Origin of the sequence: Lunatibacter salilacus, assembly GCF_009797935.1 — a bacterium.
Classification (GTDB): Bacteria; Bacteroidota; Bacteroidia; order Cytophagales; family Cyclobacteriaceae; genus Lunatibacter; species Lunatibacter salilacus.
The window spans coordinates 1-57,671 of sequence record NZ_VOLC01000014.1 but is presented as its reverse complement, the minus strand read 5'-3'; the positions used below and the strand labels follow the sequence as shown (position 1 = coordinate 57,671).

Genomic DNA, 57,671 nt, shown 5'->3' with positions numbered 1-57,671 from the left:
GCTTTCGGATTTTGCTTTAAAGCTACTGCGGAAGCTTTGATGACCAGGTCGTTGAACGATATTTTGACAGGGGCTACTTCGTTCATGCTTTTTCTCGCTTCTATCGCCTTGTCCATGTTGATTTCCATGGTAAGATAAAAATGAGGCGCGGAGAATTTACTTTCCGCCAAGCGCTTGGCGATCACTTTCCGCATCTGAGAAACTTTCTCCTCCCTAAAGGATTCCTGTCCTAAGCCAACTCCGGTGGCTGTAGCTGCTGAAGCGTCGGTTTTTGCCTCCGCTGGACTGAAGCTTTCAATATCTTTTTTGACTATTCGGCCGTGGTCACCGGAACCGGAAACCTGGGCGATATCAATTCCTTTTTCTTGGGCTATCTTTTTTGCTAACGGAGAGGCCTTTATACGGTCTCCCTCAGCTGTAGAGGTTGTCTTAGGCGTATTTTTTTGCTGCTCACCTTTGTCTTCAGCGTCTTTTTCCGTAGATTTTTCCGCTTTTTCGGGAGCTGCTGATTTTTCCTCTTCGCCGCTGCCTTTTTGTTTGTGCGCTTTTAGTAAAGCCTCAAAATCCGCACCTTTTTCTCCAATGATCGCAATTACACCGTCAACTTCAATAGCGTCACCTTCTTCTACTCCAATAAACAGCAAATTGCCATCTTCATAGGATTCCAGTTCCATAGTTGCCTTATCGGTCTCCACTTCAGCCAAGATATCACCTGATTTGACATCATCTCCCACTTTTTTAAGCCAGGCAGCAATTGTTCCCTCCTGCATGGTATCACTCATTTTTGGCATGGTGATTACTGTGGCGGCTATTCCGGAGACATCGATTTTTTCCTCGGATTTTTCTTTATCAGGAGATGGCTTATCCTTTGACTCCTCCTCTTTCTTAGGTTCTTCCTCTTTTTTAGCGTTTTCCGGTTTCGAACCTCCGTCACCGCCGCTTTTAAGATCCTTTAAAATTTCATCTATGTTTTCGCCCTTTTCACCCAAGATGGCAATGACACCATTTACCGGCACGGAGTCTTTTTCCTCTACTCCTATGTGAAGCAAAATTCCCTCTTCGTAGGATTCCAATTCCATGGTAGCTTTATCGGTCTCCACTTCTGCCAGAATATCTCCCGGTTTGATATCATCACCTACTTTCTTCAACCATTGTGCGATGACCCCTTCTTCCATGGTATCGCTCATTTTGGGCATTCGTATTATCTCGGCCATATGTTAAATTATTCGAATTCTAAATTTCCGCAATCCAAAAATAGTTCTTAAAATATGTTTATTCAAATTTAATAATAGTATTTTCACGTCGGCACACAAACTAGGGTCTGCAAATTAATGAAATGCCAGTTATAAAAAATCAAAATTATGTTCATCCATTTCTCATGTTCAATGGGCACATTCAAACGATTGTTCCGGCCCTTTTGAGAACGCCGTGTCCATTATCCTTTGATAGAGAAAGGATTACTACCCCGGATGGGGATTTTTTAGATTTGGACTGGCTTAAATCTTCGTCAGAACGGCTTCTTATAATCAGCCACGGTTTGGAGGGTGATAGCAGAAGACCCTACATGGTCGGCATGGCCAATTATTTTTTCTCAAACGGATGGGATGTGCTTTCTTGGAATTTCCGCGGGTGTAGTGGAGAAATGAACCGAAGGCCTATCTTCTACCATTCCGGAGCCACCGATGATCTGGAAACCGTCATCGCACACGCTCACAGTGGATACCGTGAAATATGCCTGATTGGGTTTAGTTTGGGGGGAAATCTTACGCTTAAATATCTCGGAGAAGATCATCCGACAAAGTACAAGGTTAAAAAAGCTGTAGCAATTTCAGTTCCATTAGATCTTTCAGGTTCAAGTAATCAAATAGGCAGAAGAGAAAATTCACTCTATACCAAGCGGTTTTTGAAAACTCTGAAAGAAAAGATTCTTCAAAAATCACGGGTTTTCCCAAAGGAAATCCAAATAAAAACATTGAGCAGCATACGGAGTCTACGGCAATTTGACGACGTCTACACTGGGCCTCTTCATGGCTTTGAGGGAGCGGAGGACTACTATACCCGATGTTCTTCTATAAATTTCCTTTCAAAAATTTCGGCTCGCGTTTTAATATTAAATGCACGGAATGATCCTTTCTTGAGTAGCTCTTGTTATCCGGAAGTACTGGGTGTTCAATTCCCCTACATCTACATGGATTTCCCGGAAAATGGCGGTCATGTCGGTTTTGCCCCAAGAAACCGAAAGGATGTATATTGGTCTGAAAAAAGAGCACTTGAATTTCTCCAATCAGATTATTAACTTATCAAAACTCAATTCTACTGAAGCTACTATGTGCGGAAGATATTCACTGGCAAAAAACAAACTGGAATTGGAAGAACGGTTTCAAGCTGAAATGTTAGAACCTTTCCAGCCGAGGTATAATATTGCGCCGACCCAACTTGTACCTGTAATCACGGCAGAAAGTCCACATGGTTTTTCCCACTTTTATTGGGGAATTACGCCGGATTTTGCCAAAAACAAACCTGTTTCCCAGAAATTTATAAATGCCCGGTCGGAAACGATCAATGAAAAAGTTTCATTTAAGGCATCTTTTCAACGAAAACGTTGTCTTGTCCCTGCTGATGGGTTTTTTGAATGGAAACGGGTGGGCAAAAAGACAAAAACCCCGTATCGGTTCACCCTCTTGGACGGGGGGCTGTTTGCCATGGCGGGGATTTGGGATGAATATGAGACGACTGAAGGAGATGTAAAACATACATTTCTAATTTTGACTACCACACCAAATGAATTATTGACGGATGTCCACGACAGGATGCCTGTGATAATAGATAAAAATATGGAAACCGCTTGGTTGAACGATTCCACTTCCGAGGAGGAGTTGCTGGCCATGTTGAAGCCTTATCCGGACAGTGCCATGCTTAGCTACACTGTCTCTCCCCTTGTCAACCAAGTAGGGAATGATACGCCCTTCGTCATTCGTAAGACCCTTCCTATGGATCAGTTTGGAAATTATACTCTCTTTGGCTAATGCGACAATACCAAATAATCGATTTGGAGTTTATGAACTCCAAACAAACCATTGGCTGCTTTTTAATACCTTCCGAATCGGGCGTTGTGCTTGTTGAATGTGGCCCGGAAAGTACATTTCCAATGTTGAAGAAGGGCATAGAGGACGTAGGCTATTCGTTGGACCAAGTCAGGCACGTGTTGCTGACCCATATTCATTTTGACCATGCCGGTGCTGCATGGAAACTGGCCAACGAAGGAGCGAAGATTTATGTACATCCAATAGGACTACCACATTTGGCATCTCCAGAGAAGCTTTGGAATTCCGCAGCCCAGATTTACGGGGAGAATATGGATAAGCTTTGGGGGAAAATGGAATCCATTCCCAAAGAGTTGTTGGTAGCCGTAGAGCATGAAGAAGTACTTGACCTAGACGGACTTCGGGTAAAGGCTTGGCATACTCCAGGTCATGCCGTTCATCACATCGCCTGGGAGATAGGTGAATTGCTGTTCACCGGAGATGTAGCGGGAGTCAAAATTGCAGAAGGACCAGTAGTACCCCCATGTCCCCCTCCGGATATCAACATAGAAGAATGGAAACGCTCTATAAATCTTATAAAAACTATCAATCCACAAAAAATGGTGCTAACCCATTTTGGTGAGATTTCTTTGGTTCATGATCACCTTCAAGCGCTGGAGGAAATGTTGGACGACTGGTCATATTGGATGAAACCTAAGTTCGATATGGGCTTAGACCCCCAAGAGATCATCCCTGAATTTATGGCCTATACCACCCAACAAATGCTGTCTTTGAATGTGTCTGATGAAACAAGAAATCTATATGAATTTGCTAATCCCAGTTGGATGTCCGTAGCCGGTCTGATGAGATATTGGAAATTGAAGTCTCAAGGCAGAATTTAAACCCGGAATAGGCATATAATTTCTGCTGCGGACCTAAAACGCTTTAAAATCAGCGGCGTCGCTTCACTTTTCGAATTTACCGTAGGGATGACTACGTCTACCTCTATAAAGTTACTGATTTTCTTGGGTTTGTGCAGCCTGTCCTGACTTAGTCGGGACAGGCTGCACAAATCCAACTACATGATCCGGGTTAAACCTATTTTTTTATCAGAACCCTTATAGGCTTTAATGCAATATTGCTACCAATAATTCGCAACGAGTAGGTGCCTGGCGAAATGTTTTCCGTGCTTATTTTTATCAAACCTGCTTCAGCAAAATTGGTTTCTGGTATCCAGTCTTTAACAACAGTTCCAGTCATATCATGAAGTAAAATTTGATTCACGTCTATGGTGCCAGGAAGATAAATAGCTATCCAATCTATGGCTGGGTTCGGGAATACCCGTATAACCCGTGCGTTGTCTACCACTTCTGAATCTTCGAAAAATTGGCTTTCTGAGTCCATTTCCCGATACCCCCTCATTTCCCGGTACCCTCTGGCTTTGCCTCCCCCACGCATCTGAGCTCCAAATTCGCCATTTTTTTGTGGATTTTCAGTCATATTGGTGGTTTTGGCCAGCGCATGGAGGGTTTCTTGTTTTATGGAAAGATCGAGATGTTTGGTATAAATCTCGTTTTTTCTGCTAACAATATTGGATGAATTAATAGGTGAAAGAACAGCTCTATTTATCCGAAAAACAGTATCTTCTACCTTGCGGATAGGCTCTGTTTCAAGAGAATGATTAAAGGTACGTTGGGTTTTCATCCATGTAAGCATTTCTCCTTTAGCGAACCCAAATGTCGCCATGAAAAGCAGGCACATAAGAGCGGATGAAATTTTGAAGTAGCTAGATGAGTTCATAGATCTATTAGAGATATAGGGATTTAATTAAAATTAAATTATTTGGACAAAAACGAAAAACAAATAGCATTTTTTGTATTTTGATATTTAGAATATAAATAAATGCAATTTGTACTATTCAATTAACCTTTCCGTCAAGTTATAACAATAGCTTAAATAGTTACCAATTAATCAAATAAGCAAATGAATGTTTATTTTTTTTTAATCAGCCGTAAAAGTAATTATGGTGTTTTTGGCTAAAAACGATTTTTTTTGCACTTTCCATAATTGGAATGACAACAAAATGTTTTCAAAAAAATTATATTTTTCACGATATAGTTCAGCAAGTTTTATTCCACAACGGGTTCCGAACCTACAATCATCCGCTTGATGACAATGGGATGGTTGAATTTTGTTTCAATTGTAATCGGGACAGTCAATTAATGTCCAAACTTGTATTCTCCCGATAATATAGGATATTTGTTGTAAGTACGTCAAGTTTTTGAATTAACATCACCTATGAAGACATCCAGAATAACGGGAGCAGGACATTACCTGCCTGACAGGATCGTAACCAACGATGATTTGGCTCAAATGATGGACACGAATCACGATTGGATTGTGGAACGAACCGGAATTGAGGAACGTCGATGGTTTACTCCTGGAAAAGATACGATAACCAGCATGGCTGTTGAGGCCGCAAAAATGGCTATTGAGCGGGCAGGAATAAAAACCCTGGAAATTGATTTTATCATTTTCGCAACCATCACCCCAGATTACTTTATACCTGGAAATGGTGTTCTTTTACAGCGGGAGTTGGGACTTCAGGGTATCGGTGCGTTGGATATACGAAATGCCTGTTCCGGTTTCATCTATGCACTTTCTGTGGCGGACCAATACATCAAGACGGGGATGTATAAGGCAATTCTCGTAGTTGGTGCTGAGATCCAGTCCTCCGCGTTGGATAAAAGTAATGAAGGTAGGTCCAGTGCGGTCATTTTTGCTGATGGTGCGGGAGCCGTTATAATGCAGCCGACAGATTCACCGGGCAGAGGTGTTCTTTCTACGCATTTACATGCAGACGGAGATTTCGCTGAGGAACTCTACGTGAAAGACCCGGGAAGCAGCAGGGAAGTCCGGATTTCTCAAGAAATGATTGAGGAGGGAGGGTTTAACCTGCACATGAACGGTAATACTGTTTTTAAACATGCAATAGTCCGCTTTCACGAGGTTATCTTGGAGGCTTTACAGGCGAACAAGAAAGACATCGCGGATATTGATTTATTGATTCCACATCAGGCAAATTTGAGAATTAGCCAATTTATTCAACAGAAATTGCAACTTCCAGATGAAAAGGTCTTTAACAACATTATGAAGTACGGAAACACCACTGCGGCAACAATTCCGATAGCAATTAGCGAGGCAATGGAGCTGGGTAGGATTAAGGAGGGAGATTTAATATGCCTGGCTGCCTTTGGTAGCGGATTTGCCTGGGGATCGGCATTAATTCAATGGTAGGCGTATAAAATCACAAACAGCATGGATTCTTTCCAAAAGGCATTATTTATCTACAGAAATAAAGAGTTATTTGAGGAAATCCATGAGGCAAAAAAAGCCTTTATTGGTATGTTGGAGAACATTTCCAATATTATCGTTCTAGACGATCTTAAGGAAGTCCACCCTAATCATAAAGGGACAAAAATTAGCAAAGGAAATGAACTGGAGCATTGTCCCTACCAAGTTTTAGACATTATCCGCGACTTCGACCCTGAAACAGGCCTGAATATCAGATTACTTCATTGGTGGGGAAAAGGTATGTTTCTTTTTGTTTTAATAAGTAAAAGTTTTTTTGATGGTAAGCAATTAGAGAATTTTCTCAAGGATAGAAGTCTTGACGGATTTTTTATTTCAATAGCTTCCTCGCCATTTTCATATAAGCAAATAGTGGGAGATTATGAATTTAATAAAATACCTTCTGCGGACTCGGTACCAAACAATTCATTGTTGGGGAGGTTTCAGTTAGTAAAAAAAGTCCCCTTTGGCGTTGATTTTACTGAAACCGAGGAAATTCTTTTTTCAGAACTGAAACGGATTTTATCTGCGCTTCGAAAGATTAAAGGTGAATAGTACTAAAGAGATCGTGGGTCTTTGTATTTCAAGGGTTGGCGCTTTCTTTTCACTGGTTTTAAAATATCGTGAAAAACTGTACTTTTTTTGCATGATAAAAGTTAAATTGGAACCAAGTTTGCAGTCTTACCGTAAGATTTAAAAGCATCCACCAAAAAACTCTATGAAATATCTTTTTGCAGTTGGTTTGAGTTTGGTTTTCTTGTCGAATAGCCTAGCCCAAGGTCAAGCAGTCAACATATATAATAAGGACTCCACCCTTATGGGCTCAGGAGTGATGATCAACAGTAAAATGGATGGCTTGTGGAAATTCACCAACCCCAAGACAAATAGTCTTATTCAGCAGGGGAATTTTCAGAATGGCCTAAAAGACGGTCAATGGGCAACCTACCATAGTAACAATAGGCGGCATATTGTCGCCGATTATAAAAATAATCGGCTTAATGGCGCTTATATGGAGTTCGACAGAGACGGCGCTTTGATAAAAGAGGGAGTTTTTCAAGACAGTTTGTTGGTAGGTCCATATAGGGAGTTTTATGGTACGACTGGCAGGAATTCCTATGTAGATCCCAAGCAAGTGAAAACTGAGGGGAGGTATGTGGAAGGAAAGAAGGATGGTGAATGGCTTACATACTACGAAAATGGTCAGATTGCTGTCAAACAGACATTTGTTAGAGATGTCAAGGAAGGCCCTTATTTGGAATATACTCCTTTTGGAGAATTGGCTGTACAGACATCCTACGAGAAAAACCGTCCTCACGGAGATTTCAAACGATTTAGTGTCAATAAGCGAGTTTTGGAGGAAGGCAGGTACGAGCAAGGTCGAAAGGTAGGGGAATGGAAAAGCTATTTCCCCGAGACTAATATTCTTGAATCTGAAAAAATGTATGATACCTCTGGAAAAAAGACTGGTACATGGACTTTTTATTATGAAAACCGCCGTACTGCGCGGGTTGAAATGTATGAAAATGATATTTCGGTAGGTACTTGGGAAGAGTTTTTTCCAAATAGAGGGTTATCCAAAAAGATGACTTATGAGGTCGGCGTTCCAGTGGGAGAGTATGAAGAAAATCACAGTAACGGAAAACCGTCCGTTAGAGGCGTGTACGAGAACGGCATGAAATCCGGAATCTGGAGAAGTTATTTTCCGGAGGGAAACCTATATTCCATCGGTGAATATCGGAACGATCAGCGGACTGGACTATGGAAATATTTTAACAAAATTGGCATACTAGTTGCAGAAGGAGAATATAAGCTGGGTAATGAAGACGGACAGTGGTTCTACTACTACGATGGAGGTCAGCTAAAATCAGTAGGAAGTTATTTCTTGGGCCAGGAAGATGGGGTTTGGGGATTGTTCTATGACAATAAGCAACTTACTCAAGAAGAAACTTGGAGGTTCGGAAGACTGCTAAACGTGAGCGAATATAACAATTATACCGGAACCAAGCAATTGAATCCGGGTACGCTTAGTGATGGAAATGGCACCAGAATCACCTATTACATCAATGAAAGTATTGAATCGGAGGGGAATTACAAAGGTGGAAAAGGAGATGGCAACTGGAAATATTTCCATGACAACGGGAAACTGGCATCTGAGGGCCGGATGACTGATGGCAAGAAGGAAGGACCTTGGAAATACTATTCCCGAGCAGGGAACCTTGAGGATATCATTACGTTTAAAAATGATGAAATTGTAGAAGAAGAGGTTCAGCGTGACGATTTGTTATTTCAGAACTTTGATTGATTTTGAACAGAATGATTCTGTGCATGTTTACTAACAAAAAAGGAAAGATGTTCGGATTATTTAAGAAAAAAACTGAAAAGGAGAAACTCAATGAAGCGTACAAAAAGCTTCTTGAAAAGGCTCACATAATGTCCCATTCGGATCGTACCGCAGCGGACAAACTAATGGTAGAAGCAGAAATAATAGCAAAAAAAATTGATTTGCTAGAATAGACACCGTACAGCACCGTCTAATTCAAGAAAGTCGTAAATTTGGTTTTACGGCTTTTTTTAATTTTTTATTCTTTGAATTTAAAATATATAATCTTTTCATTTATATTTTTAGTATTTAGGCAACATTATTGGGTTTGATGCGTAAACAATAATAATTACTAAACCTTAGAAGCTATGAGAACTTTCATAATCAACCGGCTTTCAAACTTCCAATTTGTTGGATGGGTATTTATAAGTATGTTAATATATGGGTCATTAAATCGGGTCGACGCGAGTGTTGCGCCGATGAATGTCTCTTTCCAGGTATTTTATGATGAACTATCACCCTATGGTGACTGGGTAAGTGATCCTACCCACGGGTATGTTTGGATCCCATATGTGGATGCGGGATTTCAGCCTTATCAGACCAATGGGTATTGGGTAAATTCCCGATTTGGAAATACTTGGGTTTCCCTCTATGACTGGGGATGGGCACCTTTTCACTATGGCAGGTGGTTTTTTACCGACTTTTACGGTTGGGCTTGGGTGCCCGGATATGAATGGGCTCCTGCATGGGTTAGTTGGAGAACCGGACGTGGATACTATGGTTGGGCACCACTTTGGCCAAGTATAGGCGTACATGTATCGATTGGTTTTCCGATGCATCATTGGGTCTTTGTTCCCAGAAGGAGGTTTTTGGCGAGAAACATATATAACTATTATATTCCGCAGAGAAATGTCGCTGTGATTTACAACCGAACCACTATAATCAACAATACTTATATATATAATAATAGAACCTACGTGGCAGGACCAAGCAGGACTGAATTACAGCGGGTAACGAGAAGTAACGTTCCTGTATATGAAGTTTCAAATGGAAGAAGACCAGGAAGGACACTAGTTGAAAACAAAAGGGTGCAAATTTATCAACCTCAGTTGGAATCAGCGAATTCACGAAGTAATTCGCAAAGTTCAAGACCTGCTCGGGTTTATACATCGGACGAATATTCTTCTAGAAGAGCTTCCGCTGCGCCAGCCCGAACCAGTGAAACCGCTTCAAGCCAAAGGGCGATTGAGCAATCAGGCAGGCGGTCAGCTACGGTACCTGGAACTACAAATCCACGAACCGTCGACTCTTCGACGAATCAGAACCGAAACTCACTTGGTGCAGCTCAAAGGGCGCAAGATGGGACAACACAGATACCCGAATCAAGAAGGAATGTGGAAAGAAATGCTGCCTCATCCTCTAATTCCCGGATCTCAAATGGTGGAAGAAATGCAGGTACAGCACCTGTATCTGTAGAGGTAGCTCCCCAACAAAGACAAGGTGTAAGCACCACAATGTCACCAAGCAATAGACAGCAGACTGCTCCCAATCGAATTTCCCAGGGGCAAGCTCCGCCTAGTCAGAGGGGAGTGGTTTCAGGGCAACGTCAAGTTACTAGGCCTACAGCGGCTCCAAATCAGCGGAGTGTGAATGAGCCGAGACAGCCACAGGCAAGGCCTCAGGCAGCACCAAGTCAGCGGCAGGTTACAGCGGCACCTAGCAGGCAGTCCGTTAATACTCCGAACCGCAACAGTCAATTAAACACCAATTCGCGCCGACAGACTGCTGCGCCCTCGTCAAGGTCCCAGGTAAATCGGGCTCCAAGTCCTCAATCACGGACATCTGCTCCCAGCGTGAGATCTTCTGGCGGCAGTCAAAGCAGGACGAATGTTCAGGCCCCACGGCAGTCACGGTCTACAAGTGGCGGCACAACTACCAGGTCAGCAACTGGAAACAGTAGAAGAGGCAATTAATTTCGGGTAGGAGCTAGAGCCGTTTTGTGATGCGACATTTAGATTGAACAAACAAATAGAAAGGGGTGTCGGATTTCGACACCCCTTTCTATTTTATGCTAAAAAATCCGGTTTATTTATTTTTTGGCCGATTCGATAGGCTGCGTTCATCAGACCCACATGGCTATAGGTCTGTGGGAAGTTACCCCATTGGCTGCCGGTATGCTGATCTACGTCTTCAGAAAATAGACGAAGATGATTACAGTATTTCGAAAGTGTTTCAAACCCTTCAATGGCTTCATCCAGTCGGTTTACACAGGCTAGTGCTTCAATATACCAAAACGCACAAATTAAAAAGGTCGTTTCCGGTTCTCCAAAATCGTCTGCATGCTTATACCTATAAAACAGGAAATTTTTGGCCAATAAGTCCTTTTCCAGCATGATTAAGTGGTCGTTTGCCCGTTCGATATTGTCGCCAAAATATCCCATGGTAATGAGCTGTAGGGTACTGGCATCCATATTGGTCGTACCGATAGCTTGGGAATAGGCCTTGAGTTCTGGTACGTAACAGGCCTCGATTTTTTCTGTCGCTTTTGCCTTTAGTTCAAGTGCTTTGCTTTTCATCTCCGGGTCTTTAAGTCGGTCTGCAATTTTAATTGCAGAACAGGCCCCTGCCCAGTGAAATAGGAAGGTATAGCAATGCTGCTGTTGGAGATTTCTAAATTCCCATAGGCCGGCATCCTTTTCATCCATAGTGGCTTCGATTTTTGAAAGCAGGTTGTGAATAAATGGCTTGGAGTGGCTTTTTTCAGATTCAATAAACCGTTTGTCCGCATATAGTGGCAGTAGACTGACCAATACCTGCCCATATAGATCATTTTGCACGTGAGTATATGCCTGATTGCCAAACCTTACGGGCTTGTTTTGCATATAGCCGTCTAAATCGACAATTTTTTCTTCCAAAAGAGCTGAACCCGTGATCGAATAAAGGGGTTGATACCTACCTTCGCTATCTGTGGGCAAATTTTGAATATATTCAAAATATCTTTCCAATTCCTCGAAATGTCCAAGATGGTTAAAGACATTGAGCGTATAATAGGTGTCTCTCATCCAACAATACCGATAATCCCAGTTTCTTGTAGATCCCGGGGACTCCGGCAAGCTGCTGGTGGATGAGGCGATGATAGCGCCGGTATCTTCATATTGGTGCATTTTCAAAACCAAGGCAGATCTTACGACCATTATTTGATTGAAATTCGGTATGCTGGTGGATTTAATCCAATCTCTCCAATATTGAATCGTTGATTTTAGAAACCGTTCGATGGTTATTTCTATGGCAGCCTCCAAGGGTCTCCCATAAGTTAAAACCAAATAAATAGGTCTGTTGACCCGAAACGCCTTCTCCTCCAAAATGTAGGCGATGGAGCAGTTAGTAGTTAACCGGATTTCCTGACCCGCGCCAAAATATGAAATATGGTTGCTGCCAGGTGAGGGTTTCAGCATGCGGCTGCCGTACTCAGTAACGGGCTGGCATTTAATTTTTATTTGTGGCTCACCTTTAATAGGTTCAATCTTCCTTACAACCATTAGCGGCTTATAATACCTTTCATAATTATTAAACCTGGGAGCGAAGTCGGTGACGGTGTAGGAATCCCCTGAGGAGGACACTATTTTTGTTTGAAGGACATTGGTGTTTTCTAAGTAGGATTGTTCGGATGTGTATCCGCCATTTTGGGGAAGGATTGTAAATTCACCCCCCTTATTCCTATCCAACATTCCACCGAAAATAAAGTCACTGTCGAACCGTGGAAAGCATAGCCAGCTTATGTTTGTATCTTTTTCGATATGGGCTAAATAGCTACAGTTACCTATTAGGCCACTTTCGTAAAGGTGTTTTTCCATATTAATTTAATTTTAAATTATAAAAGTCATATCTGTAAGGGGGCTAATATATGGATTTACATGCTACAGAAAAACTGCAACGGAAATTAAGCAAATCATCAGCTTCCCATCACTCTTTAATTACTTCCAAGAATTTTCGTGGGACGTTTATCAGCATGTTTTGGTTTATACTTGGAATTCGTATGATAAAATAATCCTGATTGGACTTTTGGACACATTCGCCCTCAAATCCTACCAGTGCACCTCCTAAAATCTTAACTTTTTCTCCTTTTTCAATAGGCTCGTTATTTACTTCAACCGCCACACCGGTATCGATAATTCTTCGGATAGTATCCAATTCTTTTTGTTGAATCGTGGCATGTTCTCCCGAAAAGTTCACGAATTTTACGGCTCCATTGACTTGTAAGGCTTGCCAAAGGTGATCTTTGCTAATATTAACGAACAAATAACCGTTGAAGAGGGGACGTTGTACTTTCTTCTTCCGGTCACTCCACTGCCTTATCTCTTCAATCATTGGAAGATATACCTCAATTTCCTGCTCTTTTAACCGCTGCGCAACTTTTTTTTCTGCCCTTGGAGCGGTGTACATGACGAACCAATTCTTCTTTTCGTTCATTAATTTTGTAGTGATTTGAAGACAAAATTATTCATTACCAACTGATATACCAATCTAAGACATGCAAAAATAGATTTGGAAACCATTTATTTTTTAACGAGAAAGGGGAGGTGGTTGCTATAACCTAGAGCCGTTAAATTAGTTGGGATGTATTTTGTTGACTTTTACAAAGTAATCCATTTTTTTTATTTATTTTTGTGCCTGATTATATATTTGAGTTTCTAGATTACCTAGCATACATCAGCCATAGGCATTTTGACTGATATTTAATTTTTAATAATACAATGAAAGTCACCAATGTAATTTTATCAGGAGGGGTTGGCAGCAGACTTTGGCCCCTTTCCCGAAAATCCAAACCTAAACAGTATCTTCCGTTATTCAATGGAAAATCATTATTTGAACTCACCGTAGAACGAAATAGGAAAGTTTGCGACCAGGTCCTTGTGGTTGGAGGGAAGGACAATTTTGAGTTATCCAGAAAGCTGTTGACAGATTCTTCCTATGTGGAAATTATTGAAGCTGCCCCGAGAAACACAGCGGCAGCCATAGCTTTTGCGGCTTTTTCACAGAGGTCGGAAGATATACTTTTGGTTACGCCATCTGACCATCTGATTGAAGATACGGAAGCGTATGAATCGGCAATTTTAGAAGCAGTTCGTTTAGCAAAAGAGGGGTTTCTGGTTACGTTCGGTCTTCGCCCCACCAAGCCTGAAACAGGATTTGGTTACATTGAATATAATGGAAATGAGGTACTGTCCTTTCGGGAAAAGCCTAATAAAGAAACAGCGGAAGAATTTATTAAATCAGAAAATTTTTTGTGGAACAGCGGGATGTTTTGCTTTTCGGCAGGAGTCTATTTGGAGCAGCTACAAAAATATGAACCCACCGTTTTTGAAACCTCGCTGGAGGCTTTTAAGAAATCAAAAGGAGGATTCTTACCGGAAGTGGAAAGCATGAAAATCCCTTCTATCAGCGTTGACTATGCAGTGATGGAAAGGTCAGATAAAATCCGGGTAGTTGCTTCCTCATTCAAATGGTCTGACATGGGTTCATTTGAGGCACTATATGAGTATATTTCTGAAGATGATCCCCGAAAGTCAGGGTCCAACCTTGTTCTTGGATCAGACAAAAAAGTGGAGTTCATGGGAGTCAATGATATTATTTTGGTAGAGACCAGTGACGCTATTTTGGTTTTGGACAGAAAATATGCCCAGGATGTGAAAAAAATTTACGAAAGGTTGGAAAAGGAAGAACCCACCCTGTTAGCTTAATTACGACAATTATAATGCTCAGAAAAGACACTAAAATATACATTGCCGGTCATCGGGGAATGGTAGGCTCTGCGGTTTGGAGAGCTTTGGAAAATAAAGGGTATACCCAGCTTATAGGTAAGGGTAGCGGGGAGGTGGATTTAAAATCACAGCAACAAGTTTCTGATTTTTTTAAAACAAGCTCACCGGAAGTAGTAATCGATGCAGCTGCCAGGGTAGGAGGGATTCTTGCAAACAATAATTATCCCTACCATTTTTTAATGGAGAACATGCAAATTCAAAACAATCTGATAGATTCTTCGCTTCAATCTGGAGTGGAAAAATTTATTTTCTTGGGGAGTTCATGCATTTATCCAAAACTGGCTCCTCAGCCGCTAAAAGAAGAATACTTGCTCACTTCCTCCCTGGAGGAAACAAATGAATGGTATGCACTGGCTAAAATTTCCGGTGTCAAAGCATGTGAAGCTATCAGAAAACAGTATGGTAAAGATTTTATTAGCTTAATGCCTACCAATCTATATGGGTCCCATGACAATTTTGACTTGGAAACTAGTCATGTTTTGCCTGCGATGATTCGCAAATTCCATGAGGCCAAATCCCGAAACCATGAACCGGTGACACTATGGGGAACAGGAAAGCCTATGCGTGAATTTCTTCACGTTAATGATATGGCTGACGCTGTTATATTTGCATTGGAAAATGAATTTCGGGACAATTTGTACAACGTAGGTACTGGGGAGGATCTGACCATTAAGGAGTTGGCTAGGATGATACAGCGGATAGTTGGACATGAGGGGGAGATTGTTTGGGATAGCACCAAACCGGACGGAACACCGCGCAAATTGATGGATGTTTCTAAAATGGCAGACGCTGGTTGGAAGGCATCCATTTCTTTAGAGGCGGGGGTCCGCCGTACGTACGAATGGTTTTTGGAAAACATCAACCATTTTAAGCAGGTAAAATTGTAACGGTATATTTGATTTGGAAAAGAAAATTATGAAAACAGCACTTATTACAGGAATTACGGGACAAGATGGAGCCTATTTGGCCGAATTACTTTTAGAGAAAGGCTATATCGTTCACGGCATCAAACGAAGAGCATCCATGTTTAATACAGACAGGATCGACCACCTCTATCAGGATCCCCATGACGAAAACCAACGTCTATTTTTGCATTATGGGGACTTGACGGATTCTATGAATCTTACCCGAATTATCCAGGAAACCAAACCGGACGAAATTTACAATCTCGCTGCGATGAGCCATGTTAAGGTGAGTTTCGACACACCCGAATACACGGCAAATGCAGACGGAATTGGGACGTTGCGTATCTTGGAAGCTGTAAGGCTTTTGGGAATGGAAAAGACCTGCAAAGTGTATCAGGCATCTACCTCCGAGCTTTACGGACTTGTTCAGCAGGTTCCACAATCGGAAACGACTCCATTTTATCCCCGCTCTCCCTATGCAGTTGCGAAAATTTACGGTTATTGGATTACCGTTAATTACAGGGAAGCCTATAATATGTTTGCCTGTAACGGGATTTTGTTTAACCATGAGTCTCCGCTACGGGGTGAGACATTCGTCACAAGGAAAATTACCCGAGCCGTTGCTAAAATAGGATTAGGACTTCAGAAAAACCTGTTTATGGGCAATTTGGACGCCAAGCGGGACTGGGGACATGCCAAAGATTACGTGGAAGCGATGTGGAGAATTTTGCAGCAGGATGTTGCCGAGGATTATGTGATAGCTACCGGCGTGACGACGAAAGTAAGGGATTTCATCAAAATGGCTTTTGAAGAGATCGGTTTTCATCTCAGATTTGAAGGAGAAGGAATCAACGAAAAGGGGATTTTGGAAAGAATTGATACCGAGAAGTCTATGCAAATTCTGGGTACGGATACATTTAAAGTAAGTGCCGGAGATGTTTTGGTCGAAATTGATCCGACATACTTTAGACCTACGGAAGTTGATTTGCTAATTGGAGACCCTACCAAGGCTATGACGAAACTAGGCTGGAAGCCAAAATATAACTTGGCCATGTTGGTAGAAGATATGGTGAAATCCGATGTGGAGCTTTTCCTTAAGGACATTCACCTGATGAAAGGTGGACACCGTATTCTTAATCAAGTAGAGTAAAAAACAGTAACATCCACCGACTAACTTAACCCACTCAGTATTTCTGACCTGGATAGCTTTGTCGGTGGATTATTATTTTGCTTTTTACATTTTTACAAGTTTTTTTTTTGATTTGCCGATTAATAATTCCTCGATTTGATTAAATCATCTTTACGTATTTACAATTGGAATGTGTATTTTTGCGTCGTCATTTGAAATAACCCTACAGTTGTTTCCGTTTTTTAGCAAAATATTTTGTCTTAAGTTCAATTCTACAAAATGGGATTGAGGAGGCGAAGCTATACCAAAACCATAATGTAATTTTTAGTTTTCAGTTGTTTTTGGCAGCTACGATCCCTCATATATAACCCATATTATATTCTATGATGCTACGCAACACGCTTTTATTTTCCCTCGTATTGCTATTTTCTTTGTGGGGCTTGTCCATGGGGCAGTCACTTCAAGATATTCAGAACGTAAAGGTGGATGAATTGTCCGACGCACAGATTGAGCAATTGATAAGACGTGCGGAATCATCAGGTATGAATGAACAGCAACTTGAGGCGATGGCAAGGGAAAGGGGTATGCCAGCTTCGGAAGTCTCAAAATTAAGACAGCGAATTCAGTCGTTGAAGTCAGGGCGTAATGCTCAAGATAGCCGGAGTGGAGCTGTTGGCCAAGATAGAGGAAGGCAGGTAACAGGGATGCAATACGATCCGGATATTTTTGACTCTCTGCGGCGGAGTGACCCGTACTATGACCTCAGCGAAGAGCAAAAGAAAATTTTTGGGTTTACGCTTTTTCATAATAGGGAGTTAGACTTTGCTCCCAACTTAAACCTACCTACACCGCCATCCTATGAATTAGGATCCGGTGACCAGCTGCTAATAGATATCTACGGTGCATCCCAACAAAATTATGATTTGACAGTAAACCCGGAGGGAAGGATTTTTATTCCAAACGTTGGTCCTGTTGAGGTGGGAGGCAGTTCGGTGGAAGTTGCTTCCTCAAGGATTAAAAAATCCTTGGAACGCATTTATTCAGGAATGGGAGGGAGTAATCCCAATACGTTTATGCAATTGAGGGTAGGAAATATCCGAACCATAAAAGTCACCTTAGCAGGCGAACTCAGGAAGCCTGGAAGTTATTCAATTCCTTCCTTTTCTTCTGTATTTAATGCACTCTATGCTGCAGGCGGCCCAAATGAGCGTGGAAGTTTTAGAAGCATCCAAGTATACCGAGGTAGTAAGCTCGTTCAGGAGGTTGATATTTATTCGTTTTTGATTTCAGGCAATATGGCGCAGGATGTGATTTTGCGTGATAATGACGTTATCATTGTTCCTCCTTTTACCAGTAGAGTGGAAATCGAAGGCCCCGTTCGAAGGCCCGGTTTGTTTGAGCTAAAATCTGGGGAAACTATTCAGGATATGTTGAAATTTGCCGGTGGCTTTGCAAGTGAAGCATATGGATCTCTTCTTACTGTCCACAGAAGGACGGAAAGGGAATTGAAGATAGACAATGTTTCCGCATCTGAATTTGAGACCTTCCTAATCAAAGATGGCGATCAATTTAAAGTCGGAGAGCTTCTAAAAAGGTATGAAAATCGAATCCAAGTATCAGGTGCGGTATTCAGACCGGGTGAATTTGCCATGGGGGACAACATGACGTTGAGTGAGTTGATAGCCCTTGCGGAAGGGCTGAGAGGAGATGCGTATACCAAGCGGGCAACCTTATACCGGACTAAGCCGGATTTCACTATGGAGATACTGTCGGTTGATTTGGACGCTATACTAGACGGAAGGCAGCAGGATATCCCGTTGAAACGGGAGGATATATTGAACGTCCCGAGTATTTATGACCTAAAGGAAGAATATTATGTTCGAATCTCGGGAGAGGTAAACAGGACGGGCGTGTATCAGTATGGGGAACAGATGACAGTTGGGGATTTGATAGTGAAAGCGAGAGGATTCAAGGAATCAGCTTCCAATTCAATGATCGAAATTGCCAGACGGGTAAAAGATGATTCCAGCGGAAAGATAGCAGAAATATTCACCTTAACGGTAAACAGTGATCTGAATCTAACTGATGAAGAAAAAGGTATCACTTTAAGGCCCTTTGATCATGTCTTTGTGAGGAAAAGCATAGGATTTCAGCGGGACAGATTAGTGCAGGTGGAAGGGGAAATCAATTATCCCGGAGAATTTTCGCTTGAAAAAAGAGATGAACGTATCTCGGATATCATAAAAAGGGCTGGCGGATTAAATCAATTTGCCTATCTCAAAGGAGCGACGCTAATTCGACGGACAGAAAACTATGAAGACAAGGGCGACAATGAGAAGAAGCTGGAGAGCTTGGAATCGCTATCGCGTAATATGGACCGGGATGAAGCTATAGACAACTCCGAAACTGAAAAACAACTGCTCGAACGATTGGAGAAAAGAGTACAATTGCTTCGTGAGGAACGAAGGAAAGATACACAGTTACAACAAGAAGATGACTCATTTGCCGAAGATAGATATTCTTCATTAGATGGTACAGATAGCTCCGTAATGCAAATTGCAATGCGGGAGCATGAACTTATCGGCATCGAGTTGGACAGGATTTTACAATTTCCGGGTTCAAAATATGATTTGATTCTTCAGGAAGGGGATGTTATAAGTGTTCCCAAGGAGCTTCAAACAGTGCGTATGCGTGGGGAAGTATTATACCCAACCACAGCCAGGTACGAAGAAGTCAGGGGGTTTAGGAATTACATTTCCCGTGCGGGTGGTTTTACGGAAGAGGCTAGAAAGGGGCGGTCCTATATCATCTATGCCAACGGGGATGTTAGACGGACCAACAAATTCCTGTTTTTCACATTTTTTCCACACGTAGAGCCCGGAGCGGAAATAATTGTCCCTAAGCGTAAACCAAGGCAACCACTAAGCGTGCAGGCATGGATAGGGATGGCCTCCAGTTTGGCTACGTTGGCGATTTTGGTGGATAGGTTGTCGCAATAGTCCAGAGCCAAAACTCTAACGATCCGTAATGCCATTTTAGTAAGTACCATTTCTAACATAATTAATTTGCAATGGATATTTTAAAGCTGATAGGCAGAGAACAATTACTTTTTGAAGAGGATGTTCGCAACCATGAGGTTGAACTCGCTAAAATAGTTGGTAAGTCATCTTTTTTGGTAATTGGGGGTGCTGGATCCATAGGTCAGGCTGTGTCAAAGGAAATTTTCAGAAGAAATCCCAAAAAGCTTCATGTGGTTGATATCAGCGAAAATAACCTTGTAGAATTGGTAAGGGATATCAGAAGTTCCATGGGTTACATCGATGGCCAATTCGAGACCTTCGCACTTGATGTAGGTTCTTTGGAGTATGATGCCTTTGTGAAAAGTGATGGATATTATGATTACATATTAAATCTTTCAGCTTTAAAGCATGTAAGAAGCGAAAAGGATCCATTTACTTTAATGCGGATGATTGATGTCAATATTCTGAATACTATAAAGACCATTGACCAGGCGGTATTGAAGGGAGGGAAGAAGTATTTTTGTGTTTCGACTGATAAGGCGGCCAATCCTGTGAACATGATGGGAGCCTCAAAAAGGATCATGGAAATGTTTTTATTGGAAAAAAACAAAGAAATTCCCATTTCAACAGCCAGATTTGCCAACGTTGCTTTTTCAGATGGTTCACTGTTGCATGGATTTAATCAAAGAATAATAAAAAAACAGCCCATAGTAGCCCCAAATGATATAAAGAGGTATTTTGTAACCCCTCAAGAATCAGGTGAACTTTGTTTAATGTCCTGTTTATTGGGTGATTCCAAGGACATCTTCTTTCCTAAACTTAGTGAAAAGCTGCATTTGATCACTTTCGCTGAAATTGCCCTCAAATATTTAAAACAAATGGGTTACGAACCCTATTTATGTCAATCTGAAAATGAAGCGAGGGCATTGATTAATGATCTTCCATCCCAAGGCAAATGGCCCTGTTTATTTACCAATAGTGATACCACGGGGGAAAAAGATTTTGAAGAATTTTTTGTGAAGGGGGAAGTTTTGGATTTGGACAAATTTCATAATCTAGGAATTATAAAAAGCAATTTTGATTTTGACAGAAAAAACCTAACTTATTTTTTAGATGAAATCAATAAGATGAAGCAGAGCCTAAGCTGGACAAAAAATGATTTAACCAAACTTTTCAAATATATGCTTCCTTCTTTTTCCCATAAGGAAACTGGAAAGTTCTTAGAGAGTAAAATGTAAAAAATGAACAAATTTCAGGAAATCATTTCATTTATAAAGTCAATATACCCAGAGAAAGATTTCATTCCTCTCCACGAACCGAAATTTCTCGGTAATGAAAAAAAATATCTTTGCGATGCCATTGACTCGACCTTTGTTTCCTCTGTCGGAGCCTATGTCAACAAATTTGAAGAAATGATTGCTGAAATCGCAGGAACCCAATATGCGGTGGCAACCGTTAACGGCACTTCTGCACTCCACATGGCGATGTTAGTGGCTGGGGTAAAACGGGACGATTTGGTGATCACGCAGTCATTGACATTTATAGCTACCTGTAACGCCATAAGTTATATTGGTGCTGAACCAGTTTTTTTAGATGTTGATAGGTCTTCTGCTGGTCTATCACCTGAAAGTCTAGAACATTGGTTGAAGAACAATACATATTTAAAAACAGATAAGGATATAGGTAAATTAAACTGCTACCACCATTTAACAAATAAAAGAGTTGCCGCTGTGGTTCCCATGCATACTTTTGGTCACCCGGTAATGATTGAAGAAATCGTTAACATTTGCGAAAATTATGGAATTCCTGTAGTGGAAGATGCAGCTGAGTCCCTGGGAAGCAGCTATAGGGGAAGGCAAACGGGAGGATTTGGTTTACTTGGAACATTTAGTTTTAACGGGAATAAAACCGTTACCTGCGGTGGGGGTGGTGCGATAGTCACAAATGATGGAGATATGGCCAAGAAGGCAAAGCATTTAACTACCCAAGCCAAGGTTCCTCATCAATGGGAATTTATTCATGACGAAATAGGATACAATTATCGCATGCCCAACCTAAATGCAGCTTTGGCATGTGCCCAGTTGGAACAACTTCAGAAATTGATTACGGATAAAAGAGCGATAGCAGAAACATATAAAGCCTTTTTTTCGGATAAAGCGTATCACTATTTTGATGAACCTCCAAATAGCAGATCCAATTTCTGGCTAAATGCTGTTTTGTTTTCTGATAAAAAGGAAAGAGATGAATTTTTAGCCATTTCAAATGCGGCTCAGGTAATGACCCGGCCAGTTTGGAGGCCGATGCACCAGCTACCCATGTTCAAAGAGTTTTTGAAAGATGGCCTGGAAAACACCAATTATTTGGCAGACAGGCTTGTAAATATCCCCAGTAGTGCCCGGTTTTAGGAAGTTAATATTGTTGGGATATTCAGGGCATTCCTTTGTAGTTTTGGATGTTGCCAGCTCTCTAGGATATAGGGTAATAGGTTACCTCGAACGATTTGAAAAGGAAAAAAACCCACATCAATTAGAATACCTTGGAAATGAAAAGGATTATCAGCCTAAAGATGATGTTACGGACTTGTTTTTTTTTCCGGCCGTTGGTGATGGCCCCATTCGAAAGAAGTTAGTGGAGTTTTTAACTTTCAGGGATTGGAGACAGGTACATTTAGTGGATAGGAGTGCGACTGTCAGTGACTACGCTACCCTGGGTTTGTCCACATTGGTTTGTCCCAAAGCGGTGGTCAATAGCTTTGCTACAGTAGGGGTAGGGTGCATAATTAATTCAGGTGCTGTGGTAGAGCATGAATGTAAATTGGAGGATTTTGTTCACGTTGCCCCAGGTGCAGTTCTTGCCGGTGATGTAAAGGTGGGAAGAAATAGTTTTATTGGCGCTGGATCGGTAATCAAAGAAGGTGTTAAAATCGGAGAAAATATAATAGTCGGCGCAGGATCTTTGGTTTTAAAAGACATTTGTGATCCTGGAATATATATTGGATCGCCTGTAAAAAAAATAAAATAAATGGATAGAGTGATCATTATTGCAGAGGCTGGTGTAAATCACAATGGAGATTTGAATTTAGCCAAAGAGCTGATTCAGGTAGCCGCTGATGCAGGTGCAGATTATGTGAAATTTCAGACTTTTAATGCAGATAAATTGGTTTCGAAAGCTGCTAAAAAAGCTGCTTATCAATCAAAAAATTTCAAAGACGCTGATGATTCTCAATATAATATGTTGAAAAAACTGGAGATGCCGGAGGATTGGTATAGTGAATTGCTTCAATTTTCGGCGGATGCGGGAATTAAATTTTTATCTACAGGTTTTGATGAAGAAAGCATAGATTTCCTAGATCAAATAGGTTTGGAATTGTTTAAAATTCCATCAGGTGAAATCACCAATAAGCCTTACCTTAAGCATGTCGCTTTAAAAGGTAAGCCTATAATTTTATCCACGGGTATGGCTAATATTCAGGAAATTTCGCAAGCACTTGCGGTTTTTGAATCCTGTAATCGAAGACGTGATGAAATTACCGTTTTACATTGCAATACAGAGTACCCCACACCGATGAAGGATGTCAACCTAAAAGCCATGCTGCACATAAGGGATGAACTAAAGGTAGCTATTGGATATTCCGACCATACTCTGGGTATAGAGGTGCCTATTGCCGCTGTAGCTCTGGGAGCAGGGGTAATTGAAAAGCATTTTACTTTGGACAGATCCCTACCAGGTCCGGATCATAAAGCATCTCTTGAACCGGGTGAATTAAAAGATATGGTTAGGGGAATTCGGAATATTGAATTAGCAATTTCAGGCAGTGGAATTAAATCGCCAAGTGACTCTGAAATTCCTAATAAGATAGTTGCTAGAAAATCAATATTTTTCATTGATAATATTTCAGTAGGAGACATCATTACCAAAGAAAGACTTACTGTAAAAAGGCCAGGAAATGGCATTTCTCCAATGGATATTGATCAAATTATAGGGAAAAAAGTGAGTGTCGATGTACCAGCCGACACCATGGTAGAATGGAGCCAAATTCAATGATAAAAATTTTGTTGTTGACAAGCTCAAGGGCAGATTTTGGGATTTATTTACCTTTAATCAAATCAGTTTCCACAGATAATGCTTTTGAACTTGATCTTTGTGTTTTTGGTACTCATTTATCGAAATTCCATGGATATACCCTAGATGATATTACACGCTTGGGTGTACCTGTGAAATATGAGATAAATAATATGGTCATTGGGGACAAGGCAGAAGATATTGCTACGGCATACGGTCTGACTGCATTAAAGTTCTCTGATTTTTGGAAAAGCATTTCAGGCCAATATAAGTTTACTATTGTCCTTGGAGACCGTTTCGAAATGGCAGCAGCTGTTGCGGCAGGTATTCCATTTAATATCCAATTTGTTCATATTCATGGTGGGGAAACCACGCTGGGTGCAATTGATAACGTTTATAGGCATAGTATTTCATTGGCCTCTAAAATTCATTTCGTGGCTTTGCCTTCTTTCAAGCAAAAGTTAAAAGGTTTATTAGGAGATGATGACCATTGCCATGTAGTCGGTGCCTTAAGTTTAGATAATCTTAAGGAGATAGATTTGCTGAGTGTAGAGGGTTTTTACGAAAAATGGAAAATAGACCTTACCATTCCCACGCTGTTATTTACGGTACATCCAGAAACGATTGATTTTGACTCAAATAAATGCACCATCGCCCTTCTGGAATCTTTGATAGTAAAACTGAAAGATGACTATCAAATTATCATAACAATGCCAAATGCAGATACTGTAGGTACCTTGTATCGTGAAATGTTCAATAAGCTTGCTTCTCAAGATAAAAGCAAAATTAAACTTATTGAAAACTTTGGAACGCAAAGTTACTTTACATGCATGAAACATGCCATTTTAATGGTAGGTAACACCTCCAGCGGAATAATTGAGGCAGCAAGTTTTCAAAAATTTGTTATCAATTTAGGTAGTCGGCAAAAAGGCAGAGAAAGCGGTGAAAATGTAATTCATGTTCCCTATAATGAGCAATTGATATTTGAGAAAATTAATGAGTTTGCGGGGAAGAAATTTTCAGGAAGGAACATTTATGACTTGGGTGGTGCGACGGATATTATAAAAAAATGGCTAACAGAATATGTTCAGTAATTTTAAAGAGCATCTAATATCCAAGGACCAAACAATCCTACATGCTTTGGCCAAGTTGGACAAACTTGCCAAAGATGCTATTTTGTTTGTGGTGGATAAAGACAATGGTCTGATTGGTTCTTTAACGGATGGTGATGTAAGGAGGGGGCTCTTAAAAGGGTTAAATACGAGTAGTAATATTGTTGATTTTATTCAGCCTAACCCCAAATTTATTAGAAAAAATGCGGTTGACTTAGATCAGATCATCGCTTTCAGAAATGGTAATTTTAAAGTAATCCCCATATTGGATGAAGACGGTAGGATTTTAAATATTATTAATTTTAGGATATTCAAATCATACCTACCAGTAGATGCTGTTATTATGGCGGGCGGAAGAGGCGAAAGGTTAAAACCCCTTACAAATAATACTCCAAAGCCAATGCTGCCTATAGGTGAAAAACCAATTATAGAACATAATTTGGACAGGTTGATATCGTTTGGTATTGCTGATTATTGGATTTCTTTAGGGTATTTAGGAGATCAGTTAAAATCCTATTTTGGGGATGGAGAATCGAAAGGGGTTACGATTGAATATGTTACAGAAGACCAACCTTTGGGGACTATAGGAGCGGTTACCAGTATATTCAATTTTCAACATGATACTATTTTGGTCACTAACTCTGATATTCTCACTAACCTTGATTATGAAGATTTCTATCGGTCATTTGTCGAATCTGGAGCAGATTTATCTGTAGTCACTATTCCCTATGATGTCAATATTCCTTACGCTGTATTAGAAACAAACAAAGGTGATGTGGTAAGTTTAAAGGAGAAACCGACCTATACTTATTTTTCAAATGGGGGTATATATTTAATGAGACGTGAAGTAATAGAGTTGATCCCTGTTGGCGCTCATTTTAACGCAACAGATTTGATTGAAAAAATTATTATGCTGGGTAAGAAAGTTCATTCTTACCCATTAAGAGGTTACTGGCTGGACATTGGTAAGCATGAGGACTTTGAAAAAGCGAAGGAAGATATAAGCCATATCAAATTTTGAAGCCATTGATAGTTATTCCAGCTAGAGGCGGATCCAAGGGGGTCCCTCGGAAAAACATTAAACCTCTTAATGGTAAACCGTTAATTCATTATACGATTGAAGCGGCAAGAGAGATTTTCTCTGATGAGATAATATGTGTTTCAACAGACGATCAAGAAATTAAGGAAGTAGTAGAAAAGGCAGGATTGCAGGTGCCTTTTTTAAGGCCTTCAGAATTGGCAAGCGATGGAGCAGGATCATATGAAGTATTAGTTCATGCAGTTAACTTTTATGAAAAAAACAGGAAGTATTTTCCAGACATTTTGATCATGCTTCAGGCCACCTCACCGTTTAGAACTGGGCGCCACATACAAAATGCCTTAAGCCTATATTCTAATGATTGCGAGATGGTGGTTTCAGTCATGGAAACTAAATCCAATCCTTATTATGTGCTCAGGGAAGAAAACCCGGAAGGCTGGTTGGTAAAATCAAAAGAGGGAAATTTTAAAAGTAGACAGGAATGTCCTAAAGTATATGAATTGAATGGGGCCATTTACATTATTTCCGTAGAAGCCTTAAAAAAAAGAAGTATCGGAGAATTTAGCAGGGTCAAGAAATTCCTGATGGATGAAATAAGTTCTCTTGATATTGATACCTTATTGGATTGGAAAGTTGCAGAAGCTGTGCTGAGTGATAAAAAAGCTATTTAGCCACACTGCTATTTATGGATTGGCACCGCAGGTAGCAAAAATTGCCCAAATTTTTGTATTGCCAATTATTACCCAGGACTTGACCGATTTGGATTTTGGAGTTGCTGGTATTATGACAGCTTATACCACTGCAATTTCCGTTTTAGCAGTGTTGGGACTGAGAGTCGTCTTAATTAATTCATTTTTTAAATCCAGCGGCCAATACAAGTGGGCATGGAGGCAGATTTATGGATTTTTAACTCTTTGGAATTTTTTTTATGCAATAATACTCGGATTTTTAATATACTTGGTAGTTCCTGAGCAGGCCAGCGAAAACCGGATAGAAATCATGCTTTTGAACATTGGGCCGTTTATATTATTTGGACCGATAGCGACCATTGGCACCACTTATTATCAAATTAATCAAAAACCTGTACAGGTAGGTTTGCGCACTGCAATTCTTGGTATTTTGGGTGTTTTTTTAAATCTTTATTTTATATCCTATTTAAAAATGGGGTATATGGGGTGGTTTTGGTCTACATTTCTGGTAGGGGTAATATCGAATTTTTCCTATTGGTACCCAATGAACATTCAATTGGGTATAAAGCCAATATTTAACTTTAAATGGAAATTGATTAAAAAAAGCCTGAAGATAAGCCTACCTACAGTTCCTCATTTCTATTCCGGTTATTTATTAAATAGTTCTGATAAAATGGTCATGGACATGGTTAATGTGGGTACGGGAGACATAGGGAAATATAATGTGGCCTATACGATAGGAAATATAGTTCAGCAAGTAGGTACAGCCAGCGGATTGGCCATAGGGCCTATGATGATGGAAAAGTACAAAAAGGGGGATGATATAGGGGCAAGAAACCTTGTTTTTGTCCTTCAAATCCTTTTTTTAATTTGTACTTTTTTGGCCTGCATTTGGCTTAGGGAAATTTTCGCCTTTCTAATTCGGAATGATACGTTGGCTAGTATGTATTCTTTGGGAATAATCATTGTAATGGGATATAATTACAGGCCCATGTATATGGGGTCAAATAATAAGCTGTTTTATACTGAAAAAACAAAAGTTCTTTGGAGGGTAACATTTGTAGCAGGGGTAATTAATGTAGTATCCAACTTTTTGCTCATTCCGATATTTGGTTTCCAAATTGCCGCATTTACCACCTTTGTTTCTCTGATGTTTATGGGTTATATCGGCTTTTATCTCAAGATCTTTAAAAGGATCAACAATGCTGAATATTATCCGATTAGATGGCTGCTTATTACCGTGATTCTTACCGGGATGGCTTATTACTTGGTGGAGCTCCCAATTCCTAGTAAATTAGTGCTTACTTCTTTATTTGTCTTTATTTTAGGTTTGTTGTTTTTGTTTTTTAAGAAAAAAATAAATGAGTTCCGAAAATAGAGCTATTCTGATCCAAAAAATTAATTTACTGGAACAAAACTTTCCGGTTGAAACTTGGGAAATAAATGGAATGCATGTATGGCCCCTTTTCAAAAAGCACTTATTTTTCTCACTTAATTCAGGAAATTCCCTACACACAACAGAAAAAGTAAAGAGCGGTAAATTGAAGATCTTCACCAATAAGGCGGCTAGTTTATTAAGTGCTCTGAATTATATATTAAAGCTTAAAATCGGAAAATGCGAAATTGTCTTTTCCGGAGCAGCAAGCCATAAAGTTTATTATCAGGATCAATTTATTAATAGGTATTTTAAACCCGTCAATCAATACTTAGCGGAGAAGAACATCTCTTTTCTGAATTTAAATTTTGATTCTTCGCCTCAAAGCAAAGGGGATGATTTTGCAATAGATAAATTAATCCCATTGTTTAGAGGTGATAAAGTTAAAATAAGGGATCTAAAAAAGCTTCCCGGTTTCGAAGCATTCCTTACCTCTGTCAACGAATATTTCGGGATGAATCAAGCACAATTTTTATCGGGCTTGATTCGTAATTTGAATACTGTCGCAAGGTGGAAAAAGCTATATCTCTACATTTTCAAAAAGACCAAGCCCAAAGCTTCATTCGGACTTTGTTATTATTCCCCAGCGATGTTTGGAATGAATTTAGCTGCCAATTCAATGGGTATCACGGCAATTGATATGCAACATGGTGCTCAAGGGGAACTACATCCGGCTTACCATTATTCCAAAGTCCCAACCAATGGATATAATTCTTTACCCAAGGAATTTTGGTGCTGGGATGATCATTCCTATCGGTTTATAGCACAATGGTCCAATGGGACCAAACATAAAGCAAAAGTATCCGGAAACCCTTGGCTGTTATATGTAAAAGAGAGAGCGGTTGTAACGGACATTCCCAAGGAAAAACCCATCATATTATTTACGCATCAACCGCTTGTACCGGTGATAAATGAATACTTGGTGCAATCCATTAAAGACACATGTGAGGACTTTTTATGGATGATTCGTCTACATCCCAGGATTACAGTTGAAGATAGGAATTCGCTTATCGCAATTTTAAAAGAGGAGGGTGTGTTGGATAAAATTGATTTAAAAATTGCCAATGAGTTAGCATTGCCGTTGCTTCTAGAGCATGCATCAATACATATTTCAAAATTTTCTGGAGCCATCATCGAAGGAGTAGCCCTTAATACCCCTACCATTATATTGGAACAAATAGGTATAAAAACCTTTTCAACAATCATGGAACCGGGAAGGGTAATAGGTATCGATAACCCCTCAAAAAAAGTAATTTTAGATATTATTCAACAATTGATGCTGAATAAACCAAACAAAAAAAGCGAATTAAAGGACTTTACCCATTTGGTAGATGAAATTACATCATAGGTTAATACGAAGAATCAAATCATTAATTGATAAGTTTAATGATGTGGAGATTTCCGAAGCATCTTCTATTCATCACTCTGTAATTCTAAAAGGGACCAAAATTAGGGGCGAAGTTTTGATTGGCGAAGGTGCTAAATTGATTAATGGAATAAATATATCAGCCAAATCTCAAGTTAAAATTGGAAGATATAGTTCTTTAAACGGCCCATCTTTTGACATCAGAAGTATGATCCATTCAGTTGAAATTGGTTCATTCTGCAGCCTGGCACGCGGTTCGATTATTCAGGAATTTAACCATAATACAAAGCGAATCTCGACTTACTTTGTACTACAAAATTTGCTTGGAGGCAACGAAAAGAGTGATATTTCTTCTAAAGGACCCATTAAAATCGGAAATGATGTTTGGATAGGAGCGCAATGTATTGTACTTAGCGGGGCCCGGATAGGTGATGGCGCCATCATTGGTGCAAATAGTGTAGTATCCGGTGAGATCCCTCCCTATGCCATCGCTGTGGGGACACCAGCGAAAGTTATTAAATACCGCTTTTCCCCGGAGGTAATTGAATTGTTAATTAAACTAAAATGGTGGGAATGGGAATTGGAGAAAATTAGATCAAATGCTGATTTTTTTAAAGAACCATTGAATATAAAATCACTGCAACACCTATGCCAGAAGAATGGAATTGAATGAATTTAAGGTTTCTGTAATTATCCCAGTTTATAATGCTGAAACCTACTTGGAGCATGCGGTAAAATCAGCCATAGGTTTACCTGAGGTGGAGGAAGTTATATTAATAGAGGATAACTCACCTGATAACTGTCTGGAAATCTGTCAGAAGCTCGAGAAAATCCATGGCAAAGTTATATTACTTCACCATCCCAATAGAGAGAATAGGGGGGCAGGAGCAAGTAGGAATTTGGGAATTCAACACGCAAAATATGAGTATATAGCGTTTTTGGATGCGGATGATTATTTTATGCCGGACCGATTCGAGTTTACAAAAAAAAGATTTTCTGAAGATCCCTCGATTGAAGCCTTGTATGAACCTGTGGGAACATTTTTTGAAAGTGAGGAAGCCCAATTGGCATTTTGCAAATGGAGGAGGTTATCGATAGAAGCCTCCGAAAAATACATTACCTACCCTAAAATAGAATATTCAGGAATCCCATTTTTCCATGCTATACTAGAAGGGAAGAATGGCACTCCACACATCAATGGTATAACCATAAAGAAGGAGGTTCTAATTGGAGAATATATATTCGATAAGAATTTAAAATTGCATCAGGATTCTGCTTTTTGGATAAAAATAGCATCAAGGGGTAGATTTTATCCGGGAGGCCACCGTAATCCAGTGGCAATAAGAAGGGTACACGAAGAAAATAGGATTCAGAATAGAAACTTTCATTCAGTACTGTTAAAAGATCAGTATATTTATAATTGGGCTAAACAGGCGGATTTGGACCAGAAGGCTAGAAATTTGATCATACGTAATTACATTTCTTCTAAAACCCAAAAAAAGTTAAATTCCAATTCAAGTATTGTCAAAATAATTTGGAGGGTGATTTATTATGTTAATGTTACTGCCAAACAAATCTTTCAGAAATAATTATAGCAATATTTCTATTTACAAATGATTCAATTGAATAAATTAAAAAACAAAGTAAATACTTTTGTAAAAGAAACAAAAGCTTCTGATACAATTGAGATCAATAAGCTGTTGTTAATTTTTTATGCCGGTAGGAAAGTTATTTTTCTATTTGCACTTTTCTTTTCTCTATTAGGGATAATTAAATCGTTGACATCACCGGAAGAATTTCATTCCACCTCTAAAGTGCTTACCAATCAAAATACTAATTTATTAGGGAAGGGATTTTCCGGACTGTCGGTATTGTCAGGTGTCGGTAATTTGAACACTTCCAGAAGTGATGGGGAAATAATTACACCGGAATTATATCCGGAAATAATTTTTAATGATGATTTTTTACTAATTATCGCACAAGACACGCTCTACTTTAAAAGTTTAGGAAAATCAATGGATCTGGTAACCTTTTTTTCTGAATATGAAGAGAAAAACTGGTTTGAAGTATTATTCTCTTTACCAAGGCTTATAGTGTCAAAAATTAAAAGTAACAATGAAGAGGTTAAGAATGATTCATCTATGTTGGCCCAAAATGTAGACGACCTTTATAGGATTGGTCCTAGGGAAAGTTTGGCTATAAGAAAATTAACATCTAGAATAGAAATCACCAAACTGGATAGGATAATAGAGATTAGTATTAAAATGCCTGATAGCGAAGTGTCAACAGAAGTAAACAATAAAATTATCAATGCACTCACTGATTATGTAATAAAGATTAATACTGACCGGGAAAGAGAAAATTTGGAGTTTGTGGAAATTCAGACCGAGGAAGCCAAAAACAATTTTGAAGTTTCGCAAATGAAATTGGCGTCATTTAGAGATAAAAACATGGGGATTGTCACACAAAGTGCGAAAACTACAGAACAGCGGTTACAGGCTGAATATGAATTGGCTTTTCAACTTTATAATTCATTAGCACAACAATACCAACAATCAAAGTTAAAATTTCAGGAAGCAAAGCCGATTTTGACAATTTTTCAAAAGCCCAAGGTTCCTTTGGCTCCTAGTGAACCAAATTTAATTTTAACGATTCTTATTTTCGCATTTTTGGGCACATTTTTCGGAGTAGTATTTATAATAATTTTGCTATTTAAAAATTACATTCAAAATTAATTCATGAACAATTATTTTGTTTCTATTATAATTCCGGTTTTTAATAATGCTAAGGGCCTTGATAGGGTCTTAAAAGCAATCTCATTACAAGATTACCCAAGCAGTTTATATGAAGTTATCGTTATAGACAACGGTTCCCAAGATAACCCTAGGGATATTGCGATGAAATTCAATGCCATATTTCTGGAAGAAAAAAAATACTTGGGAAGTCCTTATTCTGCCCGGAATCGGGGGTTGGAAATTTCCAAAGGGGATATAATTTCTTTTTTGGATACAACAAGTGCTCCTATTAAAACGTGGCTATCTTCCGCTGTGCAATGTTTTGCTAAGGATTACGAAGTTAAGTTAGTTGGTGGAGCAGTGAAGTTTTTACTTCACGAAAGCGATTCAATTGGCAAAAGTTATGATTCGTTATTCAATATTAGAATGGAAGAATCCATAAACCAAAGGCAAGTTGCAAAAACTGGTAACTTGTTTGTTAGAAAGGAAGTTTTTGAGGAAATAGGAGCCTTCCCGGAAGGCTTAAGATCTGGCGGTGATGTGCGTTGGACAAAAAAGGCCACAAATAACAATTTCAAACTAATATACAGTGAGAATGCCAAAGTTTTAATGCTCCCTAGGGGGTTTTCACCATTGGTAAAGAAGCAGTTTCGGGTTGCTAAAGGGCAACCAACCGTATGGATGGAAGAAAAATCATTTGTTATAAATATGGTAAATAGATTTATTTTATTTTGGGTTCCTCCCCACCCCGGTCGGTTAAAAGATGCGATTGATAAGGGAGGCCATCTATTTTTGCATAAGAGATTTTTCCGCTTGTTTTTTCTAGGTTATTTTTTAAGGTGGGTGACAGCTGCCGGAATATTTGTTGGAATATTTAGATTATGGGGAGGAACAAATGGTAAATAATAACATTTCTTTTCTTGAAAATTTGGCTCCGGAACTTTCCGGGAAAATCGTAAAAATCGGAAATGAGACGGGATTTTTCCCAGGTGGAGAAAACGGTCCTTATTTCGACCTGGAAACGCCGGTCAGAAACTCTGCCCATGTTGCTATAATCTTCAGTGTTTTATATTATTTGACGCAAAAAGATGAGTATAAAAATACTGCTTTATTGTTGTTGAAATACCTTAAAGGAAGTGAAAAGCTTCAAAAGAATGGCGTATTTATCCAAAGGCAAAAATCCGGAAAAGATGGCTGTAATGGCGTAATTGGACAAGCATGGGTCATAGAGGCTTTTTCTATAGCGTCTAAATGTTTAAATGATCCTGATTATCTCGATTATTCCAGGCATATCGCAGACGCTTTTCCATTTGACAAAAGGGTGAAGGCTTGGATAGCAAAAGATCCTATCCAAGGTACCAGCAAAGTGGATTATACCCTTAACCATCAGTTGTGGTATGCTTCTGCACTAGCAGAGACCGGAGAAAGTATGCACTTAGATAACGTTGAGTTATTCTTAGACCACCTTCTTTCCCAAGGCTTTGAGATTCGTGATGATGGTCTGATTATACATCTTTTAAAAGCCAATTCATTTAAGAGTAAAATTTTATCTTTAAGGTATGAATTGTATTTGAAGAGAGATAGGAATTCAGTAATTGAAAAAGAAATTGGTTATCATTTATATAACCTTTTCCCTTTGGCCCGTTTATACCGGATATTTCCAGACCATAAGCTCTTCAAATCAAATAATTTCATCAAAGCTTTGAAGTATGGGTTTTCCACACCCTTTTTGAATCGGTTGGTTGAAAACAAATATGCATATACCTATAATTCCCCAGCTTTTGAATTACCATTGGTTTACGGGGTTTTTAAGCATTTGCTTTTAAATATTAACGAAAAAGGAATAATTGACTCCCTCGAAATACAGATTCAGAAAACTCAAAATCAGCAAGGTTATTTCCTTTCCGATAATAATCCAGATCCGCTAACTTTGTCAAGTAGGGCTTACGAATTAGCAATAGCCTTAATATGATTACAATTAATCGGCTAACGTTTTTTAAATTTTTTATCCCATTTATAATCCTGTTTCCTGCTTTCCCTGCATTTACTAGAACTTCGGGAGGAAGATTAGGTGATATCGTTATGGTTGGATCAGCTATCGGATTAATGGCTATCTACCTTCTATTCTTTAAATCTTCCCTAAAATCTAGGCATGTGTTTTATGCATTGATTTACTTTTCAATTTTTATTTTGTTGATATGTATATCAATATTCATAGAATTGGAATATATTTCAATCCGAGATTTATTTGAATTCCATAAGCCTATATATATTATTTTAGTATTTTTTTTGTTCTCTTCCGTTAGTTGGGATACCCAAACTATCAAGAAATACTTGGTCAATGTTTTCCGGCTTGTTTTTGTTCTTTCAATTATTTATGCTCTTTTTGAGGCTTTTGGTGGCAGTTTGGGGAATAAAGTAAGTACTATTATTTACAAAACCGATCGTCCCATTCTTTATGGTAAATCAACCGGGTCATTTGGGATAACCTATTTTTTTGCTGTTTTTATGATATTTTCATCATATTATTTTTTTTTTAAATACCTTTTTGAAAGAAACAAAAAAGATCTCATTTTTTATTTGTTGTCTTTAGTTTGTGTACTGGCCTCTCAAAGCAGGACTATGCTCATAGCCTTACTTTTCTCCTATCTGTATGTATTTTTCATTTATTGGAGTTTTGAAGGGTTGCCACATAAAAAAACGGTCTATATTTTCTTTTTTCTATTTATTGGAATTGTGTTTATTATTTATCAACCTATTTTGAATTGGGCAGAAAGAACCTATCCGTATCTTTACTTAGGCATCAATGCTTTAATTGAAAAGGGCGGGGTTTCGGCTACCGGGGGAGGTTCTGCAAATATACGATACCAACAATTATTGTGGGTATTGGAAAATCAATTTTCAATACCCCTTATTGGAGTTGGAATAGGAAAATCTACCGGACCACAATTGGAATCCTTTTATGCCTTATATTTGTATAGATATGGAATTATTGGGATACTCTTGTACGTTATTTTATTAGTCGCAACGTATTTGATGAGTTTGAAATCTTATAAAAAGGCAATAAGAGACAAGGATTATGGAGTGGCTGCTTTTTTTATTTCTTTCTCAATTTTCTGCTTCATTTTACCCTTGACTTCAGTGTCCAGTGTGATCACAGATCAACCCAGGTTCGTTATCTTATATTATGGGACTATAGGTGTAATGGTCAGGTACTTGTATAAAAACCCTAAACATCTTGAAGAATTATCCGAAAATAGCCCATCTTACTAGCGTTCATTCCCGTTATGATAATAGGATTTTAATTAAACAATGCGTTTCATTAAAAAATGCAGGATATGACGTTAATTTAATAGTTGCTGATGGGAAAGGACCTCAGGAGTTTGAGGGGGTTACTATCGTTGATGTTGGAGCAAATAAGGGTCTACTGCACAGGATGGTCTTTCAGGCAAGGGCAGTGTATAAGGCGGCTAAAAAATTGAACCCAGATGTCTATCAAATACATGATCCTGAACTGCTCCCCTATGCTTATATATTGGCGAAGCAGGGAAAGAAAGTCATATACGATATCCATGAAGATTATGTAACAGGAATCGGCCAGAAGGAATACCTTCCCAGATGGGTAAAGGGTGTTGCCGCCAAAATGCTTGATAAATTGGAAAAGATATTTTCTAAAAATACAACCCTGTTGCTTGCGGAAAAATATTATCAGGAAAGATTCCCGGAAGGGACTCTCATTTTGAACTATCCAATTGTATCCGAAAAGGCTGCTGGCAACCTGGCGAAAGTGCATTCAGGATTTAAGGGCAAAGACCTCATTTATACAGGGAACCTAACGGAAGTAAGAGGGGCTTATACCCAAACCAGGTTGCTAAACCATATACCAGATATCCATATTTCATTTATTGGGTTTTGTAAAATGGATTTGGCACGTGAATTGGAAAAATCAATTGGAGAAAATGTTGATAGGATGCGTTTAATTGGAAAGGGAGAATTTGTTCCCTTTGATCAGATTACTACAAAATATTTGGAAAGAAAATGGGTCGCAGGACTGGCTATATTTCCTAAAACCAAACACTATGAAAAAAAAGAGTTGACAAAATTTTTTGAATACATGACCTACGGATTACCCATAATATGCTCAGACTTTCCTGTTTGGAAAGCACTGGTTGAAGAAAATCAATGTGGAATAGCAGTTGATCCCGACAATTTTGCGGAAATTGAGAAGGCAATCACTACGTTGTATGAAGACCAGACGGTTTATGAACAAATGTGTAAAAATGGTCGAAATGCTGTTTTAAATAAGTATAATTGGGAGGTGCAGGAAAGTAAGCTTCTACAGGTTTATTCCAGATTATTGTCATGAAAAATGAATTGGTTTCTATCATTACTCCTTCGCATAACTCGGGAAAGTTTATCAGTAAAACTATTGATTCTGTGTTGGCCCAAAGTTACGCTAATTTTGAATTGATCGTCGTGGATGATTGTTCAAATGATGATGGTCCTTCCATAATATCTAAGTATTCTGAAAAAGATAATAGAATCAGGTATTATAGGAATATGGTCAACTCCGGCCCTGCATTCAGCCGCAATAAAGCCATTGAAATGGCAAACGGTAGATTCATCGCTTTTTTGGACAGTGATGACATTTGGTATCCGGAAAAGTTGGAAACACAAATATCATTTATGTTGAAAAATGGATATGCTTTCACCTTTTCTTCATATGATAAAATGTCAGAAGATGGTGTTTATAAAGGGAGGGTGGAGGCTCCGGAAGCGGTCACCTATGAAAATCTGGTAAAGACTTGCTCTGTTGGCTGTCTTACAGCAGTTTATGACGTTTCCTTAATAGGGAAGGTATTTATGCCAGAAATTAAAAAAAGACAAGATTTTGCCCTTTGGCTTAAAATATTGAAAATTATCCCAAAAGGATATGGCATCCACCGGCCCCTAGCGAAATATCGTGTAAGAAATAATTCTATTTCCGGCAATAAATGGAAAGCTTCCAGGTACCAATGGCAAGTTTATAGGAAAGTTGAGAAAATGAATATTCTTCAATCTGTATACTTTTTTACTTTTTATACGGTTAATGGTATTTTAAAAACGTATTTTAAATAAATATCGGTCATGATAACATATGATCATATCCCGACATATAAAAACAACATCTTTGGAAATATTTCCCTTTATGGGTAACTTTTTCTTTTTCGTTTGTAGAAAAAAAGAGGATAAGAAAAGAATATCTTTAGCTATCGGGAGATAGAAAAATCCTTTATTTAAATTGGTACATTCGCCTTATATTATTTAGTTTTAGTTATAAAGATCTACATCAATTTGATTTTTATTTCTGTGACGCTAACCTAATAAATTGAACGACACATGAAAATCTTAATTACCGGAACAGCTGGTTTTATCGGAATGCATTTGGCTGAAAAGCTCTTAAAAAGAGGCGACCAAGTCGTTGGTCTTGATAGTATCAACGATTATTATGATATTAATTTAAAATATGGTCGCCTTGAAAAAAATGGGATTCGTAAAGATGAGTTAGAATATGGAAAAATAGTCCAAAGTGATTCGAATGCAAACTATCGGTTTATTCAATTAAAGCTGGAAGATAAAGAGAATTTGTTGAAGCTGTTTGAAGCCGAGAAATTTGACAAAGTGGTCAATCTTGCCGCCCAAGCCGGCGTCAGGTATTCTCTCACAAACCCTGACGCATATATTGAGGCGAATATAATTGGATTCATCAATCTTTTGGAGGCGTGTAGACATTACAAAATCAAGCATCTTGCTTATGCCTCGTCCAGTTCTGTGTATGGATCCAATACTCACATGCCGTTTTCCACAAGTGACAATGTGGATCACCCGGTTTCACTGTACGCCGCCTCCAAAAAGTCCAATGAATTAATGGCCCACACCTACAGCCATCTTTTTGGGATACCTACTACTGGATTACGTTTTTTCACAGTCTATGGTCCATGGGGACGTCCAGATATGGCTTTATTTTTGTTCACCAAAGCAATATTGGAAAATAAACCCATTCAAGTGTTTAACTTTGGGGAAATGATGCGGGACTTCACGTATATATCAGACATTATCGAAGGGGTAGTACGCGTGATAGACCATCCTCCAGTTGCTAATCCAAATCTCGAATCCAGCAATACAGACCCCAGCAAATCGAAGGCGCCTTATAAAATATACAACATAGGTAATTCTTCCCCCGTAAAATTGATGGATTTCATTACAACTATTGAAAAGGCTCTTGGTAAGGAGGCTAAGAAGGATCTGCTTCCAATTCAACCTGGGGATGTCCCGGCCACCTATGCGGATACTGCTGCATTGGAAGCGGAATTGGGTTACAAACCAAATACTTCCATAGAATTTGGAATAGGTGAATTTGTCAAATGGTATCAATTATTTTATAAAAAGTAATTAGGTTTGCAATGAATAGTTAGCTTTTATTCCATTTTGTCAGTTGAAATTTTAACTACCACTTTAGCCAAGCACGAGTATGGATCTTTTTCTTGCCTTATTTACGTCTTTTTTTGTGGGGTTTATCCTTACCCCTGTGATAATTTTGGTGTTTAAAAAATTTAATTTTGCGGAAATTCCGGGTGGTAGGAAGATTCATCGTGGTTATATCCCTTCTATGGGAGGATTGACCTTTATTTTTGCTGCTTTTTTTGGCATGCTTTCCTGGCTTTCATTTGAGGAGATTATGCAATCCCGTTACTTTTTAGTGGCTTTAGCCATTATGTTTTCGGTAGGCATACGGGATGATTTGATGGAACTTTCGGCAGGTCAGAAATTATTAGGTCAGTGTATTCCAGCGTTTTTCATTATCAGTATGGCAGATATAAGGATATCAGGATTCTATGGTTTTCTAGGAATCTATGAAATTCCCTATGTTCTGAGCATTATCATTACCTTTTTCTTGTTGATTGTACTTACTAATTCTTTCAATCTTATTGACGGGGCTGATGGTCTAGCTGGGTCCTTAAGTACAATATCGTTTGCAGTTTTGGGAATTTGGTTTCACTTTGTCGGCCTCCATGCTTATAGTGTAATAGCTTTTACGCTGGTCGGAGGAGTTCTTTCCTTTCTTGTTTTTAATTGGCATCCAGCTAAAATTTTCATGGGTGACACCGGATCACTTAGTTTGGGTTTTGCGTTAACGGTTTTTGTTATTCTATTTGTTGATAAAAACGGAACCATGTCTGGATGGGAGGGACCAAAATTGGAAGCCCCAATTGCCGCTGGTCTAGGACTGATGATAGTTCCCATCTACGATACGATCCGAATCTTTGTGAAAAGAATATTAAAAGGAAAATCCCCTCTTAAACCTGATAAAAGCCATGTGCATCATTTTCTTATTCGAATGGGATTAGGGCATGATAGGGTTGCCTTGACACTTGGTGGGATTACCTGTCTTTTTATTGCGTTACCATTTCTTCTATCCGATGTAAATGATCATATACTATTTCCTTTTTTAGTGCTTTTAGCGGTAGCTCTCGGGTTGTGGATGGATTCTAAAACACTAAAATATGTTAAGGCAAACATACTTACAACACCTCCATTTTCTGAAAAGCTAAAAACCAAAACTAAAGAGCAATTAGAAAAGAATCCAATTATTTCAAATGGTATTATCAAAAAAGATACGTTGAATATGAATTGAATTTAAAACAATTTTAAAACAAAAAAGCCAATCGAAAGATTGGCTTTTTTTGTTTTAATACAGATTTTAAACATCACAAATTTCCACGCCCTGTTTTAGAGAGGCCAACTGATCCTTTCTCTTCGGGATAAATTCCTGCCCCACATATCCTTTGTATCCCGTATCAAGAATAGCTTTCATAATGGCCGGATAATACAATTCCTGGGTTTCATCGATCTCATTCCTTCCAGGAACTCCCCCTGTATGATAGTGGGAAATATAGGGATGGAATTTTTTGATAGTGGCAATGACATCTCCCTCCATGATTTGCATGTGATAGATGTCATAGAGCAGTTTGATATTCTCAGACCCCACTCCCTTGCATAGTTCTGCGCCCCAAGCGGTGTGGTCAGCTTGGTAATCCTTGTGGTTTACCTTACTGTTAAGTAATTCCATGCACATGATGACGTTGTGTTTTTCGGCTACCGGCATAATCCGTTTAAGGCCTTTCACGCAGTTGTCCATGCCGGTTTGATCATCTATCCCATTTCTGTTTCCCGAAAAACAAATGATTTGTTTTAACCCTGCTTCTGCTACTTTTGGTATAACTTCTTCGTAACTTTTTACGAGTTCATCATGTAGTTCAGGATTGTTCCATCCCTTCTCTATGCCCATTCCTGCTCCCCAAGGCATGGCACAGTCCAGACCGTGCTTTTTCAATATGGGCCATTCCTCAGGTCCTGCCAGTTCAATTGATTTTAATCCAATTTCTTTTGCAGCGACACAAAGATCCTCAAATGCTATGTCATTGTAGCACCATCTGCATACGGAATGATTTATATTTCCTTTTAAATTTGCTGGCAGGCTATTTTCAGCGGCGAAGAGCCGCTGGCTCAATCCGGGAATTACCATTCCCAAAGCAGCGGTGCCGGCAAGTTTTTTTATTGCGTTTCTTCGTTTTTGTTGCATATTCATTTTTGGGTTAATTTAAGAATTAGTTTTCAAGCTCATCAGGAATTCCACCAAATCAACCAACTCCTGAGTGCTCATGGATCGTTCCAAACCTGCTGGCATCATGGAGTTTTCCATTTGTGTCATGGATTCCACGTCACCGGTTTTTAAGGGTATTGTACTTCCGCCAGGCACTTTGAGTTCTATATCTGTTTCGGTCTGGCTAGATATGATTCCACCTAGCGTACTGCCATCCTTCATTTGAAGCATATACCCTTCATACCCGAAGCTAATGCCGGCATCTGGATGAATGATGGATATATATTGGGCTTCTTTGGATAATTTACTTCCTATCTCAGACAGTTTGGGCCCGAAATCCATGCCCAACTCCCCTGCTTGATGACAGACAGCACAATTAGTCTTATAAACATTTTTACCGTTATCGGTATCACCGGACATAGCCAAAAGCTCATTCATAGGAGGGAGGTTGTTTCCCTCCGTGTCTCCATTATCCAGGTATGAATTTGCTTCCATCCGAATACTTTTTCTCCACGCCCTGCTCACCCCGGTGACGGCAGATGCGACCAGATTCTCAGGAAGCTTCCCTTCCTTTAATAAGGCAATCACCCGGTCTTCGCCACTGTAGCTCCCGCCAATGGAAGCTGCGGCTTCTCTGCGGATAGTTAATGGTGTTTGCTGGTCAAATGTCACACCCTCTAAAATCTCCAATGATTCTTTGGTACCCACGCCGCGCAACGCCATGAGGGTGTTAAGAATAGCTTTTTCATCTTCACTTTTGATTACTTGCGTAATTAATGGTTTTCCATTCTGACGTAATAGCATAGCCGCTGCCGTCCGGCCTAAATTATTGTCGCTTTGATCTATGGCTAGCTGAAGGAGTCTGGGATTTTCCTTTTTCACTTCAAACCGTTGAACCATTTCGAGATATTCTTCCGTACCGTAGGTTTCGTCCAACACAGCCGATAAAGCGTTCTGAGCAGCTACTGATTTGCCAAGATATGCGGGATCGAGGTGTGTAAGAACCAGCCGGTTAATCTCATCCGCATCCTCTTGGCCCTCCTGGCGAATTTGATTATCCTCCAGCATTTCCAAAAGGGCATTGGATTTTTTGGCCTTATCCGGATTAAAATCGAAGGCCCTAAAGTACCTCAACCGGTCATCTAGGGGAACATCTTTGTCCTTGGCCAGACTTGCAAGCTGCGGAACGGCCAGACCCGTTCGTGACCTCCATGTGATATCTTTGTTTGCCTTGTTTTCAGATGCTTTATCTCCGACCTGCTTGAGCCACGCCGCATAATAGGCATCCCATTGCTGATCAGCACCGATTCCAAGTGCCTCCAGATACCAACGATCCTCCCCGTCATGATGGCTAGCCAAGGTAGCCCATAAGGCAGGGGCTTTGGGGGAACTGTGATGTCTCAGTGCAATAGCAGCTTCCCTTCTTACCTGGGGATCTGAGTCGTTTACCAAGTCCGAGAGATAAGGGATCAGGTCCAAATCTACTTGCCTGGCGGCACGTATACCTGCGATTCGTAGATTGGGGTTTTCGTGGGCGATGGCCTGATCGATGTATTTCTTCTCTATTCCTTCAATTTTAGCCAAAACCCAAAAAGCCCGGGCTTGAATTCTAGGATTGGAGTGTGTTTCGAATAGTGTTTTCAGACCCGTCTCCGCGGCAGTCCCGGCGGAGTGAAGCTTCTGCCAAGCGTGATACCTGACGGAGAGGTTGGGATTTTCTAGTGCTTTAAGGGCTCCTTCTACACTTGTTAAGTCTAATTTGGGTATGGTATACGATGCGTTTGAGGGAGCAACACGGAATATTCTCCCCCGATTAAGATCGCCCACCTGATGCCCCCCAACTCCCGGGTCATACCAGTCCGCTACCATTAGCGAACCGTCGGGAGCAACGCCTACATCCGAGGGCCGAAACCACTGGTCTTTGTCACCTTCCATAATATTTACAATAGAGGCGGTATAGCCAGCTCCGGAATTTTCTACCGGATAGGCCCGAACCACATTGGGACCGGCATCTGTATGGATCATTTGGTTTTGGAATACTTCGGGCAACAGATCCCCTTCATAAACGACCATTCCGGTGGGCGAACCCGCTCCGGTCTGAAGTAGGTTAGGGACTACGCCGGGGTCATTCAAATGCCAGTGCTGTAGCGGTATTTCCTTTTCTTTATTTGTTCGGTTGACTCGCCAACCTGCTCCTGTCATCTCATCTTTATACCCATAGTTGCCATATTCCATTACGAAATTAATTCGGACCCCCTTGTTGCCGTCATCATCGTTATCCGACTGCCACATGGTTCCGTAGGAGTCCACAGCTACTTCGTAGTTGTTGCGGAAGTTTTGTCCCAAAACTTCAAATTCTGTAAAATCAGGATTGCATCGGAAAACCAACCCTTCTTTGTAGCTGTCTTTGTTTACGGGATTTCCATCTTTATCTATTACCACGTTTCCCTTCCCATCAAGAATTTGACCTCCTGAATTCCCAAAATTGAAATAATATTTTCCGTCTGGGCCAAAAATAAACGCATGCATACCGTGGTCGTGTTGATCACCATCTATGCCTTGAAAAATCACTTCTTTTTTATCTGCCACATCGTCTCCATCGGTATCTGTAAGCAGCCATACATAGGGACTTTGGGATACAATGGCCTGGTTTCCCATCACCCATATTCCCAAGGGGGCATTTAGTTCCGGATCTTGGTAAAACACAGTGCTTTTGTCGGCTTTACCATCGCCGTTGGTGTCTTCTAGAATTACGATCCGATCACCTTCTTCTTTGGTGGGGTTTCCAGTAATGGCAGGCCTGTAGTTGTAGGCCTCGCAGACCCACACCCGTCCGCGGTGGTCAATGTCAATATTTGTGGGATTAGTAATCATTGGTTCGGAAGCGAATAAAGTTGCTTCCAAGTCCTCATGTACCTTTATTCCCACCAAAGCGTTTTCAGGAAGTCTTTTTTCGTCCTCAGAAAGTTCATCAAAAGGATGGACTTCATTGTCGGCATCTTTATGTTGAGCCGGCTGGCAAGCGTACATAAGGCCTATTCCCACAATGAAAATAAAACCCCATTTGTTGATTAGAGTTGATGGCATATTATTTTAGGTTTATTCTTTTTTATTCTAATTTTTTATTAAACGTAAAAATAACATATTATTCGAAAAAAGAGAGAAAAAATTGGAATACGAATACAATCCGGTAAATCCCAAAAAATCGGGACCTTTTTTCCCGCGGATTTCGCAGATGTACGCAGAAAAACATTTGCCAGGAGATATTTTTCAAATGGGAACTACTGGGTAAAAAAGTAACCGCAAAGTACGCGCAGAGTCCTCAAAGTTTGTGTTAAAAAACTATGTGGACTATAGTGGTTAAAAAGGAAACACGAGTCCGCCAAATCCTGAAAACAGGGGACAAGTTCTGCGGAGACTTTTTTCCCGCGGATTGCGCAGATGTACGCAGAAAAACATCTGCCAGGAAATATTTTTCAAATGGGAACTACTGGGTAAAAAAGTAACCGCAAAGTTTGCGCAGAGTCCTCAAAGTTTGTGTTAAAAAACTATGTGGAATATAGTGGTTAAAAAAGAAACACGAGTCCGCCAAATCCTGAAAACAGGGGACAAGTTCTGCGGAGACTTTTTTCCCGCGGATTTCGCAGATGTACGCAGAAAAACATCTGCCAGGAAATATTTTTCAAATGGGAACTACAGGGGTTAAAAAGTAACCGCAAAGTACGCGCAGAGTCCTCAAAGTTTGTGTTAAAAAACTATGTGGACTATAGTGGTTAAAAAGGAAACACGAGTCCGCCAAATCCTGAAAACAGGGGACAAGTTCTGCGGAGACTTTTTTCCCGCGGATTTCGCAGATGTACGCAGAAAAACATCTGCCAGGAAATATTTTTCAAATGGGAACTACAGGGGTTAAAAAGTAACCGCAAAGTACGCGCAGAGTCCTCAAAGTTTGTGTTAAAAAACTATGTGGACTATAGTTGTTAAAAAAGAAACACGAGTCCGCCAATTTCTGAAAACTCGGGACAAGTTCTGCGGAGAATTTTTTCCCGCGGATTGCGCAGATGTACGCAGAGGATTTTAATGATTTCTTGAAACGAATTATTGTACGTTGAAAGTTTTTATAATTAGTCTTTTCACACAGCCTCGGCAGGTATAAGGCGGATTTTTTGTGAAATAAAGGTAAAGTTAATAAAACTAATCTGCGGAAATCAGCGCAATCTGCGGGAAATACTATTTGGAGGTCAATAGAACACGGATAAATCGGATGAAGCGGATTTTTTTGTGGAAATCGAATTCGACGTCGGTCAAAACCATCTGTGGAAATCAGCGCAATCTGCGGGACATACTTTTTGGAGGTTAATAGAATACGGATGTTGCGGATTTTGGCGAAAATCTAATTTATGCTATTGTTGGGAAGCATCCCTGTTATATAGCTCGATGAACTGATCATGGCTAGTAGCCAAAGTGGGTAAATTTAAAAATTTGCTTATTTCACGGTAGATATCCGCTTTTTTTGCGCCGTTTTTTCTTAGGAACTGTATGGAGGTACTGCCACTTGACTTGGCCATTTTGTGTTCACCGTCTTTCATAAGTTGGTGATGGAAAAAGACCGCGGATTGAAATGGCTGACAGTCCGGCAAGTTGGAAGCAAGGTCGATTTGAGCCAGGGTAGAGTCCCATAAGTCAACTCCTCTCACGATAAGGTCTATCCCGAAATGAACATCATCTACTACAGAACTGAGCTGATATGCCGGATATCCGTCTTTTTTCCTTACTACATAATCTTTCATCCCTACCGGAAAATCACTGTTTACCAGTTGGTCGGGATAAATTATTATGGGTACTGATTTTTCGCGGCTTGTACCGTACCTCCAGCAGCATCCCTTTCTGCTCAGAGGTATGTGCAGTCGCTTACAGAAACCTGGGTATCCCTTGGATTTACCCGACTCAACTATTTTTTTTCTACTGCAAACGCAGGCAAAGCAGGCGTTTTTTTCGGCAAGCTCTTTTAATGCATTTTCATAAAGGTCCATTCGCTGCACTTGGGAGAAGTTGCTTTTAAAGTCAGCGGTGTCTTTAGGCCCTTCGTCCCAAGGTATTTCAAGAAAATGAAGGGTTTCAAAGATATCGTCAATAAAAGCATCCTTAACGCGGGATCTGTCCAAGTCATCAATTCGAAGCAATATTTTTGCCTGATGCCTCCGAGCCAACGCCGAAGTAATTAGAAAAGAAAGGATATTTCCAAGGTGAAGGTATCCACTCGGGGTGGGGGCAAGTCTGGTTTTCGTGAAAGTCGGGAGATTATTCATGGAAAAGAGAAGGGTCAAGCGGGACGAAGCGGGCGAATAACTCTTCTTTGTACCAACCCTCTTTTTTGACCAAAGAGATTATTTTTTTATGTTCTTCCGTGTAGGCATAGGCTTGCATGGCTTCCAGCGACTCCCAAAAACTAAAGGTAGCCTGTTCAATTCCCGGCCATTCTCCGATGCCCTTTGTGAAAATTAGTCCGCGTGCGTTTTCGGCTGATCTACTTGCTTTTGACACATTTCGTAAAAACCGCAAAACCTTAATCCACCTTACCCGCGCCCGGGTAATCACCATAACCGGCCCCCCTGAGTGCGTGTGGTTAACCGTGAAGGGGTTTTTTCCCGCCCATGTACCGTGACTTTGAATGCATCCCATCCAATAGGTGAAGTTGGACTTGCATTGGGTATTGAATCTGAGATAGGCATCGGAAAGGGTGTACTGTTTTGCGGCCAGCTTGTCCTTCCATACAATAAGGAGCGCATAGGTTCGAAAGTCCGGCTTAAGAGAAAAACCAAAGCCACTACCCGTTCCAAGCAGCTTAAAAAAAGAAATTCCCACAGATTTTTGCAGTGGCTCTATAGCAAGTTTCATTTGGTTGAAGGCCCACCGCCTTTTATCCTTTCCGTACTCAAAAAAGGTAATGGAACAAATGGTGTTTTCTGAATTCATTGACTAGAATGGCGACATGTATCTGATTTGGACAATTACTTTTGCAAATATAAGTCCTAGTCAAAGACTTTTTTGATAACGACGTAAATAATGCAAATGGCCATTCCTATAGTGGCACCGGCGATCACAAATTCCATTTCTGATATTGATTTAGTTTAAAGCTCTATGATTCAATTTATTGTACCGGATTTAATCGTAACTAATTCCGTAGAACTGTCCTATTGCATGTGAAGAAAAACCTTCCAGGTTTCACCCGTTTAATTTGACTACCTACCTGATTACCAACAAAACCTGGCAGACTCCGGATTTAATAACCCAAAAACCCATCAACCCAATAACCCATCAACCCAATAACCCAATAACCCATTAACCCAATAACCCAATAACCCAATAACCTACTAACCCAATAACCTACTAACCCAATAACCCATTAATAGTTTAAATCAACGCTATCAGCGATAACAATTCAATAAAGAACTATTATGTTGTTTTTTATAAGATATGACTGGAATCGGGCTTAACTTGCGCCTAAATTACAGGTAATCGATATGAATGTTTTGAAAAGAAGAAGATTGGCAGTCGGTGCCTTCTTTTTTTTGACGGGGTTATGTTTTTCGTCATGGGCTTCCCGGATCCCGGATTTCCAGCGCATGTTTAGTCTTAGCGAAGGTCAGTTGGGAACATTGCTGCTAGGCATGCCCGCAGGCTCTTTGATTGCCCTTCCGTTGGCGGCATGGGCGGTGTATAGGTATGGCAGTCGGTATGTTGTGTTGGCCGGCATGAGTCTATATATAATAAGCTTGGTGTCTTTGGGTTTTGCAACAACAAGCTTTCAGTTGGCGCTGTTGGTTATAGTCGTGGGCGTGTTGGGCAATGTCATGAATATTTCGCTGAATACGCAGGCGCTATCCATTGAAAAAGATTATGGAAGAAGTATTCTCAGCTCATTTCACGGTTCGTGGAGTTTGGCCGGGTTTGTTGGAGCTGGGATAGGTGCGGGGATGGTTTTTTTAGATTTAAGTCCCCTGATCCACTATCTCTTTATATTGGTAATTGGGGGAGGTATAATCCTGTGGTCCCAACGGTTTATCATTTCAGAAGTCTCGGGAAAGGAAAGTTCCGGAGGCGGGTTTGTTTTTAAAAAGCCCGATGCCCTTATTATGCGTATAGGTTTGGTGGGTTTTTGCGGGATGATGTGCGAAGGGTGCATGTTTGATTGGTCGGGAGTGTATATGGCCAAGGCGGTGAACGCTCCTACGGCATTGGTTCCTTTAGGCTTTTTCGCATTTATGGGGGCTATGGCCCTCGGTCGTTTTTTGGCAGATAAGGTCGCAAACAGGTACGGGAAAATCTGGGTATTGAGGATGAGTGGAATATTGATTTTTTCAGGCTTATGTTTGGCTGTCCTCGTTCCGAATTTGATAGTTGTATTGGTGGGGTTTGCATTGGTGGGTTTGGGTACAGCTTCAGTTGTCCCCTTGTCCTACAGCATAGTTGGCAGATCCCAGACATATCCTCCCGGAATTGCTATAGCCATGGTGTCCTCCATTTCATTCTTTGGGTTTTTATTAGGCCCGCCTCTAATCGGATTTATTGCAGAAATATTTAATTTGAAAACATCATTTGCCCTTATCTCAATTATGGGACTGGCTATTGCGGTTCTGGTAAGTGTGCGGCAAAAAGTATTTGTAACCGCCTGATTCGTTTTTTCCCGCAACTTTGAGAGAGTTATTTTACACCGGGAAAAGGTAATTCTTTTTTATAAAATCAATTTCTTGTAAAAAATTTTAAAAAACTCCGGGGTTTTTTTGGTTAAGTAGATTAAACCTATCATTTTTGTAGGAAGTATAGACTAAGAAATAAAAGCCACTGCGCATTTCTAATTGTTAGCACCTATTTCTTTTATGCACCAATTCCCCGTTTGGTTTCCAAACTAAATTAGCATTACTTATGAATGACACCATCCTTTCGAAGAGAACCTTTTCATCCGAAGAGATTAAAGAACTAAATAAAAAATATCACCTGTTGTCCGTGGAGGATAGGGTAGCTCAACTTTACGAGGATTTCAACGAAAACGAAGTCATGTTGACCAGTTCCTTTGCGGCTACTTCTGCCTTGTTGTTGAGTATATTCGCATCCACCAATGCAAGGCAGAAAATATATTTTATAGATACAGGGTATCATTTTGACGAAACGATTGAGTACAAAGCCAAATTGACCGAATTGTATGGCTTGGACGTGGTATCTGTGGGAGCTTCGGATGAAGACCATGCGTTCACCACCGCTAATAAGACGTGGCAATCAGATCCGGAACTTTGCTGCTCTATCAATAAAGTCAAGCCGCTAGAACTAATTAAAAAGAAATTTTCCGTGTGGGTAAGTGGATTGATGTGGTGGCAAAGCGACCACCGGGCATCGTTGGATATTTTTGAGGAGCGGGGAGGGATACTCAAGTTCTATCCCTTATTGGATGTCAGTCCCGAGCAGCGTGATGAATATATTAAAGAACACAACTACCCCTTTCATCCTTTAATAGCCAAAGGTTACCATTCTATTGGCTGCAAGCATTGTACGGTCCCAGGTGATGACCGCAGCGGCAGATGGAACAACAGTCCCAAGACAGAATGCGGGCTCCATCTTTGAGAGGAATCAAACCATGAATGATTTAATTAAATGTAGCGGTTGTATATCGCTACATTTTTTTTTGCCAGTCGTCGAAACTGATTGTTGCAAAATATCTTTATTTTTCTAAAATCCAACAATTATCGAATTTAATAAATTCTGACATTTAAGTCGTTCGCGATATATTATTTTTTCTCATATTCCTTAGTTCCTGGACATAATACACAAATATCCGTTACCGAACAAAATGACTAAGTGACCGAATTATTATTGATAGTAAATTTGTATCTTTGCGATTTGGTAAACCTTAAATTTTGATTATTTATAATAATTCAATTTTTTGTATGCTTTTTTTTATTAAAATCTAACATTTAAATTGTTATATTTTTTCTGTCAATTTTAACTATGTGCGTCAAAATTCAGTGTTATTTTTAAAACATAAAACACAGAAAATCAGTTAAATGATCAAAAGGACATTAAGGTTCAGTTATTTTTTTTTGACCTAATAATCAATTAAATCAAACAATAGTTAAATTGTGTTAAAATCAAATTAAAACAATATGAAGAAAAATTTACTGTTTACATTGTTCTTCGGTCTTTTACTGCAATTTTCTTTTGCACAGACCGCAGAGGTAAGAGGAACTGTCATCTCTTCGGAAGGTTCAGATCCTATTCCGGGAGTTAGTATCCTAGTGAAAGGTACCACCATCGGCACAGTGTCCGATTTGGATGGGAATTACCTGATAAATGTGCCAGCGGGCAACAACATCCTTTCGTTTTCCTTTATTGGCCTAGCCAGTCAGGAAATAGAGATCGGGGGCAGGTCCGTGATAAATGTGACGATGGATCCCGATATCAGGTCCCTTAATGAAGTCGTGGTTACCGCATTGGGTGTTTCCAGAGACGAAGGATCTTTGGGATATTCGATTCAAAGCATTGACGGGGATAAACTCTCCTCGGTTAGAGAATCAAATATCGTCGGTTCCCTGGCAGGTAAAGTGGCAGGTGTTCAGGTTATCGGTTCTTCCGGTGCTGCTTTGGGAGGTACTCAGAACATCCGTTTGAGAGGTGTGAACCAACTGGGCGGTGGATCCCCGCTTTTCGTGGTTGACGGAACGCCAATTTCCAATCAAAGTTTTTCTCCGGATAACGATCTGCCTGGTAGAGATTATGGTAACTTGGCTGCGGATATCAATCCGGACGATATCGAGTCTATTTCAGTTTTGAAAGGACCTTCGGCTGCGGCGTTGTATGGTAATAGAGCTGCGAATGGAGTAATTATTATTACCACCAAAAAGGGAAGTTCAAGACAAGGGATTGGGGTTGAAATTAACCACAGTACAACTTTTGACAAAGTATATGTATTGCCAAACTACCAAAACGAATATGCAGGTGGTTATAGCCAGACTTTAGGTACCTTTACTTTTAATCCAAACACGCATCCTGCGTCTTGGCAGGCTTTCAACGGTCAGCAGGTGATGAATTATTCTGCTGATGAAAGCTGGGGTCCTAGAATGGAGGGGCAACTGGTTAGACATTGGGATAGCTGGTATCCAGGAGAAAATTTCGGGGAATTGAGGCCTTTGCTTCCTAATCCAAATAACGTGAGGGATTTCTTCGATACCGGAGTAACCTTAAACAACGGAGTGGCCCTTTCCGGCGGAACTGAAGAAAATCAATTCAGATTATCACTTAATAACATCAATCAGACAGGTGTGATGCCTGGTTCTGAATTGAGAAGGGACAACGTTTCATTTAACGGAAGTACCAAACTTACCGATAAATTAACTGCTTCACTTAACTTCAATTTCACCAGCACGAAAGGACAAGGTAGACCCGCGTCCGGGTACACCGGAAGAAACCCTGCAAATTCATTTAACCAGTGGTTTCAGCGACAGGTGGACATGGAAACGTTGAGGGACTATAGAAACGCCGACGGAACCTTTAAAACATGGAATATCCGATCTCCATTGGATCTTAGAGGATTGTATTGGGACAGCCCATTTTATGAGGCAATAGAGAATGCCCCCCGGGATCAGCGAGATAGGGTATATGGTAATTTCAATCTTTCTTATCAGTTCAACGATAACTTCAGAGTAACAGGTTTTGCAAGAACTGATTTTTTCAGCCAAAAAATCGAGGAGCGAATAGCCTCAGGAGGATTGGAATTGGATGAGTTCTTTGTAAGCAACGCTATTGGAAGAGAGGACAACTATGAAGTTTTAGCCCAATACAATAAAAACTTCGGTGATCTATCAGTAGTAATTAACGGCGGTGGTAACATAAGAAGGAATTTCTTTGACAGGTTGGAGCAAAGAACACAGGGTGGACTGTCCGTTCCTGATTTTTACAACATTGAAGCGTCTATTGACAGGCCGGATGTAACCAACTTCAAATCTTTGAAAAATGTAAGAAGCTTGTACGGAAGTGCTTCATTTGGATATCAAAGCACCATTTTCTTGGATTTGACGTTGAGAAATGATTGGTCCTCCTCCCTACCAAAAGATAACAATAGTTATTTGTACCCTTCTATCTCAACCAGTTTCGTGTTTACTGAACTTATGCAGAACACCAATTTGCTGAATTTCGGTAAATTTAGACTCAGCTACGCTCAGGTAGGTTCAGATATTGACCCTTATGATATTGCAAGGGTATATACTGTGGGACTACCTTACGGCTCGATGCCCAACCTTGGAGTTCCCAATACTTTCCCCAATCCTGAATTGAGGCCGGCACTTTCCTCTTCCTATGAAGCAGGTGTTGATTTGAGGTTCTTACAGGGTCGTCTACGGGTGGACGCAACAGTCTATCGAAATGACAATATTGATCAAATCATTAATTTGACAGTTCCTGGATCCAGTGGTTACACAGCGGCAACAGTCAATGCGGGTAATATCCGAAGCGAAGGTGTCGAGTTGATGATTACCGGAACGCCCATCGAGCGGCCAAATTTCTCTTGGGATATGAGTTTTAACATTGCCAGAAATAGAAACAAGGTCGTAGAGCTTGCAGAAGGATTAGACAACAGGCAGTTGCAGTCCGCCTATTGGGGTATGACGGTAAATGCTAAAGTGGGTGAGCCTTGGGGAACGTTGCGAGGAAATGGTTTTACCTACGACGATGCTACCGGCCTACCCGTTATTCGTGAGAATGGTAGTTTTGTAAGAAACGACAATATTGAACTGGGAACAATTTTACCGGACGCTACCGGCGGGTTCCGAAATACGTTTACTTACAAAAACTTTGATCTGACTGCATTCCTTGAATTCCAGTTGGGGGGACAGTTCTATTCTGTTACCAAAATGTTTGGTCCTTATTCTGGATTGACTGAGGAGACTGTAGGTCTAAATGACAAAGGTATTCCAATCAGAAATCCAGTAGAAGATGGAGGTGGAGTCAGAATAGACGGGGTTACCGAAACTGGTGAAAGACTGACGGTCTACAGAGATCCTTCAGCCCACTACAAGGGTCTGTTCCAATTCCACGAAAACTGGATTTATGACGCAACCTTCTTCAAGCTGCGTGAATTGAGATTAGGATATACTTTGCCGTCAAGTTTAATTGGAAATCTACCTATTCAGTCTGCGAACTTTGCGGTAATGGCCAGAAACCTTTGGTTGATTCACACAAACGTTGTCGGATTGGATCCTTCAGAGTTTGGTTCCGGTGCCAATGGCTTCGCTTATTTCGAATCAGGTCAGTTACCTGGTGTTCGGTCTATTGGTTTTAATCTCCGTGTAGTACTTTAATCGAATTAGAAATGAAAAAATCAATATATAATTTTGCCTTGACCCTGTTTGTGGGAACAGCATTATTGACTAGCTGTGGGGAATTTGGGGACATGAACGTGGATCCAAACAGACCATCGAGTCCCTTGACTTCAAGTTTGCTGACAAGTGCGCAACGTGGCCTTACCGCTCCGGCGGCCAACTCCATTGTTGGCGATGCCACCACGGTATTGTATGTGCAGCATATTTCAGAGAAACAATACACGGAAGCGTCCAGATATCAGACCAATTTCTTCGATTTCAACCCGATGTATTCCGGTCCCTTGTTTGACCTTCAGACAATTATTGACCTGAACTCCGACCCGGAGACAAGTGGAGACGTGCTTGCTGCCGGAAGCAATGCAAACCAAATTGCGGTAGCAAGAATTCTAAGGGCGTTTTATTTCTCTGTAATCACAGACCGATGGGGAGAGATCCCCTATTCAAGTGCGCTTTTAGGAAATGCTAATTTCTCACCCAATTACGATACCCAGCGGGATATCTACCTCGATTTGATAAACGAATTGAAAGAGGCAGTGGCCCAGATGGACGGGGGACCTGTGGTTCAGGGGGATTTTCTGATGGAAGGTGACATGGAACGATGGGCACAGTTTGCCAACTCGTTACGGCTTACTTTGGCTTTGAGAATGAGTGAAGTAGAGCCTCAAGTTGCGCAAACCGAATTTGCAGCAGCTTATCAGGCGGGTATTTTGGAAGCTGATCTCCTATACCCTTATTTACCTGAGACAAACAATCAAAACCCCTGGTATGCCCGTTTTATTACCCGCGTGGATTATGTAGCCAGCAATACAATGGTTGATTTTATGGAGCCCTTGAATGATCCTAGACTGGGAGTATATTCTGACCCAGCTGCCGAAACCGGAACGATCGTGGGTATGCCATACGGAATCAGTAATGCCGTAGCCGGTGAAATCACAAATGATGAGGTTTCTTATCTGGGGACTGCCACAAGAGAACAAAGTTCCGAACTTCCGATTATGACTGTTGCGCAGCTGATGTTCTCCCTGGCAGAAGGTGCTCAGAGAGATTGGATATCGGGTGATGCCGCTGATTTTTACAATCAGGGTATTGAAGCTTCGTTCCGTCAGTGGGGCGTGTTTGACCAAGCTTCATACGATGCGTATATTGCGCAACCGGAAGTAGCCTACAATCCTGCGGCTGCTATGGAAACAATTCATCAGCAGAAATGGGCGGCCCTATTCCTTCAAGGTACTGAATCATGGTCCGAATGGAGAAGAACGGGTTTCCCGGTATTGGCTCCTGCGGTTGATGCGGTAAATGAGAGCCGTCAAATCCCTAGAAGACACGGGTATCCGGTGACGGAAAGAGACCTTAACTCCACTAACTACAACGCGGCTGTGGCACGACAAGGTGCCGACAACTTGGATACAAAGGTTTGGTGGGATGCGGATTAATGTTTAAATCTGATCATAATAGAAAGAGCCGGGATCGAAAGATTCCGGCTTTTTTGTTGAAATGGTGATGGGTGAATTGTGAATTATGGATTTCGGATTACGAAATATGAATTTATTATAGACCAAACGGGGTGGATAATAGTAGCCTTCGGAGCCCCTTGAATTGGAGCCAATGGAACGCTGAACTTGTCCCGGTTTTTCGGGATTGGTGCGGATTTTTTTTGGTTATGATACCTTGTGTCGTTCTTATTCCCTAAGTTGAAACCCCAATCGGCCATCCCTACGGGATTTTTGATTGTTGTTTTTATTCCTAATAGTAAATTTATATATTGTATCGTTGACAAATTTTGTCTTCTTCCAGGGCAAAATATCCAAGTAATCTCTATTCGCATACAATTGGAAATTTTTTGAATTAACCATTAATCCTTAACCATTAAATATTATCTCTGTATTGGATTTCAGTCTTGCGGACGAACCCGGGGATGGCAGCTTTCTTCACCGGGTGGGATTGGTTGACAGGTTGACGGGAAGGGTGTTCAGCAACAAGCTTCAGTTCGTCTATTTGGAAGTTCCAAAATTCGTGAAGAAACAGGAGGATTTGGAAACCAAATTCGACAAATGGATGTATGTGTTGAAGAACCTTGAGTTTCTGGAGCGGTTACCGGAGGTGATACAGGAAAAAATATTTGCGAAAGTCATGGATATAGCGGAATTGGTAAATATGGACAACAAGGAACGGAAGGACTATGAGGAAAGCCTTAAAAACTACCGGGACCTGAAGAATGCGTTGGACTCCAGCGAGGAGAAAGGTTTTGAGATGGGGAAACAAGTTGGTGTTGAGGAAACGAAACGCTTGGATGTCATTAATTTTTATAAAGAAGGAGCGTCGCTTGAAATGATTTCTCGTGCAATGCGTATGGATATTGAAAAGGTGAAGGGAATTTTGAAGGATGTCATTTGATTTTTGGGATTTATGAAAGAATTACGAATTGAGAATTACGAGCCAAGTCATAATGAGTTACTGGTTACTGGGTTATTGAGTCATTACTAATCAGTAATCCCAGCCCCAACGGGGCATAATCAGTAGCCTGGGGTGTAGCAAAGCGGAGCCCCAGGATAAGAAGGAACATCTCGGATGTGTTTTGGCAGCGGGGATGGTTGTGGTGCCATTCCTTTCCCGCCAAAACCAGGGTATGTTTGGTTCTGCCTTTTCTTTTTCGGGATAGGTCATAGGTAATTAGGTTGATTGGTTATTAAGTTATTGGTTATTGAGTTACTGGTTACTGGGTTATTGAGTCATTACTAGTCAGTAATACCAGCCCCAACGGGGAATAATCAGTAGCCTGGGGTGTAGCGTAGCGAAGCCCCAGGTAAAAAAGGAACGTCTCGGTTGTGTTTTGGCCGCAGGGATGGTTGTGGTGCCATTCCTTTCCCGCCAAAACCAGGGTATGTTTGGTTCTGCCTTTTCTTTTTCGGGATAGGTCATAGGTAATTAGGTTGATTGGTTATTAAGTTATTGGTTATTGAGTTACTGGTTACTGGGTTATTGAGTCATTTCTAATCAGTAATCCCAGCCCCAACGGGGTATAATCAGTAGCCTGGGGTGTAGCGAAGCGGAGCCCCAGGATAAGAAGGAACATCTCGGTTGCGTTTTGGCAGCGGTGATGGTTGAGGAAGCCTGCCTTTCCCGCCAAAACCCGGTTTTGGATGATTCTGCCACCGTTTTACCTCCCTAAATCCCACCTCTAGGGGGACTTTAGATGCCGTCATATAGGGGGACTTTAGATGCCGTCATAAGAGATAATTAGTTTCTGACGACGAATTTTACTCCCTCCCCTGGAATTGCAAATTCCTTTTGATCTGTACGTCGCAATTGCAAATTACGACGAGCGGGTTCTTTTTAAGTTCCTTTCGGTACCTTCGCGCAAGCAAATAGTGCGGATTTTTTATAAATCCTTCTGAGGAGGCCGGAATATTCATATAATTAAAAATGCATTTTAAATACATATAACGCAATGTTATATTTTGATATACAGTATTTTAATTTTTATTTTGACATAAAATCAAACATTAATTTTTTGTTGCCTATTTTCTTATTAGTTTTATGCTACATTTTATAAGGCATGCTTTTCTATTAATAATTATATTTTACCATCTTAAATTTCTTTTCAATCATTATGCGTAAATTTTAAACTAATGAATTATAACAAAAAAGCAAACCGGCTTAAAAGCCTTCTAAGGATTTCTTTTTTATCCTTTCTGGTATTGACCTTTGTGCGTTGCGGCACGCAGCAGCTTGAGTACATCCAGCCCTACCAGTTTGTCAACGAGGAGTTTGACGGTATAGGGGAATTGCCAGCGGTGCCCGATGAGGATCCGGTAATCGAGGAACCGGAGTATCCTGAAATTGTAGACTCACCCCAGGCAGCCGTTCTCCTGGATGATCTGACAGCCGCTGAGAGCGAAGCGGATGTGGATGCTTTTAGTGTCAACCTCTTGGAACAAATTTCAGAATTTGTCGAGGAGCTGCCTGAAGGTGCCTCGGAAGAATTAAAGGAACTAGCGGAAGCGCTTACGGAAGCGGATATCATGGCGATGTTTGAGGAAGGTGCGGAACTTGACCCCGCCCTGTTGGAGCTGGTACAGGCCGCCCTGGGCAGCAGCGATATCGGATTTTTATTTCCTACCATTATTATCCCTCCAGGACTGATAGAGGAAGATCCGGAAGGCAGAAAGGACTTCAGCACTGCTTTGGAGAAAAGCCTAATGTTGGAGAACCTTCGTACTGCCACGCTAGTCGGTCCCTGTGCGGATGAGGCAAGGGCTGCTTTCAACCGGGCTGTTGACCGCCTTGAAGCGTCCCGCACCGCCCAGCTTGCAACTACCGAAACAAATTATCAAAACAGGTTGACCGCTGCGCAGCAGCGGCTAATAACGAGAAACGCGACGGCGTATTCACTTTACCAACAACGGTTACAATATGCCATCCTATATGGAAACAGATTACTAGCCGTTGCCAACAGTATAGCAAGGTTCAATCCCGCATGGGCGAATTCTTTTCGTTGGTATGCATTATTGTACTTAACTCACTTAAGGTATCTATATGGTCAAAATTACACGCTTTGGTTACGCGCTAATCAAAATGCCTTTATGCAGGAGACTGCCAATGCGCTGTTGCAACGCAACTTGATAAACTCCATCATTGAGGCCAACTTCAA

Annotated in this window: 48 protein-coding genes (1 of these 48 running past the window's edge); 37 read left to right on the top strand and 11 right to left on the bottom strand. The window is 40.4% G+C overall.

Annotated elements, in window-relative coordinates; genetic code table 11:
- Positions 1 to 1,214, bottom strand: the 5' portion of a protein-coding gene (locus FQ608_RS18105; RefSeq protein WP_158859898.1) for a pyruvate dehydrogenase complex dihydrolipoamide acetyltransferase. 457 nt of this gene lie to the left of the window's left edge; the window shows 1,214 of its 1,671 coding nt (coding positions 1–1,214); its start codon is at positions 1,212 to 1,214; its stop codon lies beyond the left edge, outside the window.
- A gap of 122 nt (positions 1,215 to 1,336) precedes the next feature.
- Here FQ608_RS18105 and FQ608_RS18100 point away from each other — a divergent pair, with 122 nt between their 5' ends.
- From FQ608_RS18100 to FQ608_RS18090, 3 genes are read left to right on the top strand one after another with little or no spacing between them, the layout of a single operon-like run.
- The gene (locus FQ608_RS18100) at positions 1,337 to 2,296 is read left to right on the top strand and encodes a YheT family hydrolase (RefSeq protein ID WP_158859897.1); all 960 of its coding nucleotides are present in this window, start codon (positions 1,337 to 1,339) and stop codon (positions 2,294 to 2,296) included.
- 31 nt (positions 2,297 to 2,327) lie between these two features.
- On the top strand, positions 2,328 to 3,026 hold the full coding sequence (locus tag FQ608_RS18095; protein WP_158859896.1) for an SOS response-associated peptidase: 699 nt from the start codon (positions 2,328 to 2,330) through the stop codon (positions 3,024 to 3,026).
- Positions 3,027 to 3,058: 32 nt separating this feature from the next.
- Positions 3,059 to 3,925, top strand: a complete 867-nt coding sequence (locus tag FQ608_RS18090) for an MBL fold metallo-hydrolase (RefSeq protein WP_234364265.1) — start codon at positions 3,059 to 3,061, stop codon at positions 3,923 to 3,925.
- Positions 3,926 to 4,121: 196 nt separating this feature from the next.
- Here the strand turns inward: FQ608_RS18090 and FQ608_RS18085 are convergent, their stop codons facing one another.
- Positions 4,122 to 4,823: a T9SS type A sorting domain-containing protein gene (locus tag FQ608_RS18085; RefSeq protein ID WP_158859894.1), complete on the bottom strand. Its 702-nt coding sequence runs from the start codon at positions 4,821 to 4,823 to the stop codon at positions 4,122 to 4,124.
- Positions 4,824 to 5,321: 498 nt separating this feature from the next.
- Here FQ608_RS18085 and FQ608_RS18080 point away from each other — a divergent pair, with 498 nt between their 5' ends.
- The 5 genes from FQ608_RS18080 (at position 5,322) to FQ608_RS18060 (ending at position 10,667) form a co-directional block, all read left to right on the top strand.
- Positions 5,322 to 6,320 carry a 3-oxoacyl-ACP synthase III family protein gene (locus FQ608_RS18080; RefSeq protein WP_158859893.1) on the top strand — a complete coding sequence of 333 codons (999 nt, stop codon included), beginning with the start codon at positions 5,322 to 5,324 and terminating at the stop codon, positions 6,318 to 6,320.
- Between the two features lie 21 nt (positions 6,321 to 6,341).
- The gene (locus FQ608_RS18075; RefSeq protein ID WP_158859892.1) at positions 6,342 to 6,929 is read left to right on the top strand and encodes a hypothetical protein; all 588 of its coding nucleotides are present in this window, start codon (positions 6,342 to 6,344) and stop codon (positions 6,927 to 6,929) included.
- A 163-nt stretch (positions 6,930 to 7,092) separates the two neighbouring features.
- The gene (locus tag FQ608_RS18070; RefSeq protein ID WP_158859891.1) at positions 7,093 to 8,676 is read left to right on the top strand and encodes a toxin-antitoxin system YwqK family antitoxin; all 1,584 of its coding nucleotides are present in this window, start codon (positions 7,093 to 7,095) and stop codon (positions 8,674 to 8,676) included.
- Between the two features lie 47 nt (positions 8,677 to 8,723).
- Entirely contained in the window at positions 8,724 to 8,888 is a 165-nt protein-coding gene (locus FQ608_RS18065; protein ID WP_158860005.1) for a Lacal_2735 family protein, read from the top strand.
- A 174-nt stretch (positions 8,889 to 9,062) separates the two neighbouring features.
- Positions 9,063 to 10,667, top strand: a complete 1,605-nt coding sequence (locus tag FQ608_RS18060; RefSeq protein WP_158859890.1) for a DUF6600 domain-containing protein — start codon at positions 9,063 to 9,065, stop codon at positions 10,665 to 10,667.
- A 93-nt stretch (positions 10,668 to 10,760) separates the two neighbouring features.
- Here the strand turns inward: FQ608_RS18060 and FQ608_RS18055 are convergent, their stop codons facing one another.
- Together FQ608_RS18055 and FQ608_RS18050 are read right to left on the bottom strand one after the other, a co-directional pair.
- Positions 10,761 to 12,548 carry a glycoside hydrolase family 15 protein gene (locus FQ608_RS18055; RefSeq protein WP_158859889.1) on the bottom strand — a complete coding sequence of 596 codons (1,788 nt, stop codon included), beginning with the start codon at positions 12,546 to 12,548 and terminating at the stop codon, positions 10,761 to 10,763.
- A 109-nt stretch (positions 12,549 to 12,657) separates the two neighbouring features.
- Complete coding sequence (locus FQ608_RS18050; RefSeq protein WP_158859888.1) at positions 12,658 to 13,164, bottom strand: UpxY family transcription antiterminator; 507 nt, start codon at positions 13,162 to 13,164, stop codon at positions 12,658 to 12,660.
- Between the two features lie 284 nt (positions 13,165 to 13,448).
- On the opposite strand from FQ608_RS18050, the gene FQ608_RS18045 reads away from it, so the two are divergent.
- The 23 genes from FQ608_RS18045 (at position 13,449) to FQ608_RS17935 (ending at position 39,683) form a co-directional block, all read left to right on the top strand.
- The gene (locus FQ608_RS18045; RefSeq protein WP_158859887.1) at positions 13,449 to 14,435 is read left to right on the top strand and encodes a mannose-1-phosphate guanylyltransferase; all 987 of its coding nucleotides are present in this window, start codon (positions 13,449 to 13,451) and stop codon (positions 14,433 to 14,435) included.
- 14 nt (positions 14,436 to 14,449) lie between these two features.
- Positions 14,450 to 15,403, top strand: coding sequence for a GDP-L-fucose synthase family protein (locus tag FQ608_RS18040; protein WP_158859886.1), 954 nt, complete (start codon positions 14,450 to 14,452; stop codon positions 15,401 to 15,403).
- Positions 15,404 to 15,431: 28 nt separating this feature from the next.
- Entirely contained in the window at positions 15,432 to 16,571 is a 1,140-nt protein-coding gene (gmd, locus tag FQ608_RS18035; protein WP_158859885.1) for a GDP-mannose 4,6-dehydratase, read from the top strand.
- A 365-nt stretch (positions 16,572 to 16,936) separates the two neighbouring features.
- A complete protein-coding gene (locus tag FQ608_RS18030) occupies positions 16,937 to 19,549 on the top strand; it encodes an SLBB domain-containing protein (protein ID WP_158860004.1) in 2,613 nt (870 codons plus the stop codon).
- Between the two features lie 71 nt (positions 19,550 to 19,620).
- Positions 19,621 to 20,808 carry a UDP-N-acetylglucosamine 4,6-dehydratase gene (locus tag FQ608_RS18025; RefSeq protein ID WP_158859884.1) on the top strand — a complete coding sequence of 396 codons (1,188 nt, stop codon included), beginning with the start codon at positions 19,621 to 19,623 and terminating at the stop codon, positions 20,806 to 20,808.
- Positions 20,809 to 20,811: 3 nt separating this feature from the next.
- Positions 20,812 to 21,975 (top strand): LegC family aminotransferase, encoded by a 1,164-nt coding sequence (locus FQ608_RS18020; protein WP_158859883.1) that lies wholly within the window; start codon positions 20,812 to 20,814, stop codon positions 21,973 to 21,975.
- Positions 21,962 to 22,591 (top strand): acetyltransferase, encoded by a 630-nt coding sequence (locus FQ608_RS18015; protein WP_158859882.1) that lies wholly within the window; start codon positions 21,962 to 21,964, stop codon positions 22,589 to 22,591. Before FQ608_RS18020 ends, FQ608_RS18015 begins: the two co-directional genes overlap by 14 nt.
- Positions 22,592 to 23,614, top strand: coding sequence for an N-acetylneuraminate synthase (gene neuB, locus FQ608_RS18010; RefSeq protein ID WP_158859881.1), 1,023 nt, complete (start codon positions 22,592 to 22,594; stop codon positions 23,612 to 23,614).
- Entirely contained in the window at positions 23,611 to 24,726 is a 1,116-nt protein-coding gene (neuC, locus tag FQ608_RS18005) for a UDP-N-acetylglucosamine 2-epimerase (RefSeq protein ID WP_158859880.1), read from the top strand. The genes neuB and neuC overlap by 4 nt, the downstream gene beginning before the upstream one ends.
- Positions 24,716 to 25,765: a nucleotidyltransferase family protein gene (locus FQ608_RS18000; protein WP_158859879.1), complete on the top strand. Its 1,050-nt coding sequence runs from the start codon at positions 24,716 to 24,718 to the stop codon at positions 25,763 to 25,765. The genes neuC and FQ608_RS18000 overlap by 11 nt, the downstream gene beginning before the upstream one ends.
- Complete coding sequence (locus FQ608_RS17995; protein ID WP_158859878.1) at positions 25,762 to 26,454, top strand: acylneuraminate cytidylyltransferase family protein; 693 nt, start codon at positions 25,762 to 25,764, stop codon at positions 26,452 to 26,454. Before FQ608_RS18000 ends, FQ608_RS17995 begins: the two co-directional genes overlap by 4 nt.
- A complete protein-coding gene (locus FQ608_RS17990; protein ID WP_158859877.1) occupies positions 26,435 to 27,850 on the top strand; it encodes a lipopolysaccharide biosynthesis protein in 1,416 nt (471 codons plus the stop codon). Before FQ608_RS17995 ends, FQ608_RS17990 begins: the two co-directional genes overlap by 20 nt.
- Positions 27,834 to 29,255, top strand: coding sequence for a hypothetical protein (locus tag FQ608_RS17985; RefSeq protein WP_158859876.1), 1,422 nt, complete (start codon positions 27,834 to 27,836; stop codon positions 29,253 to 29,255). Before FQ608_RS17990 ends, FQ608_RS17985 begins: the two co-directional genes overlap by 17 nt.
- Before the next feature lie 43 nt (positions 29,256 to 29,298).
- On the top strand, positions 29,299 to 29,946 hold the full coding sequence (locus tag FQ608_RS17980; protein WP_199856406.1) for a CatB-related O-acetyltransferase: 648 nt from the start codon (positions 29,299 to 29,301) through the stop codon (positions 29,944 to 29,946).
- Complete coding sequence (locus FQ608_RS17975; protein ID WP_158859875.1) at positions 29,933 to 30,862, top strand: glycosyltransferase family 2 protein; 930 nt, start codon at positions 29,933 to 29,935, stop codon at positions 30,860 to 30,862. The genes FQ608_RS17980 and FQ608_RS17975 overlap by 14 nt, the downstream gene beginning before the upstream one ends.
- A gap of 33 nt (positions 30,863 to 30,895) precedes the next feature.
- On the top strand, positions 30,896 to 32,008 hold the full coding sequence (locus FQ608_RS17970; protein ID WP_158859874.1) for a Wzz/FepE/Etk N-terminal domain-containing protein: 1,113 nt from the start codon (positions 30,896 to 30,898) through the stop codon (positions 32,006 to 32,008).
- A 3-nt stretch (positions 32,009 to 32,011) separates the two neighbouring features.
- The gene (locus FQ608_RS17965) at positions 32,012 to 32,914 is read left to right on the top strand and encodes a glycosyltransferase (RefSeq protein WP_158859873.1); all 903 of its coding nucleotides are present in this window, start codon (positions 32,012 to 32,014) and stop codon (positions 32,912 to 32,914) included.
- Complete coding sequence (locus FQ608_RS17960) at positions 32,904 to 33,980, top strand: alginate lyase family protein (protein WP_158859872.1); 1,077 nt, start codon at positions 32,904 to 32,906, stop codon at positions 33,978 to 33,980. The genes FQ608_RS17965 and FQ608_RS17960 overlap by 11 nt, the downstream gene beginning before the upstream one ends.
- Positions 33,981 to 34,630: 650 nt before the next feature.
- Complete coding sequence (locus FQ608_RS17955) at positions 34,631 to 35,281, top strand: hypothetical protein (RefSeq protein ID WP_158859871.1); 651 nt, start codon at positions 34,631 to 34,633, stop codon at positions 35,279 to 35,281.
- Positions 35,247 to 36,374 (top strand): glycosyltransferase, encoded by a 1,128-nt coding sequence (locus FQ608_RS17950; protein WP_158859870.1) that lies wholly within the window; start codon positions 35,247 to 35,249, stop codon positions 36,372 to 36,374. Before FQ608_RS17955 ends, FQ608_RS17950 begins: the two co-directional genes overlap by 35 nt.
- A complete protein-coding gene (locus FQ608_RS17945) occupies positions 36,371 to 37,126 on the top strand; it encodes a glycosyltransferase family 2 protein (RefSeq protein ID WP_158859869.1) in 756 nt (251 codons plus the stop codon). Before FQ608_RS17950 ends, FQ608_RS17945 begins: the two co-directional genes overlap by 4 nt.
- A 261-nt stretch (positions 37,127 to 37,387) precedes the next feature.
- Positions 37,388 to 38,440: an NAD-dependent epimerase gene (locus tag FQ608_RS17940; protein ID WP_158859868.1), complete on the top strand. Its 1,053-nt coding sequence runs from the start codon at positions 37,388 to 37,390 to the stop codon at positions 38,438 to 38,440.
- Between the two features lie 148 nt (positions 38,441 to 38,588).
- Entirely contained in the window at positions 38,589 to 39,683 is a 1,095-nt protein-coding gene (locus FQ608_RS17935; protein ID WP_234364263.1) for an MraY family glycosyltransferase, read from the top strand.
- A 66-nt stretch (positions 39,684 to 39,749) separates the two neighbouring features.
- Here FQ608_RS17935 and FQ608_RS17930 read toward each other — a convergent pair whose 3' ends face one another.
- The 4 genes from FQ608_RS17930 to FQ608_RS17915 form a co-directional block, all read right to left on the bottom strand.
- On the bottom strand, positions 39,750 to 40,637 hold the full coding sequence (locus tag FQ608_RS17930) for a hydroxypyruvate isomerase family protein (protein WP_394351671.1): 888 nt from the start codon (positions 40,635 to 40,637) through the stop codon (positions 39,750 to 39,752).
- 12 nt (positions 40,638 to 40,649) lie between these two features.
- Positions 40,650 to 43,682 carry a PVC-type heme-binding CxxCH protein gene (locus tag FQ608_RS17925; protein ID WP_234364272.1) on the bottom strand — a complete coding sequence of 1,011 codons (3,033 nt, stop codon included), beginning with the start codon at positions 43,680 to 43,682 and terminating at the stop codon, positions 40,650 to 40,652.
- Between the two features lie 1,373 nt (positions 43,683 to 45,055).
- Positions 45,056 to 45,961 (bottom strand): glutamate--tRNA ligase family protein, encoded by a 906-nt coding sequence (locus FQ608_RS17920; RefSeq protein ID WP_158859864.1) that lies wholly within the window; start codon positions 45,959 to 45,961, stop codon positions 45,056 to 45,058.
- Entirely contained in the window at positions 45,954 to 46,628 is a 675-nt protein-coding gene (locus FQ608_RS17915; RefSeq protein ID WP_158859863.1) for a spheroidene monooxygenase, read from the bottom strand. The genes FQ608_RS17920 and FQ608_RS17915 overlap by 8 nt, the downstream gene beginning before the upstream one ends.
- 548 nt (positions 46,629 to 47,176) lie before the next feature.
- Here FQ608_RS17915 and FQ608_RS17910 point away from each other — a divergent pair.
- The 5 genes from FQ608_RS17910 (at position 47,177) to FQ608_RS17890 (ending at position 55,414) form a co-directional block, all read left to right on the top strand.
- On the top strand, positions 47,177 to 48,328 hold the full coding sequence (locus FQ608_RS17910) for an MFS transporter (RefSeq protein ID WP_158859862.1): 1,152 nt from the start codon (positions 47,177 to 47,179) through the stop codon (positions 48,326 to 48,328).
- Between the two features lie 250 nt (positions 48,329 to 48,578).
- Positions 48,579 to 49,271 (top strand): phosphoadenylyl-sulfate reductase, encoded by a 693-nt coding sequence (locus tag FQ608_RS17905; RefSeq protein ID WP_158859861.1) that lies wholly within the window; start codon positions 48,579 to 48,581, stop codon positions 49,269 to 49,271.
- 539 nt (positions 49,272 to 49,810) lie between these two features.
- Positions 49,811 to 52,999, top strand: coding sequence for a SusC/RagA family TonB-linked outer membrane protein (locus FQ608_RS17900; protein WP_158859860.1), 3,189 nt, complete (start codon positions 49,811 to 49,813; stop codon positions 52,997 to 52,999).
- Positions 53,000 to 53,010: 11 nt separating this feature from the next.
- On the top strand, positions 53,011 to 54,453 hold the full coding sequence (locus FQ608_RS17895; protein ID WP_158859859.1) for a SusD/RagB family nutrient-binding outer membrane lipoprotein: 1,443 nt from the start codon (positions 53,011 to 53,013) through the stop codon (positions 54,451 to 54,453).
- Between the two features lie 451 nt (positions 54,454 to 54,904).
- Entirely contained in the window at positions 54,905 to 55,414 is a 510-nt protein-coding gene (locus FQ608_RS17890) for a PD-(D/E)XK nuclease family transposase (RefSeq protein WP_158859858.1), read from the top strand.
- 90 nt (positions 55,415 to 55,504) lie between these two features.
- Here FQ608_RS17890 and FQ608_RS17885 read toward each other — a convergent pair whose 3' ends face one another.
- The 3 genes from FQ608_RS17885 to FQ608_RS17875 all read right to left on the bottom strand — a co-directional run bounded on the left by FQ608_RS17885 (position 55,505) and on the right by FQ608_RS17875 (position 56,223).
- On the bottom strand, positions 55,505 to 55,684 hold the full coding sequence (locus FQ608_RS17885; protein ID WP_158859857.1) for a hypothetical protein: 180 nt from the start codon (positions 55,682 to 55,684) through the stop codon (positions 55,505 to 55,507).
- A 75-nt stretch (positions 55,685 to 55,759) separates the two neighbouring features.
- On the bottom strand, positions 55,760 to 55,939 hold the full coding sequence (locus tag FQ608_RS17880) for a hypothetical protein (protein WP_158859856.1): 180 nt from the start codon (positions 55,937 to 55,939) through the stop codon (positions 55,760 to 55,762).
- A 104-nt stretch (positions 55,940 to 56,043) separates the two neighbouring features.
- Entirely contained in the window at positions 56,044 to 56,223 is a 180-nt protein-coding gene (locus FQ608_RS17875) for a hypothetical protein (protein ID WP_158859855.1), read from the bottom strand.
- 426 nt (positions 56,224 to 56,649) lie between these two features.
- Here FQ608_RS17875 and FQ608_RS17870 point away from each other — a divergent pair.
- Positions 56,650 to 57,671: hypothetical protein (locus FQ608_RS17870; RefSeq protein ID WP_158859854.1), on the top strand; the 1,022-nt coding region annotated here is incomplete at its 3' end.

What these genes read in the sequence shown, in the direction of transcription:
- FQ608_RS18100 (WP_158859897.1), top strand. Translation starts at nt 1,337, where the DNA reads ATGCCAGTTATAAAAAATCAAAATTATGTTCATCCATTTCTCATGTTC.
- FQ608_RS18095 (WP_158859896.1), top strand. Translation starts at nt 2,328, where the DNA reads ATGTGCGGAAGATATTCACTGGCAAAAAACAAACTGGAATTGGAAGAA.
- FQ608_RS18090 (WP_234364265.1), top strand. Translation starts at nt 3,059, where the DNA reads ATGAACTCCAAACAAACCATTGGCTGCTTTTTAATACCTTCCGAATCG.
- FQ608_RS18085 (WP_158859894.1), bottom strand. Translation starts at nt 4,823, where the DNA reads ATGAACTCATCTAGCTACTTCAAAATTTCATCCGCTCTTATGTGCCTG.
- FQ608_RS18080 (WP_158859893.1), top strand. Translation starts at nt 5,322, where the DNA reads ATGAAGACATCCAGAATAACGGGAGCAGGACATTACCTGCCTGACAGG.
- FQ608_RS18075 (WP_158859892.1), top strand. Translation starts at nt 6,342, where the DNA reads ATGGATTCTTTCCAAAAGGCATTATTTATCTACAGAAATAAAGAGTTA.
- FQ608_RS18070 (WP_158859891.1), top strand. Translation starts at nt 7,093, where the DNA reads ATGAAATATCTTTTTGCAGTTGGTTTGAGTTTGGTTTTCTTGTCGAAT.
- FQ608_RS18065 (WP_158860005.1), top strand. Translation starts at nt 8,724, where the DNA reads ATGTTCGGATTATTTAAGAAAAAAACTGAAAAGGAGAAACTCAATGAA.
- FQ608_RS18060 (WP_158859890.1), top strand. Translation starts at nt 9,063, where the DNA reads ATGAGAACTTTCATAATCAACCGGCTTTCAAACTTCCAATTTGTTGGA.
- FQ608_RS18055 (WP_158859889.1), bottom strand. Translation starts at nt 12,548, where the DNA reads ATGGAAAAACACCTTTACGAAAGTGGCCTAATAGGTAACTGTAGCTAT.
- FQ608_RS18050 (WP_158859888.1), bottom strand. Translation starts at nt 13,164, where the DNA reads ATGAACGAAAAGAAGAATTGGTTCGTCATGTACACCGCTCCAAGGGCA.
- FQ608_RS18045 (WP_158859887.1), top strand. Translation starts at nt 13,449, where the DNA reads ATGAAAGTCACCAATGTAATTTTATCAGGAGGGGTTGGCAGCAGACTT.
- FQ608_RS18040 (WP_158859886.1), top strand. Translation starts at nt 14,450, where the DNA reads ATGCTCAGAAAAGACACTAAAATATACATTGCCGGTCATCGGGGAATG.
- gmd (WP_158859885.1), top strand. Translation starts at nt 15,432, where the DNA reads ATGAAAACAGCACTTATTACAGGAATTACGGGACAAGATGGAGCCTAT.
- FQ608_RS18030 (WP_158860004.1), top strand. Translation starts at nt 16,937, where the DNA reads ATGCTACGCAACACGCTTTTATTTTCCCTCGTATTGCTATTTTCTTTG.
- FQ608_RS18025 (WP_158859884.1), top strand. Translation starts at nt 19,621, where the DNA reads ATGGATATTTTAAAGCTGATAGGCAGAGAACAATTACTTTTTGAAGAG.
- FQ608_RS18020 (WP_158859883.1), top strand. Translation starts at nt 20,812, where the DNA reads ATGAACAAATTTCAGGAAATCATTTCATTTATAAAGTCAATATACCCA.
- neuB (WP_158859881.1), top strand. Translation starts at nt 22,592, where the DNA reads ATGGATAGAGTGATCATTATTGCAGAGGCTGGTGTAAATCACAATGGA.
- neuC (WP_158859880.1), top strand. Translation starts at nt 23,611, where the DNA reads ATGATAAAAATTTTGTTGTTGACAAGCTCAAGGGCAGATTTTGGGATT.
- FQ608_RS18000 (WP_158859879.1), top strand. Translation starts at nt 24,716, where the DNA reads ATGTTCAGTAATTTTAAAGAGCATCTAATATCCAAGGACCAAACAATC.
- FQ608_RS17985 (WP_158859876.1), top strand. Translation starts at nt 27,834, where the DNA reads ATGAGTTCCGAAAATAGAGCTATTCTGATCCAAAAAATTAATTTACTG.
- FQ608_RS17975 (WP_158859875.1), top strand. Translation starts at nt 29,933, where the DNA reads ATGGAATTGAATGAATTTAAGGTTTCTGTAATTATCCCAGTTTATAAT.
- FQ608_RS17965 (WP_158859873.1), top strand. Translation starts at nt 32,012, where the DNA reads ATGAACAATTATTTTGTTTCTATTATAATTCCGGTTTTTAATAATGCT.
- FQ608_RS17960 (WP_158859872.1), top strand. Translation starts at nt 32,904, where the DNA reads ATGGTAAATAATAACATTTCTTTTCTTGAAAATTTGGCTCCGGAACTT.
- FQ608_RS17955 (WP_158859871.1), top strand. Translation starts at nt 34,631, where the DNA reads ATGCTCATAGCCTTACTTTTCTCCTATCTGTATGTATTTTTCATTTAT.
- FQ608_RS17945 (WP_158859869.1), top strand. Translation starts at nt 36,371, where the DNA reads ATGAAAAATGAATTGGTTTCTATCATTACTCCTTCGCATAACTCGGGA.
- FQ608_RS17940 (WP_158859868.1), top strand. Translation starts at nt 37,388, where the DNA reads ATGAAAATCTTAATTACCGGAACAGCTGGTTTTATCGGAATGCATTTG.
- FQ608_RS17930 (WP_394351671.1), bottom strand. Translation starts at nt 40,637, where the DNA reads ATGAATATGCAACAAAAACGAAGAAACGCAATAAAAAAACTTGCCGGC.
- FQ608_RS17925 (WP_234364272.1), bottom strand. Translation starts at nt 43,682, where the DNA reads ATGTACGCTTGCCAGCCGGCTCAACATAAAGATGCCGACAATGAAGTC.
- FQ608_RS17920 (WP_158859864.1), bottom strand. Translation starts at nt 45,961, where the DNA reads ATGAATAATCTCCCGACTTTCACGAAAACCAGACTTGCCCCCACCCCG.
- FQ608_RS17915 (WP_158859863.1), bottom strand. Translation starts at nt 46,628, where the DNA reads ATGAATTCAGAAAACACCATTTGTTCCATTACCTTTTTTGAGTACGGA.
- FQ608_RS17910 (WP_158859862.1), top strand. Translation starts at nt 47,177, where the DNA reads ATGAATGTTTTGAAAAGAAGAAGATTGGCAGTCGGTGCCTTCTTTTTT.
- FQ608_RS17905 (WP_158859861.1), top strand. Translation starts at nt 48,579, where the DNA reads ATGAATGACACCATCCTTTCGAAGAGAACCTTTTCATCCGAAGAGATT.
- FQ608_RS17900 (WP_158859860.1), top strand. Translation starts at nt 49,811, where the DNA reads ATGAAGAAAAATTTACTGTTTACATTGTTCTTCGGTCTTTTACTGCAA.
- FQ608_RS17895 (WP_158859859.1), top strand. Translation starts at nt 53,011, where the DNA reads ATGAAAAAATCAATATATAATTTTGCCTTGACCCTGTTTGTGGGAACA.
- FQ608_RS17885 (WP_158859857.1), bottom strand. Translation starts at nt 55,684, where the DNA reads ATGACCTATCCCGAAAAAGAAAAGGCAGAACCAAACATACCCTGGTTT.
- FQ608_RS17880 (WP_158859856.1), bottom strand. Translation starts at nt 55,939, where the DNA reads ATGACCTATCCCGAAAAAGAAAAGGCAGAACCAAACATACCCTGGTTT.
- FQ608_RS17875 (WP_158859855.1), bottom strand. Translation starts at nt 56,223, where the DNA reads ATGACGGCATCTAAAGTCCCCCTAGAGGTGGGATTTAGGGAGGTAAAA.